The sequence below is a fragment of the Aliagarivorans marinus DSM 23064 genome, from assembly GCF_000429485.1.
Lineage (GTDB): Bacteria > Pseudomonadota > Gammaproteobacteria > Enterobacterales > Celerinatantimonadaceae > Aliagarivorans > Aliagarivorans marinus.
This window is the reverse complement of record NZ_AUBY01000020.1, coordinates 57,672-112,458: the sequence shown is the minus strand read 5'-3', so window position 1 is coordinate 112,458 and position 54,787 is coordinate 57,672. Positions and strand designations below refer to the sequence as shown.

60 protein-coding genes (2 of these 60 only partly in view) are annotated in these 54,787 nt (G+C 54.5%); 36 read left to right on the top strand and 24 right to left on the bottom strand.

From position 1 onward, the window contains the following. Positions 1–1,162: the 5' portion of a hypothetical protein gene (locus G461_RS0109925; RefSeq protein ID WP_026971733.1), read on the bottom strand. The gene continues 230 nt to the left of window position 1, outside the view; only the first 1,162 of its 1,392 coding nucleotides appear in the window; it begins with the start codon at positions 1,160–1,162; its stop codon lies beyond the left edge, outside the window. Positions 1,163–1,331: 169 nt separating this feature from the next. Here G461_RS0109925 and G461_RS23875 point away from each other — a divergent pair, with 169 nt between their 5' ends. From G461_RS23875 to deoD, 8 genes are all read left to right on the top strand, one after another. Continuing rightward, positions 1,332–1,490 (top strand): XapX domain-containing protein, encoded by a 159-nt coding sequence (locus G461_RS23875; protein WP_035476629.1) that lies wholly within the window; start codon positions 1,332–1,334, stop codon positions 1,488–1,490. A 95-nt stretch (positions 1,491–1,585) separates the two neighbouring features. Then, a complete protein-coding gene (gene tal, locus G461_RS0109915) occupies positions 1,586–2,536 on the top strand; it encodes a transaldolase (protein ID WP_026971732.1) in 951 nt (316 codons plus the stop codon). 164 nt (positions 2,537–2,700) lie between these two features. Continuing rightward, on the top strand, positions 2,701–3,942 hold the full coding sequence (locus G461_RS0109910; protein ID WP_026957740.1) for a NupC/NupG family nucleoside CNT transporter: 1,242 nt from the start codon (positions 2,701–2,703) through the stop codon (positions 3,940–3,942). Between the two features lie 45 nt (positions 3,943–3,987). Next, positions 3,988–4,992, top strand: a complete 1,005-nt coding sequence (gene add, locus G461_RS0109905; protein WP_026971731.1) for an adenosine deaminase — start codon at positions 3,988–3,990, stop codon at positions 4,990–4,992. 9 nt (positions 4,993–5,001) lie between these two features. Then, positions 5,002–5,775 carry a deoxyribose-phosphate aldolase gene (gene deoC, locus G461_RS0109900; protein ID WP_026971730.1) on the top strand — a complete coding sequence of 258 codons (774 nt, stop codon included), beginning with the start codon at positions 5,002–5,004 and terminating at the stop codon, positions 5,773–5,775. Positions 5,776–5,825: 50 nt separating this feature from the next. Continuing rightward, positions 5,826–7,157: a thymidine phosphorylase gene (deoA, locus tag G461_RS0109895; RefSeq protein ID WP_026971729.1), complete on the top strand. Its 1,332-nt coding sequence runs from the start codon at positions 5,826–5,828 to the stop codon at positions 7,155–7,157. 3 nt (positions 7,158–7,160) lie between these two features. Next, positions 7,161–8,375, top strand: a complete 1,215-nt coding sequence (locus tag G461_RS0109890) for a phosphopentomutase (RefSeq protein ID WP_026971728.1) — start codon at positions 7,161–7,163, stop codon at positions 8,373–8,375. 54 nt (positions 8,376–8,429) lie between these two features. Beyond that, positions 8,430–9,134: a purine-nucleoside phosphorylase gene (gene deoD, locus G461_RS0109885; protein ID WP_026957735.1), complete on the top strand. Its 705-nt coding sequence runs from the start codon at positions 8,430–8,432 to the stop codon at positions 9,132–9,134. A gap of 14 nt (positions 9,135–9,148) precedes the next feature. Here deoD and G461_RS0109880 read toward each other — a convergent pair whose 3' ends face one another. Then, the gene (locus G461_RS0109880; protein WP_026971727.1) at positions 9,149–9,823 is read right to left on the bottom strand and encodes an AhpA/YtjB family protein; all 675 of its coding nucleotides are present in this window, start codon (positions 9,821–9,823) and stop codon (positions 9,149–9,151) included. A gap of 105 nt (positions 9,824–9,928) precedes the next feature. Here G461_RS0109880 and serB point away from each other — a divergent pair, with 105 nt between their 5' ends. Next, positions 9,929–10,933 (top strand): phosphoserine phosphatase SerB, encoded by a 1,005-nt coding sequence (serB, locus tag G461_RS0109875; protein WP_026971726.1) that lies wholly within the window; start codon positions 9,929–9,931, stop codon positions 10,931–10,933. Positions 10,934–10,962: 29 nt separating this feature from the next. On the opposite strand, the gene G461_RS0109870 is transcribed toward serB, so the two are convergent. Then, the gene (locus G461_RS0109870) at positions 10,963–13,359 is read right to left on the bottom strand and encodes a PilZ domain-containing protein (RefSeq protein ID WP_026971725.1); all 2,397 of its coding nucleotides are present in this window, start codon (positions 13,357–13,359) and stop codon (positions 10,963–10,965) included. Between the two features lie 146 nt (positions 13,360–13,505). Here G461_RS0109870 and radA point away from each other — a divergent pair, with 146 nt between their 5' ends. After that, positions 13,506–14,870: a DNA repair protein RadA gene (gene radA, locus G461_RS0109865; RefSeq protein WP_026957731.1), complete on the top strand. Its 1,365-nt coding sequence runs from the start codon at positions 13,506–13,508 to the stop codon at positions 14,868–14,870. Between the two features lie 54 nt (positions 14,871–14,924). On the opposite strand, the gene G461_RS0109860 is transcribed toward radA, so the two are convergent. After that, positions 14,925–15,287, bottom strand: a complete 363-nt coding sequence (locus tag G461_RS0109860; RefSeq protein WP_026971724.1) for a PilZ domain-containing protein — start codon at positions 15,285–15,287, stop codon at positions 14,925–14,927. A gap of 177 nt (positions 15,288–15,464) precedes the next feature. On the opposite strand from G461_RS0109860, the gene G461_RS0109855 reads away from it, so the two are divergent. From G461_RS0109855 to G461_RS0109830, 6 genes are all read left to right on the top strand, one after another. Continuing rightward, positions 15,465–16,211 carry a type 1 glutamine amidotransferase gene (locus G461_RS0109855; protein ID WP_026971723.1) on the top strand — a complete coding sequence of 249 codons (747 nt, stop codon included), beginning with the start codon at positions 15,465–15,467 and terminating at the stop codon, positions 16,209–16,211. Beyond that, positions 16,195–16,554 (top strand): hypothetical protein, encoded by a 360-nt coding sequence (locus tag G461_RS0109850; RefSeq protein WP_026971722.1) that lies wholly within the window; start codon positions 16,195–16,197, stop codon positions 16,552–16,554. Before G461_RS0109855 ends, G461_RS0109850 begins: the two co-directional genes overlap by 17 nt. A gap of 220 nt (positions 16,555–16,774) precedes the next feature. Next, complete coding sequence (locus tag G461_RS0109845; protein WP_035479974.1) at positions 16,775–18,130, top strand: YjiH family protein; 1,356 nt, start codon at positions 16,775–16,777, stop codon at positions 18,128–18,130. A 7-nt stretch (positions 18,131–18,137) separates the two neighbouring features. Then, positions 18,138–18,791 carry an HAD family hydrolase gene (locus G461_RS0109840; protein WP_026971720.1) on the top strand — a complete coding sequence of 218 codons (654 nt, stop codon included), beginning with the start codon at positions 18,138–18,140 and terminating at the stop codon, positions 18,789–18,791. A gap of 120 nt (positions 18,792–18,911) precedes the next feature. Continuing rightward, a complete protein-coding gene (locus tag G461_RS0109835; protein WP_026971719.1) occupies positions 18,912–19,466 on the top strand; it encodes a DUF6933 domain-containing protein in 555 nt (184 codons plus the stop codon). Between the two features lie 355 nt (positions 19,467–19,821). Continuing rightward, complete coding sequence (locus tag G461_RS0109830; protein ID WP_026971718.1) at positions 19,822–20,193, top strand: hypothetical protein; 372 nt, start codon at positions 19,822–19,824, stop codon at positions 20,191–20,193. 13 nt (positions 20,194–20,206) lie between these two features. Here the strand turns inward: G461_RS0109830 and G461_RS25505 are convergent, their stop codons facing one another. Beyond that, entirely contained in the window at positions 20,207–21,223 is a 1,017-nt protein-coding gene (locus G461_RS25505; RefSeq protein ID WP_051333487.1) for a GGDEF domain-containing protein, read from the bottom strand. A 146-nt stretch (positions 21,224–21,369) separates the two neighbouring features. Here G461_RS25505 and G461_RS0109820 point away from each other — a divergent pair, with 146 nt between their 5' ends. From G461_RS0109820 to def, 4 genes are all read left to right on the top strand, one after another. After that, positions 21,370–22,893 (top strand): MATE family efflux transporter, encoded by a 1,524-nt coding sequence (locus tag G461_RS0109820; RefSeq protein ID WP_026971717.1) that lies wholly within the window; start codon positions 21,370–21,372, stop codon positions 22,891–22,893. An 84-nt stretch (positions 22,894–22,977) separates the two neighbouring features. After that, on the top strand, positions 22,978–23,667 hold the full coding sequence (locus tag G461_RS0109815; RefSeq protein WP_026971716.1) for an HAD family hydrolase: 690 nt from the start codon (positions 22,978–22,980) through the stop codon (positions 23,665–23,667). 50 nt (positions 23,668–23,717) lie between these two features. Next, positions 23,718–24,392, top strand: a complete 675-nt coding sequence (locus G461_RS0109810) for a hypothetical protein (RefSeq protein ID WP_026971715.1) — start codon at positions 23,718–23,720, stop codon at positions 24,390–24,392. Then, positions 24,389–24,931, top strand: coding sequence for a peptide deformylase (gene def, locus G461_RS0109805; protein WP_051333486.1), 543 nt, complete (start codon positions 24,389–24,391; stop codon positions 24,929–24,931). Before G461_RS0109810 ends, def begins: the two co-directional genes overlap by 4 nt. 37 nt (positions 24,932–24,968) lie before the next feature. Here the strand turns inward: def and G461_RS0109800 are convergent, their stop codons facing one another. The 5 genes from G461_RS0109800 to G461_RS0109780 form a co-directional block, all read right to left on the bottom strand. Next, the gene (locus tag G461_RS0109800; protein WP_026971713.1) at positions 24,969–25,856 is read right to left on the bottom strand and encodes an AEC family transporter; all 888 of its coding nucleotides are present in this window, start codon (positions 25,854–25,856) and stop codon (positions 24,969–24,971) included. 156 nt (positions 25,857–26,012) lie between these two features. Continuing rightward, a complete protein-coding gene (locus tag G461_RS0109795; protein ID WP_026957719.1) occupies positions 26,013–26,285 on the bottom strand; it encodes an oxidative damage protection protein in 273 nt (90 codons plus the stop codon). A gap of 9 nt (positions 26,286–26,294) precedes the next feature. Next, positions 26,295–27,353 carry an A/G-specific adenine glycosylase gene (gene mutY, locus G461_RS0109790; RefSeq protein ID WP_026971712.1) on the bottom strand — a complete coding sequence of 353 codons (1,059 nt, stop codon included), beginning with the start codon at positions 27,351–27,353 and terminating at the stop codon, positions 26,295–26,297. A 61-nt stretch (positions 27,354–27,414) separates the two neighbouring features. Next, positions 27,415–27,876 carry an Lrp/AsnC family transcriptional regulator gene (locus G461_RS0109785; RefSeq protein WP_026971711.1) on the bottom strand — a complete coding sequence of 154 codons (462 nt, stop codon included), beginning with the start codon at positions 27,874–27,876 and terminating at the stop codon, positions 27,415–27,417. Positions 27,877–28,008: 132 nt separating this feature from the next. Next, a complete protein-coding gene (locus G461_RS0109780) occupies positions 28,009–29,262 on the bottom strand; it encodes an outer membrane protein transport protein (protein WP_026971710.1) in 1,254 nt (417 codons plus the stop codon). Between the two features lie 341 nt (positions 29,263–29,603). Between G461_RS0109780 and trmB the strand changes: the two genes are divergently transcribed. Next, positions 29,604–30,317 (top strand): tRNA (guanosine(46)-N7)-methyltransferase TrmB, encoded by a 714-nt coding sequence (trmB, locus tag G461_RS0109775; protein ID WP_026971709.1) that lies wholly within the window; start codon positions 29,604–29,606, stop codon positions 30,315–30,317. A gap of 146 nt (positions 30,318–30,463) precedes the next feature. Then, positions 30,464–30,880 (top strand): hypothetical protein, encoded by a 417-nt coding sequence (locus G461_RS0109770; RefSeq protein WP_026971708.1) that lies wholly within the window; start codon positions 30,464–30,466, stop codon positions 30,878–30,880. On the opposite strand, the gene G461_RS0109765 is transcribed toward G461_RS0109770, so the two are convergent. The 8 genes from G461_RS0109765 to G461_RS0109730 all read right to left on the bottom strand — a co-directional run bounded on the left by G461_RS0109765 (position 30,877) and on the right by G461_RS0109730 (position 36,120). Beyond that, a complete protein-coding gene (locus G461_RS0109765) occupies positions 30,877–31,140 on the bottom strand; it encodes a VF530 family protein (RefSeq protein ID WP_026971707.1) in 264 nt (87 codons plus the stop codon). The two genes, G461_RS0109770 and G461_RS0109765, sit on opposite strands and share 4 nt — an antisense overlap. Further along, positions 31,133–32,278 carry a radical SAM family heme chaperone HemW gene (gene hemW / locus G461_RS0109760; RefSeq protein WP_026971706.1) on the bottom strand — a complete coding sequence of 382 codons (1,146 nt, stop codon included), beginning with the start codon at positions 32,276–32,278 and terminating at the stop codon, positions 31,133–31,135. Before hemW ends, G461_RS0109765 begins: the two co-directional genes overlap by 8 nt. A 5-nt stretch (positions 32,279–32,283) precedes the next feature. Continuing rightward, entirely contained in the window at positions 32,284–32,874 is a 591-nt protein-coding gene (locus G461_RS0109755; protein ID WP_026971705.1) for an XTP/dITP diphosphatase, read from the bottom strand. A 50-nt stretch (positions 32,875–32,924) separates the two neighbouring features. Further along, on the bottom strand, positions 32,925–33,353 hold the full coding sequence (locus G461_RS0109750; RefSeq protein WP_026971704.1) for a DUF4426 domain-containing protein: 429 nt from the start codon (positions 33,351–33,353) through the stop codon (positions 32,925–32,927). A 372-nt stretch (positions 33,354–33,725) separates the two neighbouring features. Next, positions 33,726–34,022 carry a DUF167 family protein YggU gene (gene yggU / locus G461_RS0109745; RefSeq protein WP_026971703.1) on the bottom strand — a complete coding sequence of 99 codons (297 nt, stop codon included), beginning with the start codon at positions 34,020–34,022 and terminating at the stop codon, positions 33,726–33,728. Positions 34,023–34,025: 3 nt separating this feature from the next. Further along, complete coding sequence (locus G461_RS0109740) at positions 34,026–34,577, bottom strand: YggT family protein (RefSeq protein WP_026957709.1); 552 nt, start codon at positions 34,575–34,577, stop codon at positions 34,026–34,028. A 15-nt stretch (positions 34,578–34,592) separates the two neighbouring features. After that, complete coding sequence (proC, locus tag G461_RS0109735; RefSeq protein WP_026971702.1) at positions 34,593–35,414, bottom strand: pyrroline-5-carboxylate reductase; 822 nt, start codon at positions 35,412–35,414, stop codon at positions 34,593–34,595. A 10-nt stretch (positions 35,415–35,424) separates the two neighbouring features. Beyond that, positions 35,425–36,120, bottom strand: a complete 696-nt coding sequence (locus tag G461_RS0109730; protein WP_026971701.1) for a YggS family pyridoxal phosphate-dependent enzyme — start codon at positions 36,118–36,120, stop codon at positions 35,425–35,427. 33 nt (positions 36,121–36,153) lie between these two features. On the opposite strand from G461_RS0109730, the gene G461_RS0109725 reads away from it, so the two are divergent. The 4 genes from G461_RS0109725 to G461_RS0109710 all read left to right on the top strand — a co-directional run bounded on the left by G461_RS0109725 (position 36,154) and on the right by G461_RS0109710 (position 39,735). Beyond that, positions 36,154–37,188 (top strand): type IV pilus twitching motility protein PilT, encoded by a 1,035-nt coding sequence (locus tag G461_RS0109725; RefSeq protein WP_026971700.1) that lies wholly within the window; start codon positions 36,154–36,156, stop codon positions 37,186–37,188. A 16-nt stretch (positions 37,189–37,204) separates the two neighbouring features. After that, positions 37,205–38,320: a PilT/PilU family type 4a pilus ATPase gene (locus tag G461_RS0109720; protein WP_026971699.1), complete on the top strand. Its 1,116-nt coding sequence runs from the start codon at positions 37,205–37,207 to the stop codon at positions 38,318–38,320. 99 nt (positions 38,321–38,419) lie between these two features. Next, a complete protein-coding gene (yaaA, locus tag G461_RS0109715; RefSeq protein WP_026971698.1) occupies positions 38,420–39,199 on the top strand; it encodes a peroxide stress protein YaaA in 780 nt (259 codons plus the stop codon). Between the two features lie 200 nt (positions 39,200–39,399). Then, positions 39,400–39,735, top strand: coding sequence for a hypothetical protein (locus tag G461_RS0109710; protein WP_026971697.1), 336 nt, complete (start codon positions 39,400–39,402; stop codon positions 39,733–39,735). A 75-nt stretch (positions 39,736–39,810) separates the two neighbouring features. Here the strand turns inward: G461_RS0109710 and srmB are convergent, their stop codons facing one another. Continuing rightward, positions 39,811–41,073 carry an ATP-dependent RNA helicase SrmB gene (gene srmB, locus G461_RS0109705; RefSeq protein WP_035479988.1) on the bottom strand — a complete coding sequence of 421 codons (1,263 nt, stop codon included), beginning with the start codon at positions 41,071–41,073 and terminating at the stop codon, positions 39,811–39,813. A gap of 88 nt (positions 41,074–41,161) precedes the next feature. Between srmB and G461_RS0109700 the strand changes: the two genes are divergently transcribed. From G461_RS0109700 to brnQ, 3 genes are all read left to right on the top strand, one after another. Beyond that, positions 41,162–41,884, top strand: a complete 723-nt coding sequence (locus tag G461_RS0109700) for a tRNA1(Val) (adenine(37)-N6)-methyltransferase (protein ID WP_026971695.1) — start codon at positions 41,162–41,164, stop codon at positions 41,882–41,884. Between the two features lie 94 nt (positions 41,885–41,978). Then, positions 41,979–42,659, top strand: coding sequence for a DUF3313 family protein (locus G461_RS23865; RefSeq protein WP_035479965.1), 681 nt, complete (start codon positions 41,979–41,981; stop codon positions 42,657–42,659). 200 nt (positions 42,660–42,859) lie between these two features. Further along, a complete protein-coding gene (gene brnQ / locus G461_RS0109690) occupies positions 42,860–44,167 on the top strand; it encodes a branched-chain amino acid transport system II carrier protein (protein ID WP_026971694.1) in 1,308 nt (435 codons plus the stop codon). A gap of 77 nt (positions 44,168–44,244) precedes the next feature. Here the strand turns inward: brnQ and fldB are convergent, their stop codons facing one another. Further along, entirely contained in the window at positions 44,245–44,772 is a 528-nt protein-coding gene (gene fldB, locus G461_RS0109685; protein ID WP_026971693.1) for a flavodoxin FldB, read from the bottom strand. 71 nt (positions 44,773–44,843) lie between these two features. On the opposite strand from fldB, the gene xerD reads away from it, so the two are divergent. The 4 genes from xerD to G461_RS0109665 all read left to right on the top strand — a co-directional run bounded on the left by xerD (position 44,844) and on the right by G461_RS0109665 (position 49,632). Next, positions 44,844–45,755: a site-specific tyrosine recombinase XerD gene (gene xerD / locus G461_RS0109680; protein ID WP_026971692.1), complete on the top strand. Its 912-nt coding sequence runs from the start codon at positions 44,844–44,846 to the stop codon at positions 45,753–45,755. Between the two features lie 251 nt (positions 45,756–46,006). Then, the gene (locus G461_RS0109675; RefSeq protein ID WP_026971691.1) at positions 46,007–46,771 is read left to right on the top strand and encodes a thioredoxin fold domain-containing protein; all 765 of its coding nucleotides are present in this window, start codon (positions 46,007–46,009) and stop codon (positions 46,769–46,771) included. 127 nt (positions 46,772–46,898) lie between these two features. Beyond that, positions 46,899–48,623 (top strand): single-stranded-DNA-specific exonuclease RecJ, encoded by a 1,725-nt coding sequence (gene recJ / locus G461_RS0109670; protein WP_035479961.1) that lies wholly within the window; start codon positions 46,899–46,901, stop codon positions 48,621–48,623. Positions 48,624–48,738: 115 nt separating this feature from the next. Beyond that, positions 48,739–49,632: a DMT family transporter gene (locus G461_RS0109665; protein WP_026971689.1), complete on the top strand. Its 894-nt coding sequence runs from the start codon at positions 48,739–48,741 to the stop codon at positions 49,630–49,632. On the opposite strand, the gene G461_RS0109660 is transcribed toward G461_RS0109665, so the two are convergent. Next, complete coding sequence (locus tag G461_RS0109660; RefSeq protein ID WP_026971688.1) at positions 49,629–50,192, bottom strand: chalcone isomerase family protein; 564 nt, start codon at positions 50,190–50,192, stop codon at positions 49,629–49,631. The genes G461_RS0109665 and G461_RS0109660 overlap by 4 nt on opposite strands. A gap of 237 nt (positions 50,193–50,429) precedes the next feature. After that, a complete protein-coding gene (locus tag G461_RS0109655) occupies positions 50,430–50,708 on the bottom strand; it encodes a hypothetical protein (protein WP_026971687.1) in 279 nt (92 codons plus the stop codon). A gap of 197 nt (positions 50,709–50,905) precedes the next feature. Between G461_RS0109655 and G461_RS0109650 the strand changes: the two genes are divergently transcribed. The 3 genes from G461_RS0109650 (at position 50,906) to G461_RS25500 (ending at position 52,299) form a co-directional block, all read left to right on the top strand. Then, positions 50,906–51,136, top strand: a complete 231-nt coding sequence (locus G461_RS0109650) for a DUF3820 family protein (RefSeq protein WP_026957691.1) — start codon at positions 50,906–50,908, stop codon at positions 51,134–51,136. Between the two features lie 299 nt (positions 51,137–51,435). Next, positions 51,436–51,651, top strand: coding sequence for a cold-shock protein (locus G461_RS0109645; protein WP_026957690.1), 216 nt, complete (start codon positions 51,436–51,438; stop codon positions 51,649–51,651). A 171-nt stretch (positions 51,652–51,822) separates the two neighbouring features. Beyond that, entirely contained in the window at positions 51,823–52,299 is a 477-nt protein-coding gene (locus tag G461_RS25500) for a DUF2390 domain-containing protein (protein ID WP_051333485.1), read from the top strand. On the opposite strand, the gene G461_RS0109635 is transcribed toward G461_RS25500, so the two are convergent. Then, entirely contained in the window at positions 52,282–54,060 is a 1,779-nt protein-coding gene (locus tag G461_RS0109635; RefSeq protein WP_026971686.1) for an ABC transporter ATP-binding protein, read from the bottom strand. The genes G461_RS25500 and G461_RS0109635 overlap by 18 nt on opposite strands. A 105-nt stretch (positions 54,061–54,165) precedes the next feature. Further along, positions 54,166–54,787 carry the end of a DEAD/DEAH box helicase gene (locus G461_RS0109630; protein WP_026971685.1) on the bottom strand. It continues 713 nt past the right edge of the window, so 622 of the gene's 1,335 nt are visible here — the last part of the coding sequence; its start codon lies beyond the right edge, outside the window — the gene reads right to left on this strand; the stop codon is at positions 54,166–54,168.

Genomic DNA, 54,787 nt, shown 5'->3' with positions numbered 1-54,787 from the left:
AGAAGTCTTCACAGGCACTGGCGGCGGTAAGTTTGAACGGATGGGTGTAATGGTGGCGCGAGGTAATCGGGCAGTAGGCGCCAAATTCGTCTGGATACCAGCGATCGTTCCACCAGCCGACATTATGCCCCTCCGGCGGTATCGCCGTTTCGCCCTGCTGATGGCGGATAATGTAGAACACCTCGGCAAGCTTGGTATGAATGCGCTCAGCGCAGCCCATCAGGGCCGCTCCTCGGATACAGCTCTCTTGCTCGAGGTAGTGGTGGATATGCTGGTGGCTATCGCTAAACACCCGCAGTGCCTGAAAGTGGGCGTAGGCGAGCAGGGCCGGCTTGGCCAGATAGCCGCCGCGCAGCGATTGCAACTCGCCGAGGTTGAGTTCCTCGAAATGGCTGCGCTGCATGGTCTGTTCATAGCGTTGCCTGAGCGCCTGCAAGATAGACAGCTCATCAAACTGAGCCAAGCGTGAGTCTGGCTTGCTTTGATAGACACCCTCCACCGACATCGGTTGATGGCTGGCGTTGTGGCTGTGTAGCAATATATAGCCGCTGTCGGCGTCGGCGCTGGCCAGCGTCCACAACCCGCGGTTACCGCTGAACTTAATGATTTGGCTTTCGCTGAGCAGCCGCTGCACCGGCCGCTGTTTCAGTTGTTGCTCTTGCTCGCGACTCCAGCTGCGCAGGCCCTGCGCCAGCCTGCCCAGCAGCTGATAGTAAATCTTGGGGGCAATCGTCAGCTGCTGCATGGTCTGCAGCGGCGGGGTGGCAGAGGCTAACGCGAGCAAAATCGCTGGCATATGCTCATTCACCGTCCACCGACCGAGGGTGTAGACCTTGTGGCAGCTTTTGCAGCGCACCCGAGGATTGCCTGCACCAGTGCGGCCGTAGTGCTGGTACTCAGGATTGTGGTCCATTAGCAGCCGTGGTGCGCAGTTGGGGCAGGTATTTAGGCGCGGCTGAAAGTGCTGCTCCAGCAGCTGACTCAGTAGCTGGCTAACGCTGGCATCGTCCACCCATGGCGGGTAGCTACCGCAGCGTTGGCAATGCAAAGCGCGAAAGCCTAGGTGGTAGCTATCGTGGGTGTAATCGGGGCTATTTACCCGTCCGAGGTTGCTGCAGCCAAAGGACTTACAGCAGTTAAAACTGCGTCTAAATTCCAACATCCGTGTTCTGGAAGAATCCCTTTTCAACATATTAGGTAAATTGCCTATATTTGCAGCGCTACTCTACCGAAATGCGTGATCAAGATCACCTGTTTGTGACGCTGGCATTCCTAGAATCCCCTCATCTCGCGCGAAGACGGATTTTAATCTCAAAATAAGGATCATCGTAATGGGTGAAATAGCAACAGCAACGGCAGCTGGTTTAGTGGTAGGCGCGCTGTTTAGCGCATTGAAATTGCCGCTTCCTGCGCCACCAGTATTGTCAGGAATTATGGGCATCGTAGGGGTTTATTTAGGCGGTATCTTGTTTAAAACCCTGGTCTCGTAACACACCGACTATATTCAATAGGCTGGGCCCGACACGGCTTGGCCAACCACCAGCCAAAGACGCAAATTGATTCGTCTGGTTAGAAGGAATTTGCCATGACAAGCCTGTTAGAGCAGTTAAAACAACACACCGTAGTGGTTGCCGATAGCGGTGATTTCAACGCCATCGCCGACTACCAAGCCGAAGATGCCACCACCAACCCCTCACTGATTCTCAACGCCCTGCAAAGTGAGCAAGGCGCAGCCATGATTGAGCAGGCCGCCAGCTGGGCCAAGCAACAGTCATCGGATCGTCAGCAGCAGTTGCTCGACGCCGCCGATTACCTGGCGGTGGCGATTGGTCAAAAGCTATTGGCTATCGTTCCGGGTCGGGTATCCAGCGAAGTGGATGCACGCCTCTCTTACGACACCGAGGCCAGCGTGGCGCGAGCCCGTAAGCTGATTGCGATGTATCAGCAGCAAGGCATCGCTAAAGAGCGCATTCTGATCAAACTGGCGTCGACTTGGCAGGGCATCCGCGCTGCTGAGCAGCTGGAGAAGGAAGGCATCAATTGTAACCTGACCCTGTTGTTCTCGTTCGCTCAGGCGTGCGCTTGTGCTGAAGCCGGCGTATTTCTGATTTCACCGTTCGTGGGCCGGATCCTCGATTGGTACAACAAGAACCAGCCAGCAGACTACTCCGGTGACAACGACCCGGGCGTACAGTCGGTGAAGGGTATCTATGACTTCTACAAAAAGCATGGTTACAGCACTGTGGTGATGGGCGCGAGCTTCCGCAACAGCGGTGAGATCCTCTCCTTGGCAGGCTGTGATCGCCTGACCATCAGCCCGGCACTACTCGATGAACTAGCGAACACCGAGGGCACCCTTGAGGTCGCGCTTAAGCCTGCCAGCGAGGTGCAAGCAGCACCTACCGCGTTGTCAGAATCTGAGTTCTTGTGGCAGCACAACCAAGATGCCATGGCGGTGGAGAAGTTGGCCGAAGGCATTCGCAACTTTGCCATCGATCAAGAAAAACTCGAGCAGCAGATCGCCGCTCATCTGTAACCATCAACACATTAGGTAAATAACAAAAAGTGGCAGCTAAAAAGTTGGAAAAAACGTGATGTAGGGCAGTTTGTGTAGCCTTGTGATGACCAACAATTAGCCCACTCCATGGATGGGTCATGGATAGAGACTAACTCTGCCACGTATATTAAGTAAGGAATGTTATGAGTGTTTTAATGAGTTTGGTTGGTATCGCCAGCCTGTTGGCAATAGCCCTGCTATTGTCGGATAACAAGGGTGCCATCAAGCCTCGCACTGTAGTCGGTGCTTTTTTGATTCAGGCCGGTTTTGGTGCCTTTGTACTGTACCTGCCCTTCGGCCAAGCGGTGCTTGAAGCGGTATCCGGTGCGGTTCAGTCGGTGATCGACAGTGCACAGGCCGGTTTGGCCTTCCTGTTTGGCCCGCTGGTACACGGCCAAATGTTCGAAGTATTTGGTAACAACGGCTTTGTGTTTGCCCTGCGAGTGCTGCCGATTATCGTATTCTTCTCGTCGCTGATTGCAGTGCTTTACTATCTGGGTATTATGCAGTGGATCATCAAAATCATCGGTGGCGCACTGCAAAAAGCCTTGCAAACTCACCGCCCTGAGTCGATGTCTGCTACTGCCAACATCTTCGTGGGCCAAACTGAAGCGCCGCTGGTGGTTCGCCCCTTTATCCCTAAGATGACCCAATCTGAGTTGTTCGCCATTATGGTGGGTGGTTTGGCATCGGTTGCCGGTTCCGTTCTAGCTGGCTATGCCGGTCTGGGTGTAGAGCTGAAGTACCTAATTGCTGCGTCTTTCATGGCGGCGCCCGGTGGTCTGTTGATGGCGAAAATCATCAAGCCTGAGACCGACTTTAACGAGCAAAACATCGACCACGTATTGGACGACGAAGACAAGCCGGCCAACGTTATCGATGCGGCCGCATCGGGTGCAAGCTCGGGTATGCAGCTGGCGATGAACGTAGGTGCCATGCTGTTGGCCTTTATTGGTCTGATTGCGTTGATGAACAACTTTGTGGGTTGGGCCGGTGGCCTGTTCGGTCAGCCTGATCTCACTATCCAAATCATCTTGGGTTACATCTTTGCACCGCTGGCATGGCTGATTGGTGTGCCATGGGCAGAAGCGGTACAAGCGGGTAGCTTTATCGGTCAGAAACTTATCGTGAACGAGTTCGTGGCTTACATCGATTTCGTACAAGTGAAAGAAACCCTGAGCACCCAGACTCAGGTGATCGTGACTTTCGCACTGTGTGGCTTTGCCAACCTGTCATCTATCGCAATCTTGTTGGGCGGCCTAGGTGGTATGGCACCGAGTCGTCGTAGCGATATCGCGAAAATGGGTCTGAAAGCAGTAGTGGCTGCATCTCTGGCCAACCTGATGAGTGCAGCTCTGGCTGGCTTCTTCATCGGTCTACAGTAAAACGGATAAGGGAGGTTCGCCTCCCTTTGGATAGAGGAATACCACGTGTTTGATAAACAACTGCCGGTGCTGGATTTACACCGACACTTAGATGGAAATGTCCGGGTTGAAACGGTGTGGGAGCTGGCTCATCAGTTTGCTATGCCGCTGCCTGCTGAGAGCATCGACAAGATGCGCCCACTGGTTCAGGTGCAAGGCAAAGAGAATGACCTGTTGGGTTTTCTTGCCAAGCTGGACTGGATGGTGAAAGTGCTCGGCGACTTGGATGCTGTTAAACGCGTGGCCATTGAAAATGTTGAAGATGCCGCTCGCTCCGGCTTGGACTACACCGAACTGCGCTTTAGCCCTTACTACATGGCAGAAACCCATAACCTGCCGATGGAAGGTGTGATTGAAGCGGTGGCGGATGGGGTGCGTAGCGCCTGCCAAAGCCAGGATGTTCAGGTCAAGCTGATCGGCATTATGTCGCGCTCCTACGGGGTGGAGAACTGCACCCGAGAGCTCGACGCCATTTTGGCGCAACGCAAGCACTTTACCGCCGTCGATTTGGCCGGTAACGAAGCGGGCTTCCCCGGCGAGTTGTTTGTTGAACACTTCAAGCGGGTGCGTGACGCGTCACTTAACGTAACCATTCACGCCGGTGAGGCCTTAGGTCCACAAAGCATCTGGCAAGCGATTGAGCACCTTGGTGCCCAGCGTATCGGCCATGGGGTGAATGCAATCCAAGACTTGGCTTTGATGGACACCCTGGCCCAGCGCCAGATCGGCATTGAGTCCTGCCCAAGCAGCAACCTGCACACCTCCACGGTGGCAATGATTGAAGAGCATCCGCTTCCACGCTTTTTGGATGCGGGTATCTGTGTCGGTTTGAATACCGACGATCCCGGTGTCAGCAATATCGACATCGGTCATGAATATCGGGTCGTCCGCGAGCAAATGGGGCTCGACGACGAGGCGATCCAAACCCTACAACGCAATGGCCTGGCCATGGCGTTTATGTCTGATGATGAGCGTCGCCAGCTGTTGGCCCGCAAGCAATCAACTAACTAAGGACGAAACATGTCTGCACAATTGAAACAAATCGCCCAACAAGCCCTGAGCTTGATGGACCTGACTACCCTGAACGAAGACGACACCCGCGAGCGCGTAGCTGCCTTGTGCGATCAGGCCAAAACCGAGGTCGGTCAGGTTGCTGCAATTTGTATCTATCCGCGCTTTATTCCCTTCGCCCGTCGCTATCTCAACGAGATCGGCGCCAGTGAAGTGAAGATTGCCACTGTGACCAACTTCCCGCTGGGTGAAGCCGATATCGAATTGGCGGTAGCGGAAACCCGCGCAGCAGTGGCCTACGGCGCAGACGAAGTTGACGTGGTGTTCCCATGGCGTGCCCTGCAAGGTGGCGACGAACAGGTGGGCTTTGAGCTGGTGAAAGCCTGTAAAGCCGCCTGTGGTGACGTGCTGCTGAAGGTGATCATTGAAAGTGGTGAGCTGTCTGAGCCCGCCCTGATTAGCAAAGCCAGTGAACTGTCGATTAAGGCCGGTGCAGACTTTATTAAAACCTCGACCGGTAAGGTGCCGGTTAATGCCACCCCAGAAGCGGCCGAGCTGATGCTACAAGCGATTGCCGATCACAATCCGGCGTGTGGCTTTAAGGCTGCGGGCGGTGTGAAGAGCGCCGAGCAAGCCGATGTCTACCTGAGCAAGGCGCGCACTATTCTGGGTGAAGACTGGGTGAGCGAGCGTCACTTCCGCTTTGGTGCGTCAAGCCTGTTGGCGGCGCTGAAGGCGACCATCGAAGGCGATGATAACGCCTCCGCCGGTGAAGGCTACTAAGCCTCCGGCTGATACAAGTAGTAACAGAACGAACAGAGCAGGAACGCACGATGTTGTTACCACAGGAAATTATTCAGACCAAGCGCGATGGCGGCGAACTCACTCGTGAGCAGATCCGCAGCTTTGTCGCGGGCATTGCTGATGACAGCATAAGCGATGGCCAGATTGCGGCTTTTGCCATGGCCACCTTCTTCCAGGGCATGAGCGCTGATGAGCGCGCTGAGCTCACCATGGCTATGCGCGACTCGGGCGAGGTGCTTAACTGGCAAGCCACTGGCGTCACCGGGCCATTGCTCGACAAGCACTCCACCGGTGGTGTGGGCGATCTGACCTCGCTATTGCTGGGGCCAATGCTGGCAGCCTGTGGGGCACACGTGCCGATGATCTCCGGGCGTGGCCTTGGCCATACCGGGGGCACCCTAGATAAGCTTGAAGCGATCCCCGGCTATTCGGTCACCCCAGCTCCTGAGGTATTCGAGCAAGCGGTCAAAGTGCCGGGCATTGCCATCGTTGGCCAAAGTGGCCAGCTGGCACCGGCCGATAAGCGTTTTTACGCAGTGCGCGATGTGACCGCCACGGTCGATTCGCTACCGCTGATTACCGCTTCTATTCTCAGCAAAAAGCTGGCTGAAGGGCTGGATGCCTTGGTGATGGACGTAAAAGTCGGTAATGGCGCGTTTATGCCCACCTATGAGCAGAGCAAAGAGCTGGCCGAAGCGATCGTTCAGGTCTGTGAAGCCGCTGGCGTGCGCTGCCGGGCCTGGCTGACTGATATGAATCAGCCACTGGCCTCGGCGGCGGGTAATGCGCTGGAAATCGTTGAGGTGATCAAGTATCTGCAAGGCGATACCAGCAACGCCCGCTTGCATGAAGTGACCATGGCCTTGGCCGAAGACATGCTGCTGCTGGGTAAACTTGCCGACAGCCGCGAGCAAGCGCGTGAGCAGCTAATGGCCAGCATTGAAAATGGCGAAGCGCTACGTCGCTTCGGTGCGATGGTTGAGCAGTTAGGTGGCCCCAGCGATTTCTGCGCGCGCTACCAAGAGTACCTACCTAAGGCGGCGGTGATTAAGCCGATACTGGCCGAGCAGGCCGGCTTTGTCAGCGAAATCGACAGCAAAGCCTTAGGCATGGCGGTGGTCGCCATGGGTGGGGGGCGCCAGCATCCTAAAGACCAGCTGGATTACAGCGTTGGCCTATCTCAGATCGTGAGTTTAGGTGATTATGTCGACGTGGATCAGCCACTTATGCTGATCCATGCCAGCAGCGAGCAACAATGGCAGCACGCTGCCGCATTGGTTCGCGAGGCCCTGACTCAGAGCGATACTTCGCCTAAGCTTGCAGCGTCTGCGCTCTACCAATGCATTGTGAAAGAGGACTAGAAGATGAAACGTGCAATTATTCTGGTGATGGACTCGTTTGGGATTGGCGCAACCGCCGATGCCGATCAGTTCGGAGATGTAGGCTCTAACACCTTGCTGCATATCGCAGAAGCCTGCGCTGAAGGGCGCGCCGATATCGGCCGCAAAGGCCCGCTTAACATTCCCAACCTTAACCGCTTGGGCTTGGGTCAGGCCTGCTTTGAAAGCGGCGGTGTATACCCACCGGGGATGGACCCAGACGTGAAACCCATTGGCTACTATGGCTACGCCAAAGAGCTGAGCAGCGGTAAAGACACGCCATCGGGTCACTGGGAGATCGCCGGTGTGCCGGTGCTGTTTGATTGGGGCTATTTCGACAAGCCCACCGACAGCTTCCCACAAGAGCTGTTGGATGCATTGGTGGAGCAGGGCAATCTGCCGGGCTATCTGGGTAACTGCCACTCATCCGGCACCACGATTTTGGAGCAGCTGGGCGAAGAGCATATGGCCAGCGGCAAGCCGATCTTCTACACCTCGGCCGATAGCGTATTCCAGATCGCCGCGCATGAAGAAACCTTCGGTTTAGAGCGCTTGCTGGAGCTTTGCGAGTTGGCGCGCAAGCTGGTTGACCCTTACAACATTGGCCGAGTGATTGCCCGTCCATTTGTTGGCAATAACGCCAGCGATTTCCAGCGCACCGGTAATCGCCGTGATTACTCGGTTCTTCCACCTGCGCCAACCCTACTGGACAAGATGGCCGATGCCGGCGGTGAAGTGGTGAGTATCGGTAAGATTGCCGATATCTATGCCCACCAAGGCATCACTCGGAAGGTGAAGGCAACCGGCTTGGAAGGGCTGTTTGATCTGACCCTGAGCGAGATGGCGCGCGGTGTTGATAACAGTATTATCTTCACCAACTTCGTCGATTTCGACTCATCCTACGGTCACCGTCGCGACGTGGCAGGCTATGCCGCCGCGCTAGAGTATTTCGACAAGCGCTTGCCGGAGTTGCTCGAGCAATTGGGCGACGATGACGTGGTACTGCTCACCGCCGACCATGGCTGTGACCCGACTTGGGAAGGTACAGACCACACCCGCGAGCATGTACCGGTATTGGTTTATGGCAAGAAGTTGGGCGCCAAGAATCTTGGTTTGCGTAACAGCTTTGCCGATATGGGACAGTCTCTGGCCAGTTACTTGGGGCTACCGGCCCTGGGCTACGGCGACGCGTTCCTATAGATCTACTTTTTAATTTTTGACCGGGGGCATTGGCCCCCAAAATAAGGACTGACAATGACAACTCCTCACATTAGTGCAAACCCTGGTGATTTTGCTGAAACCGTACTGTTCCCTGGCGATCCGCTGCGTGCCAAGTACATCGCTGAAACCTTCCTGGAAGATGTGGTTCAGGTAACTGGCGTGCGCAACATGTTTGGTTTTACCGGTACGTACAAAGGTAAGAAGGTATCGGTAATGGGTTCTGGCATGGGTATTCCTAGCGCCTCTATCTACGCCCACGAGCTGTACACCCAATACGGTGTAGAGAAGATCATTCGTGTGGGTTCTGCAGGTGCCATCAGCCAAGACGTTCAGCTGCGTGACGTGGTTATCGGCATGGGTGCATGTACCGACTCGAACGTGAACCGTCAGCGTTTTAAAGGCTTTGATTTTGCCGCTATCGCTAACTACGAGCTGCTACGCAACGCGGTCGACAGCGCTGAGAAAGCCGGCATTAAAGCCAAGGTGGGTAACGTATTCTCTGCTGACCTGTTCTACGGCCCAGACCCAGAGATGTTTGACGTTATGGAAAAACACGGCGTATTGGCCGTTGAGATGGAAGCGGCTGGCCTTTACGGCGTAGCAGCCGAGTGTGGCAAAGCCGCGCTGTGTGTAGTAACCATTTCTGACCACATCCGCACCGGCGAGCAAACCACCGCTGAAGAGCGTCAGCTAACCTTCAACGACATGATCGTTCTGACTCTAGATTCACTGATCTAAGTCACTGACAAAGGTTACTTGTCGGGGCTATCTGGCGACTCGGTACGGGTTGCCACATCCTCGATTAATGCACGGGCCCGTCGGGCTCGTGCTGCTCTTGCCCGCAGGGCTATCGCCGCTAGGGTCGCCGAATAACGTTTGCGCGACAGTACCCGGGTGAGCAGAAAGCCAATCGCCATCGATACCAACATAATCAGCATCATCTGACTTTGCCCTTGTTCGATATAGCGCTCTGCTTTGGACAGGATCGACTGGTAGTTGAGCTGGATCTTCAGATAGGCGCGCAGCCCTTGCTCGCTGTCACTGACCTCGGTAATAAACGGTCGTTCCAGCGCATTAAATAGGCGCATGGGGGAATCTTGCTCGCTATGGTCGCTACTGACCAATAACTTGCCTTGGCGATCGAACACTGCCGCCAATGATACGTAGCGTTGCTGCTGCAGTTCATCGACCAGGCTTTGCAGTTGTTCGCTGTGCAGCTCTTCGGGTTGGCTTAGGGTGTTGTGGATATTGAGCGTGGCAACGCTGCTTAGCGAGCGCGCCAGCTGCTCACTTTGGTAATGGATCAGGCCTTGCCCGCTGGTTTTTAGCTGCAGCAGGGATTGAAAGATCCAGATACAGCAACCGATGGCAATCAGTAGCTGCAAGAACTGTACAACGCGGTATCGGGTTATGGCTTTCTTATCCATTATTTATGTCTTTAGCCTCCACACTGCTACCATCTTAGGGACTTGCCAAAGCAAAATCCAATAGCTATCTTGAAGCGCCTAGGGTTTCATTAGCAAGGATGTAATTTGCACCATTCCCATCGACTCTCTCAACTTCCCCCGCTGGTGGCAGACTGGCCATCGGTTTTGGATGATTTCCCTTATCAGCTCAGTGGCGAAGACTTGGCTCCCCATGTCAGCATTGCCTGCCACTGCCAGCTGTTGATTTGGGCGCCAGCGCTCACTTCTGAGCAGCTCAACCAGCTAAGCCTTACCGTGCAGGCAGATGGCCGCCAGTTAGTGTTGCAAGGAGCCCGGGTGATGCTCGGAGCCACCACGGTGCTACTGAGCGCAGAGTGCAACGAGCAAGAGCTCAAGGCCTCGCTGGAGACCCAAGACTGGGAGTTTGACTGGGTGGTGATGAGCCGCTTACCAAACCTTCATCAGCCGGGCCTTATCCTGATGGATATGGACTCGACCACCATTCAGATTGAGTGTATCGATGAGATTGCCGCCCTTGCTGGGGTTGGCGCAGAGGTCAGTGCAGTGACCGCGGCAGCGATGCGCGGCGAGCTGGATTTCGAGCAGAGTCTGCGCGCCCGAGTCGGCAAGCTGGCCGATGCGCCTGAAGCGATACTTCAGCAAGTGGCCGATAGCATGCCGTTGATGCCGGGCCTAAAAGATCTCTTGTCGTTTGTTAAGCAGATTGACTGGAAGGTGGCGATCGCCTCTGGTGGCTTCACCTACTTTGCCGAGCGCTTACAGCAAGACTTAGGCTTTGATCGAGTAGTGGCCAACCAGCTTGAGATCATCGATGGCAAGTTGACTGGGCAAGTACTCGGTGGGGTGGTGGATGCGCAGGTTAAAGCCGATACTTTAAAGGCCTTGGCGCAAGAGTTCGGTGCGACCCAAACCATGGCGATTGGCGATGGCGCGAATGACTTGCTGATGCTGGCCGAATCGGACTTTGGGGTGGCCATTCACGCCAAGCCACTGGTACAGGCGAAAGCGCAGATGGCGATCCGCCACAGCGATCTGGATGGGGTAGTGCGCATCCTGTCGGCCTCAGAGCTGCTGAGCGGCTGCGCCTAAGCGAACGTGATAAGGCTACAGAGCGCTGGCTAAGCGCTCTGTAGCTGCATAAACTCCGGCATCTTCAGGCGATGCATCAGCTCGGCCGTGGTATCGGTGACCACCGCCACACCCACCACACTCCACAGCTCATCTTCTAACTGCTTGGCCTTATGAATGGCGTAGTGGCTGATGTAATCCAGCTCGCGCTGAATAAACTCGGTATCCGGTCGTCCGACCCGCGAGATATGCAGGCTGAACGATAGGACTCGGCCTTTGCCACTGGCAAACTTCACGTACTCTGCCAGCCGACCTGACTCTTCCAGCTCGGCCACATCGCGCAGACTGATTAAGCGGCGGGTATTGTTATTCACCAGAGCCAGTAGCTCGATGACTTCCGGGGCGTGCTCGGCATCGAGGTTACGCACGGTATCCAGCAGCTTGCTGTGCAGCTCACCCTGATTGAACAAGTCGCTAAGCTCAGCGACGTGTTCGCCATCACCAACCCCGGTAAAGCTGTCGAAGCTATGTGGATGGCTGCCATAACCCAGACAACTGATATCAAAGCGGCCGGGGCGTTTTTCAATGTACAGCGCGCGGCAGAACAGCGGTTCACAGAATAGCTGACGCAAGGTCTCAGAGAGGCCATTCATCGATGGGCGCTCTGGCACCTGATTGAGCTTGTCGAGGTTGTTGGCAATCAGCTGCTCAAAGAAACGCATGCCATCGTGCAACTGGTGCTCGATGACAGCGGCCTGCAGGTTAAACACGTTGCCCTGACGGTTGTGATTGACCACTCGGTAGGGCAGTAACTTGAGATTGTAGCTTTTCACCAGCTTTTGGAACTGCGGCAGGCTTAGGTAGAGGGTGTCGCCTTTGGCGACAGTAATGTCACCCTCCACCTCGATTTGCATGCCATGTACCGAGAAGTCGCGGCACCAGGCAACCAACTTCTCGCCATGCTTGGTCTCAACTTCCACCAACGAGCGATACATGTAGCGATCTTCGCGGCGCAGTTGTAGGTATTTGTAGGCAACCACTTCGAAACTGGGGCTGACCATCTTGCTTTGGTTGAAGATGGCCAATTGATTCGGATTGAGCTTGACCGGATAGTTGTCGTGGTAGAGCTCGCCGGCAAACTGCGCAGTCACGTCGCTGAGCAAGCCTACCGTTCGAAGATTCTCCACCGCAGTGTTGATCCGCTCTAGATCTACCGCCCCCATCTTGCGCGACAGCGATGAGGCACTAACGTGGGGTGCTTCGTCGATATGCTGCCATTGATACTTCATCACCCGCCAGCTTGGCTTACGCGAGCCAAAGCCGATGAATAGCTCGCGCAACTGCGGGTGTTCTTCCAGCTCTTCGCGGGTGGCGGTATAGAAGAACAAGCGTTCTCTGGCGGTATGGGTGAAGCAGAAGATCAGCGTTTCACCTTCGATCTGGCTTTGGTAGCGCAGCATCCGCGGCTTATGGAACAGCTGCGATAGGTGGCTGTGGTTGCTCTCATCGCGCCAGTAAGCCAGCAGTTCTTGGTTGTTCGGGGTGGAGAGGGCAAAGCGCAGTGTCGATGGCTCGCCCTTATCGAAGTAGACCGGGATGCCGTGCAAACGCGGCATTAGGTACTGTTGATAGCCCTTGGTAACCACTGCCGAGCTGACGCTATCTACATCCACCCGGTAACGCCCTTTATAAGAGCGCAGGTAGGTTTCAAAGAAGGTTTTAAACTCAGCATCGGGGTTTACCACAATCATCCGCAGCGACTGGTCTTTGTCGCTATGGTTGATACCTACAATCTGATATTCGGTACCGGCGCCCAGTACCTTGTTGGCAAACTCTTTCTCTAATCCTGTGAAATAGACGATTAAGCGCTGGCCCACCTCAAACTGACGGTCCTTGTCGACTTTCACTTTGATACCCGACACCGACATGTTTGACGACATGGCCTCAAACTCTTCCCCGTCACTTCCAGCAAGTTTCAGCGGCGCGGCAAGGTGCATGCGTTCCTCATTCCTCGAGATAAACTGGCCGAGTTTGACCGCTCTCGCCTGATATTGCTTAGGGCGCTGCTTGGCTGCCTCCTGCGGGTCGATGTTGCGCTGCTGCATGACCCGAAAGTTGTTTTCGGTCTGCTGTAGCGCTTCATACACCCCCATGGTGTAGGTGCCGGCAAAGCGGGATAACTGGGCCTTGAATTCGTTTACGGCGATCTCGTCGAGAAAGTGGGTGAGTCCGTTGTGCTCAAAGGCTTGGCACTCTCCGTCCACCTTACCTCGGAGATCGATTATCCGCTGGCAGGGTTTAGCCAGGCGGTTAATTTCCATTTTCAGCAGGAAGCGTTGGTTACTGCTCATTTCCTGCGTGGCGCTATTGAAGACATCACTAAAATCACCGCTATTGGCCAGAGGCAACAGCTGCTCTATCAGCGCCTGATTAAAAGCCGCGTTCATGTTCTAAGAATCCGAAACCGTACCACTGTCAAATTATTGGTGAAGTCACTACAATGTGATGTTTTTCCAGCAAAGTTTGTGCCCATTCGAGATTAAGCACAAGTCAATAATTACTGAAACGCGTACTCAAACAAGTTAGGTTTTCCATGGCAAAAACTAAAACCGCTTATGTCTGCAACGACTGTGGCGCAGACTTTCCCCGATGGCAGGGGCAGTGCTCCGAGTGTAAAGCCTGGAACACCATAAGTGAGGTCCGACTAGCCGCCAAGCCGTCCAACCGTAGCGACCGTTTTAGTGGCTATGCGGGCGATACCCAAGCCAAGGTGCAAACCTTGGAAAATATCGATCTCACCGAGCTACCGCGCTTCTCCAGTGGTTTTAAAGAGTTTGACCGGGTGCTTGGCGGCGGCATCGTGCCTGGCAGCGCTATCTTGATTGGTGGTTCACCGGGGGCCGGTAAGAGTACCTTGCTGCTGCAAACCATGTGCGGGCTGGCCCAGCAGATGCCCACCCTGTATGTCACCGGTGAGGAATCGCTGCAGCAGGTAGCGATGCGTGCCCAGCGTTTGGGCCTACCAAAAGACAAGCTCAAGCTCCTCTCGGAAACCAGCGTCGAGCAGATCGGTGCACTGGCCCTGCAAGAGAAGCCCAAGCTGATGGTGATCGACTCCATCCAGGTGATGCACATGGCAGATATTCAGTCGGCGCCGGGTGGGGTGAGCCAAGTACGCGAGAGTGCGGCATGGCTGACTCGTTTTGCCAAGCAACACAATATTGCCATGTTGATGGTGGGCCATGTGACTAAAGATGGCACCCTGGCTGGCCCGAAGGTACTGGAGCACTGTATTGACTGCTCCATCATGTTGGAAGGCGAGTCGGACGGGCGCTTCCGCACCCTACGTGGCCACAAAAACCGCTTTGGCGCGGTCAATGAGCTGGGCGTGTTTGCCATGACCGGGCAGGGCCTTCGCGAGGTGTCGAACCCCTCGGCCATCTTCCTGTCGCGCGCCCAAGAGCCAGCGCCGGGCTCGGTGGTGATGGTGGTTTGGGAAGGAACTCGACCGCTGCTGGTGGAGATCCAAGCCTTGGTGGATTACAGCGCACTGGCCAATCCGCGCCGAGTTGCGGTGGGGCTGGAGCAGAATCGCATGGCCATGTTGTTGGCGGTATTGCATCGTCACGCTGGGGTACAGATGTCTGACCAAGATGTGTTCGCCAACGTAGTCGGTGGCGTGAGGGTTGCCGAAACCAGCGCCGACTTGGCCTTGCTGGTGGCGATGGTGTCGAGCTTCCGCAATCAGGTGCTTCCACAGGAGTTGGTGGTATTTGGCGAGGTGGGTCTATCTGGCGAGATCCGCCCAGTGGGCAATGGCATCGAGCGACTTAACGAAGCCGCCAAGCATGGCTTTAAACGCGCCATCGTGCCGATTGGCAACAAGCCCAAGCAGGCCATTCCGGGCATTGAAGTGGTTGGGGTAGCTAATTTGTCTGAGGCGATAGAAGCGCTCTAGAGCAGGGCGAGAGCAAGAGAAAGAGAAAGGGGCTGAATCTAGCCCCTTTTCTTTTTAGAAGATTAGCTGTTCCAGCTGGCGGTGCAGGGCTTCGTCGTCACCCAGATTAAGCTCAATTAGCCGCTTAAGGTGGCTGGCGCTATCCAAGTCTAAGTGGGTGATGTGTAAACCGATGTGCTCTTCGGTGGTATGGCGCACCTCGGCGTCCATGGTAATGCCAATGGCGTCTTCCGCTAGCTCTGTGAGGTTAAAACTCAGGGTCAGCTTAGTGACCTCTTTGTCCCAATCATTAGGTACCGTTACCAGCGCTCCCTGCAGGGACAGGTCCAGCAACTCACAAGACCAGCTCTGGTCGGCATGGTTGAGATAGGCTGGGCGGTTAAACAGCACCCTGAGAAATTTTCGTCGTTCATCCATAGCGCGTTCCTGCTTGCTGTCGATTCCTTTAGCCTAGCTTAACAGCTAGTTACATGCTCTGAGCAGGCTCTCTTTTTTGAAGCCCACGGCATTCAGTATTGGCTGTGGATTGTGTACATTGAAGGCTGGCAAGCCGTGCACTATGCTGCGGTCGATAGAGCTTCAGGGAAGAGATTAATGCCGAGCAAGCAACAACTTAAACTACTACTGATTCAAATCCGCGATGACGAGCAAACCCGCCAGGAAGAGCTCAGCAGCTTCGCCCAGTTCTGTGAAGTGGCTGAGTCGCAGTTCGATATCTGGAACGTGTTCGATCAGCCCCATTATGACCACCAGCGGCTCGCTGACTACCACGCGGTATTGGTGGGCGGTTCCAGCGAGGCGAGTGTGCTTGAACCCGAGCGCTATCCGTTTGTGGAAGATATTCAAGTGCTGCTGCGTGAGTGCCTGCAGCGTAAGTTACCGGTGTTTGCCTCTTGCTTTGGTTTCCAGCTGGCGGTGCTGGCGCTGGGCGGCGAGATCTTCCACCATGACCAAGATTTCGAGATGGGAACCCTGCCGATCCGCTTAACCGAGGCCGCCCAGACCGACCCCTTATTCTCCACCATGCCCGACCCCTTTGTTGCGGTATCGGTGCATCGCGATAGCGCCTACCAGTTGCCCGCCGGCTGTATCAACTTGGCGGAAACTGGCCACTGTGTGCACGCTCTAAAAGTTGAAGGCGCGCCGTTTTGGGCGACCCAGTTCCACCCGGAAGTGGACCGTGCAATCTTGGTACAGCGCCTGTCACTGTTCGCGGATAAATACACCGAGGGGGCCGACCAGCTCAGGGCGGTGTTAGACGGCGCAGTGGAAACCCCTGAGAGCAATGCCCTGCTCGGGCAGTTTGTAGAGAGGATCTTGCTGGATGAACAGCCTGCTTAAGTCTGTTGTTATCTGCTTGCTGCTGGTGAGCAGCAAGCTCATTGCTTCACCTTCAGACAATGAAATCTGCCGTTTTGCGGTTGCCAGCTTGGTCAGCGCCCAGCCGCAGCAGGTGCGCGATTATCGCCAAGGCGTCGATGGCGTTGAGCTGCGCTGGTCTAACGGTGCCAGCACCGAGCTGTTTATCTGTACCATCGACGGAGACAGCATCTTGTGGCGACGTGCCCAAGACAGTCAGTGGCAACAATCCCCCAGCCTTGGCTATTCTGAACAAGGTGCAGAGCTGATTATCGAGCATCGCTTGGGTAGCGCGGTGTTGCGTCAAGATCGCTACCGGCGCTGACTGAAAATCCATTAACTTCAGCATATTGCCAGTCACTTGAGTGGTGATTCGCATATTCTGCGAGTTTATTCACTATTTACTGCGAACAAAACGCTATTTATGCATTGATATGCGACTTTGCTTGCTATATTATCTCGCTAAATTATTCAGTCGCAGTGAATATAACACTAAAACAGACTGCGGCGGCTGACTGAATATGCAGAGTTAAGAGGTTGCAAACATGACATCCACCACCACCGAAGGAAACGCCAAGGCCAGCGCGTTTTTGGGGCCATCGCTGTTAGGCATTTTCCTGTTTATGACGCCGGTGCCTTATGACGGCTCGCTCACTATTCCTGTGGCGATCTTGGCCAAGCTGTTTACCGGCGGCTTGGGTGATTTCGCGGTGCCGTTGATCACCACCCTGATTACCGCCAGCGCCCTGATTAGCTGTTATTTCTTCTTCGCCAAGCCCGCTTGGCTCAAGGACCAACCGCTGCTTAGCGCCTTGTTCCAGCTCTCGCCGGGCTGGTTTGTGGTGCGAGTTCTTGGTGCCATCTTTGTGTTGGCCACCGCATTGGAGATTGGTCCGAGTGAGGTGTGGTCTGGCGATACCGGCGGCCTTATCCTGTTCGACTTGCTACCGACCTTGCTTGGTGTGTTCCTGTTCGCCGGGGTGCTGCTGCCACTACTACTTAACTTCGGCCTGCTGGAGTTTGTAGGCACCTTGCTCAGCAAGGTGATGCGTCCACTATTCACCTTGCCCGGCCGCGGGGCGGTTGACTCGATGGCTTCTTGGCTTGGCGATGGTAGCGTGGGCATCATGCTGACCAGCAAGCAGTATGAGCAGGGCTACTACACTCAGCGTGAAGGCATTGTGGTGGCGACCACCTTCTCAACCGTATCGATTACCTTCTCATTGGTGGTATTGGCGCAGGTACAGCTGGAGCATATGTTCCTGCCTTTCTACGCTGCCGTGTGTGCTGCCGGCTTTGTGGCGGCGGTTATCACCCCGCGCATTCCACCGCTTTCGCTATTCGCCGATAAGTTTATCGACGGCAAGCAACGCAGCGGCAACGAAGAGCTGATCCCCCAAGGGCATAGCGCCTTTAGCTGGGGCTGGAACTTGGCTCTACAGCAAGCACAGCGCGCCAGTAAGCCGCGTCAACTGCTGCAACAAGGGCTGCACAATGTGGCAGACTTATGGATTGGTGTACTGCCGGTGATTATGGCGGTGGGCACTGTTGCTCTGGTGATTGCCGAGACGACCCCGGTGTTTACCTGGCTGGGCATGCCGTTTATTCCTCTGCTCGAGCTACTGCAAGTGCCTGAGGCGGCAGCGGCTTCCGAGACCTTGGTAGTGGGCTTTGCCGATATGTTCGTGCCATCTATTTTGGCGGCCTCTATTGAACCTGAGATTACTCGCTTTATCATTGCTGCAGTTTCGGTTACCCAGCTAATCTACCTGTCTGAAGTGGGCGCGCTTATCTTGGGCAGCAAGCTTCCGGTGAAGCTGTGGCAACTGTTTGTCATCTTTATCGTGCGCACCTTGGTTACCCTTCCGGTAGTAGCGGGCATGGCGCACCTGTTTTTCTAGGGACTCCATGAGTAAACCCATTCACGCGGCCATCTTCGATATGGATGGCCTGCTACTGGATAGCGAGCGACTTTGTCGCTCGTATTTTTTGGACGCTTGCAGCGAGCTGCAGCTGAACGTGCCTGAGAGCGTCTATTTGCAAATCATCGGCTGTAATGCCCAGCGTATCGAGCAGATTTTTGCCGAGCAGCTTGGTCCAGACTTCCCCTATCACCCCTTAAGAGAACGCTGGATGGCGCTCTATCAAGGGCATGTACACAACCGCGCGGTGGCGCTGCGCGAAGGCGTACGAGAGCTGTTAGAGCTGCTTGCAGGCTTGCCGATTCAGCTCGCGGTTGCCACCTCCACTGCCAAAGAGCTGGCCGAGAACAAACTGCGTTTGGCCGGACTGCGCGATTACTTCTCGCTGATAACCTGTGGCTGTGAGGTTGCCCATAGCAAGCCCGACCCCGAGATTTACCTGCTGGCCGCCTCGCGCTTGGGTATCGCCCCCGAGCACTGTATCGCTTTTGAGGACTCCGCCAATGGTGTGCGCGCTGCCCATGCCGCCAATATGCAAGTGGTACAAGTGCCTGACTTGGTGATGCCGGATGAGCCGTTGTTGGCCTTACAACACCGGGTTATCCCTAGCTTGAATGAAGCGCGGCAGCTGTTTATTTAGACCTGTTTTTGGGCCTGTTGTTGAAGCCTGTTTGAAGGTGTTGTTTTTTTGACGCTCTAAGCTGGCACTGAACTTGCCATTACTGGGTACAGCCAGTATTTACGCGCGGAGTTCAGTCAGATGTTAGAGATTCAAGTCAATGCCAGTTTGGTTCCCCACCTACCTGCCCAGCTTCCCAGCCTTAAGCAGGGGTTAAGCCTGAACCGCTGGCAGGCCCACCGCTTTGATATCGACCAGCATCACTGTGTTATCTTGCGCGAGGCACAAACCGGCTACGCCATGTTGTTCTTTAACCTCAAGCACGATGACTACCAAGCTCTAAGCGAAGTCTGCCGCTTCCGCCTGCTCAGTGAGGCGTTGACCGTGGCCGATCTCGATGAGCTGGGTAACCAGCGTTTGCAGAAGAACCTGCTGGAGCAGTGCCAGTCGGTGTTGCTCACACAACCCTCTTCATGCTCCCAGCAACAGCTACAACATCTGGAAGCATTGGTGAAAGCATTGGTTGTTCGCCACCAAGGTATCCCGGGTAATCAGGTAGAAGAGTTCCGCTGGGGAGTCATCTTGAACGACTATTTGGAAGCTGGGTTGGGTGAAACACCTTACCAGCAGATGCAGCAATATTGGCAAGGCTTGGCTGAGTGGCAGTCGCAAACCAGCGCTCCGCTGTACCACTAAATACCAAGCCGCGAACGGCTAGCAGTTTCGTTTCATGAAAATTTGACGCGGCTCGCATCTGTGCTGCCGCGTTTATCGTGTAAAGTCTTGTGGACCTGCGCCTTTCAAAAATAATTTTGTGACTCGCCTCACGGTCACAAAAGCTTCATTTAGCAGGCCCCGTCCAAACTTTTCTACTGATAACACCAGCTTGGCAGTGCAAACTTTTTACACCTTCAGTTGAGTGTTTTCTGCACAGTGCAAAATAATAAATTTTTCTAATTGAGTTATCGGTTATCAGGGGACTGTGACCTATACTGTGCTCTAGTCAAAATGTGATCTATATAACATCAATCTAATATAAAACGAATTAATCATGACTGGCATCAACACAGTAAAAACTATCAGTGGCTTGAGCCTGTCCAACGACCAAACGCCTTCCCCTCTCGTAAAAGGCGGTCGCTTGGCCCAGTGGATATCGCCGCGCTACAGGGAATGGCAGCGCTGGATGCAGCTTCCCACCCTTTCTCAGTATCGTCACCAACCGGGCGCCAGCAAAGGTGAGCAGTTGTGCTGCTCCCATTGTGGCAGCACCCAGCTTTGGGAGTACGGTAGTCATAGTTTGGCGGATGCATGCCGCGAGCACGTTTGCTTGTGTTGTGGCGAGCGTCTATGGCGCAGTGAAGCGTTATCGGTTGAGCAATCGTCATCGCTGACCAGCGATGTTGAGGCTACGGTTAAGCCCTAAAACTCGCTACGCCCTAAATTCGCATAGCATCCGGTGTGCTAGGAGCCAACCAGGTTTGATTGCGGCCTGCGTGTTTAGCGTGATAAAGGCCGTTATCGGCGCGGGTGATCCAGGTATCGATGTCTTCACTGAGTTTGATTTCGGCTAGCCCAGCACTAAAGGTAACCAGGTCTCCGTGTGGTGCGCTCGAGTCATTGGCGATTGTTTGACGCAGCTTTTCGCTAACCGAAAAGGCTTGCTCCATCGAGGCACCGCTAAGCAGTATCAAGAACTCTTCACCACCATAGCGGAACACCCGGTCATTAGCGCGGGTGTCTTCTTGCAGTTTGGTCACAAACCAACAAAGTACGTCGTCGCCGACTGGGTGACCGTAGCGGTCATTGATCTGCTTGAAGTTATCGAGGTCGAGCATGATGATGGTTGAGGTTTGCCTGCTGCGCTGAAAGTGCTTTTGGGCTTTGAACAGCTCGTCGTACAGGGCGCGACGATTGTAGGCTTTGGTTAGTGAGTCACGAAATGCCAGCTCATGTAGCTCATTGTTTTGTTGGACGACAATTCTGGCGATTCCCCAAGCAAAAATATGCAGCGCAATCAGGCCGATAGCAAAGCGCAGCCCTTCCTGATCGCCAAAGCGCCAGAAGCCAAAGCTGATCGCAATGATTGAGATGACCAGCACAAAGCGTTCTGCGAGCCGAGTCGGTAGGTTGAGAAAACAGGCCAAAATGAGGGCTTGTATGAAGTATTCACCATGTAGCCCTTTATCTAGCATTCCCGCAAGTACTGGGACACAGGCCAGCATCAAGAACAAACGGTCAAATAGCTTGTAGCGTTCATCGTTGTGGTCTGTACAAATAAAGTACAGTGATATCAGGAGCATAGTGGCGCAAGGAACCACCGTTAAGCCAAACCAAAGCTTCCCGTAGAAGAGATGATAGATACAGAAGAAAAGACTGGGAACCAAGCCTGCAAGGTGCATCACCAGGCTCATCTTTCGCTCTGCCGCCTCCAGTGGCGACCAATCTGATTGCATAAGCTTCCTTGCGTTAAATTCAGTAATAGTATTGACAGTAAATTTTTGTTTTTCCTGTTTAATTGAAAAAAGTCACCGAAATATTTGTAGTTAGCCAATGTTTGGGTTGGACTACACTTTAGTTTTTTGCAAACGCTAGTCGAGCCATGCCCCAGGCAAAATTTACCAAGGGAGCCATCTTCCCGCATATCTTCGTTATGTCAGCAACCAACGCGATTGGTCTAACCGCGCTGTTCTTGGTTGACTTGGCTGACCTCTACTTTATTAGCTTGCTGGGTGAGTCGGAGTTGGCTGCAGCCGTTGGTTATGCCGGTACCGTGGCCTTTTTTACCACTTCGGTAGGCATTGGTTTGTCGATTGCGATGAGCGCACTGGTATCCAAGGCGATTGGCGAGCGCGATCGTGAGCAGGCCAGACGCTTGGCGATCAATGTATTAGTCACCGGTTTTATGATTAGCAGCGCCATCTCGGCGGTGGTGTGGTGGCTGGCGCCAGATCTTCTCGAGTGGTTGGGCGCCGAAAACCGAACCTTGGAGCTTGCCACCCATTACCTGCGGATTATGTTGCCCTCGCTGCCAGTGCTGGGCATTGCCATGAGCGCCGGTGCCGCGTTGCGCTCGGTGGGCGATGCCCGACGCGCGATGTGGTCAACCCTGTTGGGCGGTGGCGTGAATGCGCTGCTCGACCCTTTGTTTATCTTTGTGTTCGACTGGGGGCTGACCGGTGCGGCCTTAGCCTCGGTGGTTGCGCGCTTTACCGTGGCTGGCGTTGCGCTGGGCGCGGTGATGTATCGGCATCAATTACTCACCGCGTTTCGTTTCAACTTGTGGATTGGAGATCTCAAGCGGATCTTTAATGTGGCCGGTCCGGCGATGATGACCAATGTCGCCACCCCCATTGGCAATGCCTACGTGACGGCGGCGATTGCCCAGTATGGCGACTCTTATGTAGCGGGCTGGGCAGTGGTTGGGCGGATGATCCCGGTGGCCTTTGGCATGGTGTTCTCGCTATCAGGCGCAGTGGGGCCGATTATTGGGCAAAACTATGGCGCGCATCTGTACTCGCGCGTGCAGCAGACGCTCAGCTATTCATTGGGCTTTGCCAGCGCCTATGTGCTGCTGTTATCGCTGGTGATGTGGTTGGCGCAGCCTTGGCTGATCGGCGCATTTGGTCTTGATGGCGATGCCGCCTCGTTGGTCGCCTTCTTCTGCACCTGGATAAGCTTTAGCTTCTTGTTTAACGGGGCGCTGTTTATCGCTAATGCTGCCTTTAACAACCTTGGCTACCCGGCGATGTCGACCATGCTTAACTTCTCCAAGGCAACCATTGGCACCATTCCGTTTGTATTTATCGGTTCGCAATGGATGGGCGCTGAAGGGGTGTTAGCTGGACAAGCATTGGGCGCGGTGGTGTTTGGCGTGTTGGGAAGCATACTGGCGTTTCGTCGGGTGCAGCAGATCCAGCGCAGCCATGAGCAAGAGTCGCTTGAGCAAGTGCAAGCTGATAGCGCGATAGCCAGTAAGACTGAAGGTGAGGATGAGACGGTGTTGGAGCCGGCTATTCCGCTTACCCCGTTCTGCTCCAGCCGCAGCTATATGTGCGCCGATCACGACGATAGCGATGGGCCCGATAAGCTAGAGGAACTGGCTGCGGATAACCGCAGAGCTTAGCGAAAAACGGTAACCTAAATAGGGTTGACAGCCTTTAATGCTGTAGCTCAACATGGACCCATCTGAATTTGACCGTGATGCAGCATGCCAGCATACCAAGCCGTGGTGTTCGACCTTGATGACACCCTATTAGATGATGCCCAAGCCACCCGCTTGGGTGTACAAGCCCTATTTGAACACTATGCCCCGGCGCGTGCCGCCGAGGCTGGTCGGCATTGGCAGGAAGCGCTCAGCCGCTACTACCCCGACTTCCTCGATGGCCAGCTAAGCGCCGCGCAGATGCGTCAGGCGCGTATTCGTCATGCCTTGGCTAGCCCTGAGCTGAGCGATCAGCAAGCCGAGCAAGCCTTTGAATACTTTATGCAGGCCTATGTGGCCGCCTGTGCAGAGAGTCTGTTCGACGACGCCCTGCCTTGCTTAACTGAGCTGCAACAACGTGGCTATGTATTAGCGCTGGTCTCTAATGGCCCGGATGCCATGCAGCTGCGCAAGGTGGCAGCCTGCCAATTGGAGTCGTTCATGGCCTTCACCCTGACCGCGGAGGCGGCCGGAGTGGCTAAGCCCAAACCTGAGATCTTTCATCAAGCCAGCGAACGCTTAGGCCTTGAAGCTAAAGACTGCCTCTATGTGGGGGATAATCTAGAGAAGGATGCGCGCGCAGCCAAACAGGCGGGTTGGGCTAGCGTGTGGTTGAACCGTAAAGGGCACAGTGTTCCGGCCGATGTAGTTTCTGTCGGCTCGCTCAGTGAGCTGCTAACACAGGTTCTAGGCTAAAGTCGGTCGCCAAAGATGAAAAAAGGTCGTTAGGGAGGAGAGTAAAGCGGATGTATCGCGGCAGTTTGAGTGAGTTGTTAAGTGAGAGTTGGCGCTTTTACCTGCGCCACCTAAAAGCGATCGCTTGTATTATTCTGCCGATTGCGCTGCCCTTTATCGCGCTGCAAAACGGCTTTTTAGGCGAGGATGGCAAGCTTAGCCAAGATAACTACCTGCTGCTTACCCTAGTGGGTATTGGGCTGGAGCCAATCTATATTGCCGCAGTGGTACTGTATATCCGCGCCCAGTTGCTTGGCGATCCGTGGTCGATTGCTAGCTGTCTGCGGGCCGGCCTAAAGGTTTGGCCACAATTGACCTTGGTTGTGGCCTTCACGCTGGCGATGACTTTATTGGGGCTAGGCTTTTTTATCCTGCCCGGTTTAGTGATTGCCAGCCGCTTAATGTTCGCCAGCCTCAATTGCACCTTGTTGCGTCTTCCAGCGTGGCGCGCCATCCAGCTTAGTTGGAAGCAAACCGCTCCCTATGCAGGTATGTTGCTCAAGGCGGTCATCGTGATGATGGCCTTGGTGATGCTGCCATTCTGGCTGATTCACCAACATCTGCTGACCAGTCAGGCTGCATCCATTTGGTTCTACCTCAATCGCGCGGCGGGCACACTGCTTGAAGTCTACCCCTTGGTGTTCGCTTACCGCTGTTACAGTGCAATGGTGGAGGAGGCTGCATGACCATCCTCAGTGTGCCGGACCCGCGCCTTAAGCAAGTCGCAGTAGCAGTGGCGTTTCCACTGGATAACACTGCTCAGGATGCTCTTAGTGAACTCAATACACTAATGCTAGAAGCCGATGGTGTCGGCATTGCCGCACCGCAGATTGGCTTGCCGCTACGGATTGTGATTGTGGCCAGCCGACCCAATCCCCGCTACCCCGACGCGCCTACTATGCCGATAACCGAGATGCTCAACCCGCAGATTCTCCGCGCCAGCGAGGCCATGCTGTGGGGCTGGGAAGGCTGTCTAAGTGTGCCGGGTAAACGGGGGCGTATTGCCCGCGCCGAGACCATTGATGTGAGCTATTGCGATCGCCAAGGGCAGCGTATTGAGCGCCAATTCAATGGCTTTGTCGCACGGGTGATTCAGCACGAGCTGGACCACCTTGATGGCATCTGCATCACCGAGCGGGTCAGCTCGCCCGAGCAGCTTATCGATGAGAGCCGCTACTTTGAGCTTGCAGAACAGGGTTTATTGGATGCAGACCTGCTGGATTAAGGCACGCTTGCTTAAGGCCTGCTTATTTAAGGCTTAGTCACGAGCCGTTGACTATCCACACCCAGTAGAGCATAAGCGGCATCACTAGCAGGCTTCCCAAGTTTCCGATTAATACGATGGACGCCACCCGCTTGGGGGCGACTTGATACTGCTCAGCCACGATAAAGTTCAAAACCGCCGGGGGCAGGCTGGCAAACAGCAGCAAACAAGCTTGCTCCAGTGGAGATAGCGGCAGCAGCCACAGCATCGGTAGCGCACACACGATTCCGCTGAGCGGGCAGGCTATTGCACCCAGTACCCCAAGCTTCCAATCGCTCAAATCCACCTCGGTTAGCCGAACCCCTAAGGTAAACAGCATCAGTGGAATCGAGATCTGTCCTAACATCTCCAGTGGGATGGCCACTACCTCTGGCAACGACCAACCCATGGTGCTCCACGCGACGCCGAGGATGGTCGCTTGGATAATCGGCATGGTGAGGATCTGCTTGGGATCGAAGCGGCCGGTTAGCAGCACGATGCCTACGGTAAAATGCAGCAGCATCTCAATAATCAGCAGGCATACCGCCAAGGGCATGGCTTGTTCACCGAAGGCCAGCACCAGCAAGGGAAGGCCTAGGTTGCCGGCGTTATTGAACATCATTGGCGGCAGGAAGCTGCGCAAATCAATTTTGAGCAGCCATACCAAGGGCAGCAGCACTAAGCCCGAGCCAAGGACCACAAAGCCTCCCGCCAAGGTAATATTGAGATAGTTCTGAATCGCACTGTCTGTGCTGGCCAGCACCGAGAAGATCAGCGCTGGGGCAAAGATGGCGGTGTTCATATGGTTGGCGGCGCTGATATCCGGCTTATGGCGGCGCCCGTAGAGCAGCCCGATGGCGACAACGGCCACAATGGGCACCATGATCTGTAGAATTTCAACCAGCAAGTCACTTTCCTTGTGCAAGGTTAGAAGCCTAAAGCTAGCCCGCGTAGGCCAATGAAACTACTAGCCTTTAGTGGTAGATGCGGGAAGTCAGCAAGGCCTTGGCAATCAAAAAAGCCAAGCGTGTTGCTTGGCTTATCGAATGCGCTAATGCCCGGCTTATTCGCTGGGCGGGGTGTAGCCCTCGATCTCGACATCGCCGTCTTCGAATAGGTACTTCACCATTTCGTCTTGTAGCAGTTCGCGGTCGGGCTGATTCATCAGGTTCAGCTTTTTCTCGTTGATCAGCATGGTTTGCTTCTTCTGCCACTCGCCCCAGGCTTCTTTGGAGATGTTATCAAACACCCGCTTGCCCAAGTCTCCAGGGATAAGTTGGAAGTCCAAGCCTTCGGCCTCTTTTTTCAGGCGCTGACAGTATACGATTCGAGCCATGGTAACCTTCTAAATGTCGCGTGATTGATGAAGCTGTTTGAGCAGGGTCTTGGTGACTGCCGCCAAACCGACTTCGTCGGGATTGGCCAAGTTATACCAAAGATGCTGGTCTTGTTCCATCACCGCTAGCGCGGGCTGCTCGGCAAGCTCGATCAGCAGCGGCTGGATATCCAAATGAAAATGGCTGAAGGTATGGCGCAGTTCAGACAGCTCATAGATCCCCTCCCACTCAAGCTGGTGCTTGGCCAGCCAATCTTGTGCCAACTGCTCAGTGCCGATCTCGGGAAAGCAATACAGACCGCCCCACAAGCCCTGTGGAGGACGGCGCTGCAGCCATACCTTACCCTCAAAACTTACCAGCAGCATGGTGGTCGATTTCACCGGCAGGGTCTTCTTGGGCTTTTTGCCGGGGTAGGCGCCGGGGTTGCCCTCTTTATACGCCATACAGTCCTGATTCACCGGGCAGCGCTCACAGGCGGGCTTGCTGCGGGTACACAGGGTGGCGCCGAGGTCCATCATCGCTTGGGTGTAGCTGGCGCAATCTTGCTCTGGAGTTAGCGATTCGGCCAATGCCCAAAGCTGATTCTCGACCGGCTTTTTACCCGGCCAGCCGGCGATGGCCTGATGGCGGGCAAGTACCCGCTTTACGTTGCCATCGAGGATGGCGGCGCGTTGCCCCATCGAGAGTGACAAGATCGCGGCGGCGGTGGAGCGGCCAATACCGGGCAGGGCGTTAAGCTGTTCTAGCGTTTGTGGAAACGCGCCCTGATGCTGCACGACCACCTGTTGTGCGGCCTTGTGCAGGTTACGGGCGCGGGCGTAGTAACCTAGCCCAGTCCATAGGTGCAGTACCTCGTCTTGCTCCGCCTCGGCCAGTGCCTGCACATTGGGGAAGCGCTGGATAAAGCGCTCAAAGTAGGGGATAACCGTGGCCACCTGGGTTTGCTGCAGCATAATCTCAGACAGCCATACGGTGTAGGGCGTCTTGTTTTGCTGCCAAGGCAGGTCCTTGCGGCCGTGCTGCTCGAACCAAGCGAGCACGCGTTGGGAAAAGGGTATCTTTGTCATAGCTGGTGAATACGTTGAGCTGGTCGCTTTGGCTTACAGGCTTTGGTTTACAGGCCTTTGCTTATAGGTAATGGGTAGGAAGCGAGGTGGTGCTTTTCATCACTTCCATGGAGAAGGCGGAGCTGATGTCGTTGAACGGCAGCTTCTCAATCAACTCTTGGTAGACCCGATCATAGTCATCAATGCTCGGCACCACCACCTGCAGCAGATAATCGATACTGCCACTCATGCGGTGCGCCTCGATAATCTCCGAAATATCGGCAATCGCCTGCTTGAATTGGGCCAGCCACTGTTGGTTGTGCTGGGCGGTGCGCACGCTAACAAACACGGTCACCCCAAGGTTTAGCTTGGCGCGATCCAGTAGTGCTACCCGAGCTTGGATAAAGCCTTGCTGCTCGAGCTTTTGGATCCGCCGCCAACAGGGGGTGGAGGACAGCCCAACCCGCTCGGCGATGTCGTTGAGCGGCATACTGGCATCGCGCTGGAGCAAGTCCAGTATCAGCTTATCTTTGCTATCGAGCATGGTTTGCTCACTTTTACCTAATCGAGAGAGTAGTTTTCTATGATGTGGTGGGATTGCAGAAAATTCAAGTTGATGGGACGCTAGATGCAAAAAACGGAGGCTAGGCCTCCGTTTTATTACTAGATCAACTCTTTAGAACCGGTAGTTGTACTGAAGAGAGTAGTAGATCGCGTTAGAGTTAGTTGTTGCACTCAGTGCACCAGTGCTAATTGGGCCACCACCAAGGTCAACAGTAGCGCCTTGCTCAACGACGTTTACATCTTTACCGCGAACTACTGCTAGGCCAAAGTCAACGGTAGAGTTTTTGCTAAAGTGCCAGCTTGCACCTGCGGTGTACCAGTTACGGTCTGAGTCAGGAATCGAGATTGAAGGCTCTGAGTTGCCGCCAACTACGCCTTGGTCATGCATGTAACCGACACGAAGTTCCCATTGAGGGTTCAAGTAGTATGTTGCGCCAACCGAGAACAACCAAGAATCATCCCAGTTGTATACCTTGATTTCTTCACCACCATTTGAAGAAATTCGGTCAAACTCGCTCCAACCGGTCCACTGAGCTGTGTAGTGAAGAGCAACCTGACTTGCTACCTTGTGGTAACCAGCGATTTGGAAGATATCAGGCACAGGGACATCAATTTCATCCAGCCCCGTTGCGCCAAACTTCTTAACATCACCAGATGCGTTCACAGTTGGGCTGAAGCGGTAGCTCAAACCAAAGCGGTGATCTTTGTTTAGTTCGTAGGTTGCGCCTACGATACCGCCAATACCGATGCCATCGGCATCAACGTCAAGTAGTGAGCCTGTTGTAGGGATAGCTTCCCCACGATGAATTTCACCTGCGCCATGAATAATGTCTATTCCTGCGCCCAAGCTTAGTTGCTCATTGATACGGTAAGAGACACTCGCATTGAAGTTGATGGTTGTTAGCTCGGTGTTTCCTAGGAATTGATTTTGGAAACCTGGAGAATTAGCTGAGTTCAAGCCAGAAGTATCAGTACCCGTACCGAAGTTAGAAAACGCTGCAACACCAACTGCCCATTTGTTATTGATGGGGTGAATGTAATAGATGTTTGGAATGACTTTCGTTGAACCTGCATCATCAATGGAGCCAAGGTTACTATCTATCAAACCATGGTAAACCGCATCCGAAACTTTGATTTTGACGTCCGCGATTGCTGCGCCAACAGATAGCTCAGGACGATCAAACATCGCCATTGCCGCTGGGTTACGTGACAGCACCGAGGCATTGTCGGCAATCACTGCATCACCTGCGAAGGCGCGACCGATACCGGTGGCCGACTGGCTGTTAAGTTGGAATCCTGCTGCGTGGGCTTGGCTGGTGGCAGCAGCGATGGCAAGTGCAATCAGAGTCTTGCTGGTATGCTTCATGGACTACTCGACTATGTCATTATTATTACGATTGAATTGGCCGCGATTCTAGAGTGCTTACTCCAATCCACATATCCGACCACGCTGTTTTTATAAGTGGTCGGAGGTTTTTATGCGACGTGAAGCGCAATATTTGCTGTAAAAATCGGCAGAGAGGGGAGAAAAAAGACGATGATAAATATTGCTCTATCATTAGCGAGTAAGCGCTTGTCTGGGCCCAGGTAGCGGCGAAGTCACGGGAAATTGAGCTGTGAACTTGCTAAAACAGGGGAAGTTTGGATAATGCCTGCCCTTGGCGCAATTTTGCGCGTATTTTTCTGTTCAGTACCAATGAGAGCATCATGAGCGACGACACCAACAAGATTGAGTTACCTGAAGGCAAAGTTATGCGTCGGATCCGCAGCTTTGTTAAGCGTGAGGGACGTCTAACCAAGCGCCAGGAACAGGCCCTAAGCCAACAGTGGCAAAACATGGGCTTGGATCATCAAAGTGAGAACTTCGATCTTGCTGAGGTGTTTGGTCGCGAAGCGAAAACCGTGCTGGAGATTGGCTTCGGAATGGGCGCGTCCTTGCTGGAGATGGCGGAGCGCAACCCTGAGGTCAACTTTATCGGTATCGAGGTGCACCGTCCCGGCGTAGGCGCCTGTTTGGCCGATGCGGCAGAGCGCGGCATTACCAACCTGCGGGTGTTTGAGCACGACGCGGTAGAAGTGCTGGCCGACAGCATCGCCGATAACTCACTGGATACCGTACAGCTATTCTTCCCAGACCCGTGGCACAAGAAGCGCCACCATAAGCGCCGTATCGTGCAACCTGAGTTTGTGCAGCAGATCCGCGCCAAGCTCAAAGTTGGCGGGGTGTTCCATATGGCCACTGACTGGGAGAACTACGCCGAGCATATGCTGGAAGTTATGTCGGCGGCACCGGGCTACCGCAACCAGTCTGAAGCTGGCGATTACGTGCCGCGCCCGGACTTCCGCCCACTGACCAAATTCGAAAACCGTGGCCACCGCTTAGGCCATGGTGTGTGGGATCTGATGTTCGAGAAGATCTAAGCGCTCGTTTATCGCATTTCTAAAAGGGGCTTCGGCCCCTTTTTTGTTTTTGTGCTCACAGACTGCAGCTATGGCCTGAGCACAATTGCGCTCAGCTTCCATACTGTTTCTCAGCATGTTGTTTGAGCAGGTTCGAAGGAGGCTCGATGCAAGACTATTACTATGGCGACTTCGCCATCCTCCGGCGGGGCCGCATCTTAGAGATCTTTGTTGGCGGGGAGTGGAATCAACAGATGGCCACAGCCTTTGCCGAGTGCTTCTTTGAGCTGGTGAGTGAGCTTGATGGCCAAGAGTTTGCCACCTTGGTGCACGTGGCCGAGTTTGTATTGGGCACACCGGAGTTTCAACAAGTGATTGCCGCCGGTGCCCAGCAAGCGGTGGAAGCGGGGATGCGGCGCGAGGCTTATGTGATCTTTGGCGGCGGTATCAAGCTGGCCCAGTTTTCGGCGATGACACCAGTGACCGGGGAGTACCAGCGGCGCTACTTTGTTTCCTATATCGACGCTATCAGCTGGCTGCAGAACGAGGGCTACGCGCTAGAGGCGAAGCCCGGTATGGATTAATCGCTGCGTTTGCGGGCTTGTGCCCAGGGGTCATCATCATTACCCACATCTAAGCTATCTACATATAGCTGTTCAACTTTCTCGCGGGCCCACGGGGTGCGTCGCAGAAAATGTAGGCTCGACTTAATACTCGGGTCATGGCTAAAACAGCGAATATTGATTCGTTTAGCCAGCCCTTCCCAGCCGTAGCGTTGCTCCAGCTCGGTGACGATCTGCTTTAGGGTGACCCCATGTAAGGGGTTATTGGCTTGATTATTCATCGACAAACAGGTCCAGCAAAGAGTTCAGGAACAGGCGGCCCTGCTGGGTCACCTGCCAGTGGGTTTCAGTTTCAGTTAGCAGACCTTGCGCTTTGGCGCGCAACAAGGCAGCTTCAATGCTAGTTAGAGCAAGGCCAGTGCGAGCGCCAAACTCTGCCTTGGGGATAGCCTCGAACAGACGCAAGCGATTGAGCATGTACTCAAAGGGTAAGTCGTCTGCTTCCACTTGCCAGCGGCGGTTTACATAGCCACGCAAATCTTCCAGATAGCCCTTGGGGTGCTTGATGCGCTCACTCCGCTCGATGCTGCCCGGCAGGGTCAGCTTGCCGTGGGCGCCACAGCCGATGCCGATATAATCACCGAAGCGCCAGTAGTTGAGGTTATGGCGGGCACGGTCCTGCTCGCGGCAATAGGCCGAGACCTCGTATTGTTGGTAGCCAGCCTCCGCCAACTTGGCCTGACCCTGCTGGTAGATATCCCACAGTAGATCTTCATCGGGCAGCTTTGGCGGGCGCGAGGCAAAGGCGGTGTTCGCTTCAATGGTGAGCTGATACCAGCTTAGATGACTTGGGCCAAGGCTAAAGGCTTGCTCCAGATCGCTCATCGCCTGCGCTAGGCTCTGGCCGGGGAGGCCATGCATCAGGTCCAGGTTGATACGGCTAAAGCCCGCTTGCTCGGCATAGGCGAAGGCCTGCTTGGCCTCTTGTGGATTGTGGATCCGCCCGAGCGCTCGTAGTAGTGGCGCCTGAAAGCTTTGCACCCCAATCGACAGGCGATTCACCCCTGCCGAGTAATAGTCTTTAAACCGCTGCGCCTCGGCGGTGCCGGGGTTGGCCTCCATGGTGATCTCGATATCCCGCTCCATGGGGAGCAAGCGAGCAACACCATCTAACAGTTGAGCAATCGCCGCGGGGCTGAACAAGCTCGGCGTACCGCCACCAATAAAGATGCTATGCAAAGGGCGTCGATGCTCCGCCGGCAGGCGCTGACACTCTTGCTCAAGATCGCTTAGCAAGGCCTGCACATAGGCCTGCTCAGGCAGCTCGCCCTTTTGCCCGTGGGAGTTAAAGTCGCAATAGGGGCACTTTTGCACACACCATGGGATATGCACATACAGGCTTAGCGGTGGCAAGCTCAGCGTGCTCACGCGGAAACCTGCTCCAGTAGCTGGCGCAGGGCTTGTCCGCGGTGACTTAGTTGGTTCTTACGCTCTTTGGTAAGTTCGGCCGAGGTGCAGCCCTCGCCCTCAACCCAAAATACTGGATCGTAACCAAAACCACCTTGGCCAGCGGTTTGCTCGGTGATCTGTCCCTGCCAGCGGCCGTGGCAGATAATCGGGGCTGGGTCGTCGGCATGGCGCAGGTAAACCAGTACACAGTGGAACTGAGCAGTGCGCTGCTCGGGAGCAACGCCTCGCAAGGCGTCGAGCAGTTTATTGAGGTTGTCTTGGTCGCTGGCACCTTTACCGGCATAACGGGCGGAGTAGAGGCCCGGTGCGCCATTCAGTGCGTCTACGGCCAAGCCAGAGTCATCGGCGATCGCCGGAAGGCCGGTGAGTTTGGCCGCCTGGCGGGCCTTGATAATGGCATTTTCGACGAAGGTGGTGCCGGTTTCTTCGGCATCTGGCACGTCGAAAGCGCTCTGTGGAAGGACTTCAAAGTTGTGCGGGGCAAGGAGTTCGCCCAGCTCTTTTACTTTACCGGGGTTGCCGGTGGCCAGAACCAGTTTCTGCATGATCTTCTCGAGACGACAATTTGGCCGCCATGATAATGCCTCGCCCCACGCTAGTCGACGTATAGTTGCTGGGAGAAGCGCAGTCGTTGGGTTTGGCTGCCCTGAGTCAGGGTGATATCAAAGTTGAAGGTCTCTTCGTTGCTAAAGGTCAGTTGCGACAGGTAGTAGACCGACTCACCTTCACGCACTTCCTTAAAACTTAGTTGCTTCTTGTTGCCCAGCAGGTTTTGCGCGCTGCCCTCAACACTCACGCGCTGAGCGACTTTGTCATCGCCTTCGGCTTTGAGTACTGAAATGTTGATTAGCGCGTTACGGCCGTTACGTTTAAGGCCATAGGCGGTGGCGACTTCGGGCGGGATAAAGGTGGAGTTAAACACCACGTAGTGAACTTCCCAAGGGCCCAAGTCGACCTTCTGCTCGGCCTGGACGGGCAATGCCAGAGCGCTAAGCAGGCTGAAGATGGCGATTAAGATACGCATGGTGTTCTCTCCTTGTTCCGTAATCAGTCAGCTCTTGTGTTACCCAACAGCATAGACAAACGATCAGAATTCTTTATACCCGAACAACCTCAAGATGCAGGTTCAGCGAGATTTCCCAGTTCCTCAGACAAGGCACTGCTGCGCCGATTTAGTAATCTAAATCAAGAAGCAGTAACGCGGTATGAGGGACTGGGAAACTCGCCCTTTGGGAGGCGCTCAATGTCCATAATACTTCGTTGAAAACACTCGAAATGGGTCATCATTCCTTCTTATTTTCGCCTCGTCCTATGGACATTGAGTTCCTCTGAATCCCGCATATTGAGGTTGCTCGGGTATATATAGACCGGCTCTGCCTTGTGATGCTTGCAGCGACTATTTTGCGGTAAGCAATTTGGCTATCACATCGGGCAGCTGCTGGGGTGCCTGTACTTGAATGGTTTTGTGCCTGCCCAACTCGCCACGCAAGATGCTGACCTGAGACTTGGCGACCTTACACTGTTTAGCAAGGTACTTGGTGAGGTGTTGGTTGGCTTTACCATCAACCGGTGGCGCGGTGATGGCAATCTTGAGCTCTTCGCCATGCAATCCGACAATGTTGTCGCGGCTGGCTTTAGGCTGGACGTAAACCTGCAATAGCAGATTTACGTCGTCGAAGCTAACAGCTGGCACGGCTTACAAGTAAGGCCAGATCAGTGGGAACCAGCCGCTAATCAAGATGTTGAGGAAATTTAGGGCGATAAACAGCACCAATACCGACAGGTCCAAGCCGCCCATTACTGGAACGACGCGGCGAATAGGTGCTAGCAGCGGTTCGCTTAACTGATGCAGCACGTACTCGATAGGGCTGCGGCCTTGGCTTACCCAAGACAGAATTGCCCGTAGCAGCAATACCCAAAAGACCATGGTACCGGCTTCTTTCACCACGTTAAGTGCGGCAATGATGGGGATACCCTGCCAATCGGTCACGCCTGCTCGGATCTGGAACAACAGCGCCCATTTGGCGGCGGCCACCACAAAGGCAAACAGCAATGAGGCCCAATCGATGCCACCCACGCCGGGAATAATACGACGCAGAGGTGCAACAACGGGGTTAGTGGCTTTCACCACAAACTGACTTAGTGGATTGTAGAAATCGGCACGGGCCAGCTGTAGCCAAACCCGCAGCAATACCACCATCAGGTAGAGGTCAAAAACAGTACCGATCAAAAAATTCAAGGCTTGCATAGCTTCCTCAATGAATTAAAACAGTGATTCCATCTCGAGTGCGCGCGCAATGGCGGCATCCATGGCGTTAGCAACGATCTGCTCGAGCTGTTGCTCCTGGAATACTCGGATAGCTTCGGCGGTGGTTCCGCCCTTGGAAGTAACATTGGCCCGAAGGGTCGCTAAATCAAGGTCTGGATTAGCAGCTACCAGTTGGGTGCTGCCCAAGGCGGCTTGTTGAACCACTTCGCGTGCTTGCTCTGGGGTGAAACCCAGCTTTTCGGCCTGCTTTTGCATCGCTTCCATAAACAGGAAGAAATAGGCCGGTGCGCTGCCCGCTGCGGCGATGATATGGTTGATTTCGTGCTCTTGCTCGACCCAGCAGGTCTTGCCCACGGCTTGCATCAGGCTGTCTGCCAGCTCGCGCTGTTGCTCGGTGACATCTTCCGGTGCGTATAAGCCGGTCATCCCTTGCCCCACTAGCGCAGGGGTGTTGGGCATGGTGCGAACTACGTGAGTTTCGTTGCCGAGCATCTCTTTGAGGCGTGCCACGCTGATCCCGGCGGCAATAGAGATAAACAAGCGACCATGCAGGTTGGTGCCGGCGTCGACAAAGCCCTTGCACACATCTGCCATAATCTGCGGTTTAACCGCCAGCACTACTACGTCGCTGGCCAAGATGGCGTAGGCGTTGTCGGCCGTGACCTTCACGCCAAACTCTTCACGTAACGCTTCGGTTTGCTCAAAGCTTGGGTCGGCCACGGTGATCCGGTTGGCCGAGGTGCCATTGTTAATTAAGCCACCAATCAAGGCTTTAGCCATATTGCCGCCGCCAATGAATGCAATTTTTGCAGTCATGTGTACTCCCTTAATTTCTTGCACCAAAGATTGCTGTACCGATCCGCACCATGGTGCTTCCGGCATTAATGGCCGCTTGCATGTCGCCGCTCATGCCGATGGATAAGGTATCAACTCCCGGAAAGCGTGTCTGTAACGCTCGGTAACAACGTTGCATTTCGGCAAATTGTTGTTCTAGTTGCTCATCCTGAGTGGCTTGTGGGATAGCCATTAGTCCTTTTAATTCCAGTTTGTCTAGCTTAACGATCTCTTCCGCCAGAGGTAACACTTGTTCAATATTCAGCCCCGATTTTGTGCTCTCGCCACTGATATTGACCTGTAGGCATACTTTTAGTGGGGCCAAGTCGGCGGGGCGCTGCTGGTTTAGGCGCTCGGCGATCTTGAGGCGATCCACCGTTTGCATCCAATCAAAGTGCTCCGCCACCAGGCGAGTTTTGTTGGATTGCAGCGGGCCGATAAAGTGCCACTCGATGGGGTCTTGCTGCCAGTCTTGCTGCTGGGCTGCCAGGATCTTATCCACCCCTTCCTGCACATAGTTCTCGCCAAAGGCTCGCTGACCCGCGGCGTAAGCCTGTTCGATGGCGCTAAAGGGTTTGGTTTTGCTGACTGCCAGCAAAGTCACAGATTGTGGATCTCGCTGGGCTTGCTCACAGGCTTGTCGAATTTGTTGGTTAACAAACTCCAGACCTTGGGTAATACTCGTCATAATACAGTTAGCTAAAAATAAAGGGCTAAAGAAATGGATGTGACTGAATTGCTGGCGTTTAGTGTAAATCATAATGCCTCAGATCTACACCTCTCGGCGGGCCTGCCGCCACTGATCCGAGTTGATGGCGAAGTTCGCAAGCTCAATGTGGATCCCTTCGATCACAAAGATGTCCATCGTCGTATCTACGACATCATGAACGACAAGCAGCGCAAAGACTATGAAGAGCACCTCGAGGTGGACTTCTCCTTCGAGTTGCCCGGGGTGGCGCGCTTTAGGGTGAATGCCTTCCAGCAAAACCGTGGTGCGGCCGCGGTGTTTAGGACCATTCCCTCAGAAGTGCTGACTTTGGAGCAGCTCTCGGCGCCGCCAATTTTTCGCGATATCGCAGAAAACCCGCGCGGCTTGGTGCTGGTGACCGGCCCAACCGGCTCTGGTAAGTCGACCACCCTGGCGGGGATGATCGATTACATCAATACCCACCGTCGCGAGCACATCCTGACCATTGAAGACCCCATCGAATTTGTACACCAAAACAAGCAGTGCCTGATTAACCAGCGGGAAGTGCACCGCGACACCCATAGCTTTAACGCGGCGCTGCGCTCGGCGTTGCGGGAAGATCCCGACATTATCCTGGTGGGTGAGATGCGCGATCTGGAAACTATTCGCTTAGCGCTGACCGCGGCTGAAACCGGCCACTTGGTGTTTGGTACCTTGCACACCACCTCGGCGGCCAAGACCATCGACCGCGTGATCGATGTATTCCCGGCTGCTGAGAAAGACATGGTGCGCTCAATGTTGTCGGAGTCATTGCGGGCGGTGATCTCACAAACCCTGCTCAAGCGTATGGGCGGTGGGCGTGTGGCGGCGCACGAGATTATGATCGGTATTCCTGCCATTCGTAACTTGATTCGCGAGGACAAGGTTGCCCAGATGTACTCGGTGATCCAAACCGGTATGGCGCATGGCATGCAAACCCTCGATCAGTGCCTGAAAGAGTTGGTTAATCAAGGCATGGTGACCTACGAAGACGCACGCATTAAGTCTGCCGATCCGAACAACTTCTAAACGCGAAGGAGTATCCATGGAGCTGGATAGCATACTCACCAAGATGGTGGAGCAAGAGGCCTCGGATCTCTATTTATCCATTGGCATGCCGCCTAGTGCCAAGGTGGCAGGGCAACTCAAGGCGATGGCGCCTGAAAAACTGATGGTCGATGACTTGATGTCGTTGGTGGAGAGCATGCGCAGCCCCGAGCAGATGGTGGAGTTTCGCAAAACCCGCGAAGCCAACTTTGCCATCTCCCGCCGTGGCCTTGGGCGGTTTAGGGTCAGCGCCTTTTGGCAGCGCGAGCAGCCCAGTGTGGTGATACGCCGGATTGCCACCGAGATCCCCACTTTTGAGGAGCTGCACCTGCCAGAGATCCTCAAAGAGCTGGGCATGGCTAAGCGTGGCTTGATCCTGTTTGTGGGGGCCACCGGGGCGGGTAAGTCCACCTCGCAGGCGACCATGATCGACTATCGCAATCGCAACTCCACCGGGCATATCCTTACCATCGAAGATCCGGTGGAATACCTGCACCGCCATCGCGGCTGTATCGTCAATCAGCGTGAAGTGGGGGTGGATACCCTGTCCTTCGATGAGGCCTTGAAGAACTCACTGCGCCAAGCGCCAGATGTGATCTTAATTGGTGAGATCCGCACCCGCGAGACCATGGAGATCGCCCTGCAGTTCTCTGAAACCGGCCACTTGTGTATGGCCACCTTGCATGCCAACAACGCCAACCAAGCGATTGAGCGGATCATGCACCTCGTGCCTGAAGAACGCCACCGTCAGCTGTGTTTCGACTTGGCCTATAACCTACGTGCAATCATTGCCCAGCAACTGGTGCCAACCAAAGATGGAAGGTCGCGACGCGGGGTATTTGAGATCTTGCTGAATAGCCCCTTGGTGGCCGACCATATCCGCAAGGGCGATATGCATAAGTTAAAAGAATTAATGGCTAAGAGCCGTGAGCTTGGCATGATAACCTTTGATCAAAGCCTGTTTGAGTTGTATGACCAAGGGCTGATTGATTACGACGATGCCATCGGCCACGCCGATTCAGCCAATGACCTGCGCTTAATGATCAAGCTAAATAGCAAGCGCAACCCGCCAGCTGAAAGCGGTGGCCTGGACGGTGTGACCATTGATTACTAGCCGTCACTTAGCGGCCAATCAAGCGGCCAACAGGGCAATGTTACGTAACGCTGAGATTTAACTTCGCCTGTGCATAGGCGGGAAACGAAAGGAATAACCATGCTAGCAGTGATCTCTCCTGCCAAAACTCTCGACTATCAAACCCCGGTAACTACCGAGCAGTTCGGTCAGCCTGCGCTACTCGAGCACAGCGCCGAGCTTATCGAAATCGCCCGACAAATGAGTCCGGCGGATATCGCCAGCCTGATGAAGATCAGCGACAAGCTGGCCGGGCTGAACGCGGCGCGCTTTGCCGAGTGGCAGCCAGAGTTTGATTTGGAGAATGCGCGTCAGGCGCTGTTCGCGTTTAAAGGCGATGTCTATGCTGGTCTCGATGCATTTAGCCTGGAGCAGCCGCAACTGGATTTTGCCGAGCAACATCTGCGCATCCTTAGCGGCTTGTACGGGGTGCTGCGCCCGCTCGATTTGATGATGGCCTACCGGTTGGAGATGGGCATCAAGCTGGCCAATCCGCGCGGTGCCAACCTGTATGCATTTTGGGGCGAGCTGATTACCGAGCAGCTTAACCAAGCACTGGCGGCCCAGGGCGATAACGTGTTGGTGAATCTGGCATCCAACGAATACTTCAAAGCGGTGAAGGCTAACAAGCTCGATGGCAAGATCATCACCCCGGTGTTCAAAGACTGTAAGAACGGCCAATACAAAATCATCAGCTTCTACGCCAAGAAAGCCCGTGGCCTGATGGTGCGCTATATGCTGGATAAGCAAGTGAGCGAGCCTGCCCAGCTATGTGAGTTCGACTATCAGGGCTATCGCTTTGATGAGGCCAGCTCCAGCGATAGTGAACTGGTATTCCTGCGTGAAGAGAACGCGGCCTAGTCTCCCATTGATAGCTGTTCGTTTTGTTGCTTAACCCAGTGCCCGGCAGTGCTGGGTTAAGTTCTAACACTTAACCATCTACCAACATTTTCTACCACTTTTTCACCAATATCCCTGCAAAGCACCTGCTTTTTGACCAAATAGACAAATGACCCATGCTAGTTTGGGAAGGCGACATTTCAATAAAAGGAGGGAATGGGATGTTGAGTAAACTGATGCCATCGTTGTTGATGGTGGGGGCTTTGTCGGCCCCGGCGCTAGCATTTCACGAACCGGTGGAGGATCTGCCCAGTCTGTCATCTTGTGAGCAGAATGTTGAAGCCTGTTACCAAACCATGAAGCAGCAACTGGCCATGCAGAAGTTCGAGATTGCCCAGCTAAAGCTTGAGCGAGAAGACTACTATATGCGTTTGTGGGAGCTGAGTATCAGCATTAATCCAATGAATAGTTTGTTAGATCAGGATGACCATCAGGCCTTGTGGGATAGCTTGGATAAGACGGTGATCCGCCGTGCGCTGATGGGACCTATCGACTAGCGGCCATTAACTTGGGTGTTAGCGGCTAGTAGGCTAGAGCTAAGTTGGCTGGGACTAGCGCCCCAGCCAAGCGGTTTAACCTTTGGCTTTTTTCGCTGCTTTTTTAGCGCGGCCTTTCGCCCGCTTCTTGGCGACGCGGCGCTCGGCGGTGGTTTTCGGCTTTTTCTTCTTAATCGGCGCCTTGGCAACGCGATGCTGTGGACGCAGGCTGTCGATCACTCGGCGCTTGATGGGCTCATCGGTGTAGCGCTCAATCTTGCCCAGCAGGTTGATATCGTGGGCTTCCACCAGGTTGATTGCCCAGCCTTTGCGGCCACCACGGGCGGTACGGCCAATACGGTGCACGTACACATCGGGAGTGCGCGGCAGGTCGTAGTTAAACACGTGGCTGATCTCAGGCACATCGAGACCGCGCGCTGCTACATCGGTTGCCACCAATACCTTCACGTCACCGTCGCGGAAGCGTTGCAGTGCTTCGTTGCGTTTCTCCTGCGCCATTTCGCCACGCAGGTAGGCGGCATGGATCTCGTCGCCCTGAAGCTGTTCGACCAGCTCAAACAGGCGCTCGCGGGTTTTAACGAACACGATGCAGCGCTCGATGCCGGCGTCTTCATCTTGCAGGTAGTGGCGTAGCAGTTGGTACTTGTGCTTGGCGTCGTCACAGAAGTGCAGGGTTTGCATGATCTTGCCACGCTCACGACGTGGTGGATCCACTTCGATTTCGTCAGGCTCTTCCATTACCTGAGCGGCGAAGCGCTGCAGGCCCTTGCCTTCCAGGGTGGCAGAGAACAGTGCGGTCTGGCTGCGCTCGCTGGTCTTGTCGCTGATCGCTTCCATATCTCCGATAAAGCCCATATCCAGCATGCGGTCGGCTTCGTCGAGGATCAGCCACTCAATCGCCTGGCAGTCGAATACCTTGTACTTGATGTACTCCATCAAACGGCCGGGGGTGGCGATCACGATATCAACGTTGCCTTTGAGCTGCTCGGCATGTTCTTCGTAGCTCATGCCGCCAGTAATATCGATGGTGGTGATATGGGTGTATTGGGTGGCCAGGCGCGCCTGTTCGGCAACCTGCACTGCCAGTTCGCGGGTCGGGGTCAGCACTAGAATGCGACCCGGTCCGGCCTTGCGGCGTGGGAAATCGATTAAGTGCTGAATCGCTGGCAGCAGGAAGGCCAGTGTTTTCCCGGTACCGGTGGGAGCAGATGCCAGAACATCCCGCCCGTCCAACAGGCTGGGAATGCAGCGTTGCTGGATAGTGGTCGCCTTGGTGAGTTGCATTTCTTCAAGGGCTTGCAAGAGGGCAGGTTCGAGATCGAGTTCTTCAAAGGTCATGGTCATCTACTCGCGCTGACTTGCAGCGCCGATATTAGTCAATTAAATTCGCCGGGATAGTATAGCTGTAGTTAGGTACAAGCAAGTAATGACCAAACATTCTACACGTAAAGGTTTCACCTTTAAGCAGTTCCACGTAGCCCATGACCGCTGCGCCATGAAAGTGGGCACCGATGGGGTATTGCTTGGCGCTTGGGCACAGCCGGGTGATGCTAAGCGAATATTGGATGTGGGCTGCGGCAGTGGCTTGGTAGCACTGATGTTGGCTCAGCGTAGTGGGCCTAACGTGCATATCGATGCGCTGGACATTGAGGCGGATGCCTGCCAGCAAGCGCGTGAGAATGTGGCTCATAGCCCGTGGCCCAATCGAGTGGCTGTGTATCACTGTGCTTTGCAGCATCATAAGGTGGTTGAGGGCTATGACTTGGTGGTCTCCAACCCGCCCTATTTCCCGGCTGGCCAGCAGTTTGATGCTAAACGCATGTTGGCGCGCCACAGCAACCAGTTATCGGCGGCGAGTTTTTTTGACAGCCTCGGCGCACTCACCCATAAAGGCTCACGAGTGTGTCTGGTGCTGCCAAGTGATGTGGCGCAGCTATGGCTGACACAAGCTCAGCAGCACGGTTGGTGGCTCGGCTTGCGCTTCGATGTTGTGACCAAAGCCGGTAAACCCGCAACCCGCAGTTTATTGGAGTTAGTGGCTCTTCCAGTTGAGCAAGCCCTCGTGCAAACCTTGTTGGTGCATGACGATGATGGTGCTTACAGCGAGCAGTTCAGGAATTTGACCAAAGATTACTATCTAAACTTTTAATCTGTATTTTTATCATGTGGCCAAGTTTTGGCCTGTGATTTGCTTTAAGCGAGGTGATTCATTTTTTTGACGTGCTAGCTTAAAGGAAATACTGATGTTCTGTCGCCTGATTACGTTGTTAGTGGCGCTATCCTTCCCGCTGTTGTTCACTGGCTGTAGTACTACCTCAAGCGTTGACGCAAGCGTGCGCAGCGCTACCCCGATGTTAAACCCGCACACCACCGCTACCGGCGCGAAAGCGTGGCGCTGGGTAGACCAAGAGCTACAACTGAAAAACTACCATGCGCTTAAGTTACATCCGCTGCGCACTGTGCCGCTGTTTGAGTATCAAGATCCGGCGCTACCGCTACTACTCGATGAGATGGGTCAGCGAGTTGATCAGCTGTTACAAGCTGGTGCCATGCACGCGGATATTCCCTTACTCGCACCTGAGCAACATCAAAAGCTGGCTGGGGTGCTGGAGGTGTATACCTCGCTCTCATTGATTGAGCTGGAAGATCTCGGCACCAGCGGTGAAGCCGAGATGCTTGAGAACTGGTTTGCTGAAGATGGCCTGGATGGCGAGGCACGCGAACCTGAGTTTTTGTTGGTGCTGGAATTTCAAGTGCTGGATGCCCAGCGTGGTGAGCTGGTCAGCAGCGGTTTGCGTCAGATGGTGCACTATCACAGCGATAATCAAGCGGAGGATGCCAGCCAGTTGGAGCAGGCCCTTAGCATCTATGCTGTTGATTTGTTTAGCGAGTTTGAAAGACTGTCAGCTGCATTCAGCTCTTGATGATGTAAAGATGATGGTAGGGCTTCGTTAGATCCCCACCATCAGCCTCTCTGGATATCAATCTCTCAGCAGTCATAAAAACTGCTAACAACCCCTCAAATAGGCATCTATCCGGGTTCTAATTGTATATTGCTTGTTATATAGTCACGCCTCTCAAATTTTAAGAAAATAACACTGAGCAAACACTGCGAGGATCTATCGTGACCAAACAACTCGGTCTATGGAACACCATCAGCTTAGGCTTGATGGTTTTATGCTTTTTTTTAGGGGCGGGTAACCTGATTTTCCCACCCATTGCGGGCCTGATGGCTGGCGATAACTTGGCGCTGGCCGTTATCGGCTTCCTGGTTACCGCAGTGGGTCTGCCATTGGCGGGCCTGCTGGCGCTGGCAAAGACCGGCGGTGGCTTGATGGATCTGGGTCGTCACCTGCCTAAATGGGCATCGAAGGCGATCGCGATGGCGATCTACTTGGTGCTGGTTCCTCTGTTCGGTATTCCTCGTACCTGCTTGGTGGCCTATGAGCTGGGCTTCGCGCCTTACTTTGACGAACCCGGCCAGCTGATCTTGTTTGCCTACTCACTGTTCTACTTCCCGGCGGCGATGTTCTTTGTACTGCGTCCGGGCAAGCTGATTGATTCCATGGGTAAGGTGCTGATGCCGACTCTGGCTATCTGTATTGCCTTCCTGGGCTTTCAGGTATTCCAGACGCCATTTGCTGAGATTGCAGTGGCCCAAGGCGATTACGCCAGCATGCCGTTCGGTGTTGGCTTTATCGAAGGCTACAACACCATGGATGCGCTGGCAGCACTGATGTTCGGTATCCTGATGGTGGATGCACTAAAAGCTAAGGGCGTAACCGATCGCAACGATCAGTTTAAGTACATGGCCAAGGCCAGTTTGGTGGCAGCCACCGGTTTGACCCTGTTCTACCTCGTGCTGTTCTACCTGGGCGCAACCGCAACCGGCGTAGCGCCAGAAGGTGCTAGCGGCGGCCAGATTTTTGTGGCTTACATTGCAGCGCTGTTCGGCAAAGAAGGCCAGTACCTGCTAACCGCCATCGTAACTCTGGCCTGTTTCAGTACTGCGGTGGGCGGTATCTCTTCGTTCACTGCCTACATCAGCTCAACCTTTAAGACCAGCTACAACGCAGTGGCTTGGGGCTGTGCCGCATTCTGTATCGCCGTTGCTAACATCGGCCTGGATAACCTGCTGACCGTATCGATTCCGGTGCTGGTGGGTATCTACCCGGTGGCCATGGCGCTGATTGCCTACAACCTGATTGCTGAGCGCTTTAATCGCCCAGAGCAGGCAGCTGGCATGATCATCGGTGTGGCTGCACTGTTCGGTCTGTTCGATGGACTGCGTGCTGCAGGCTTGGACCTGAAGGCGCTGAACTTCCTACCGGGCTTTGAGCAAGGCTTTGCTTGGGTACTGCCTACTCTGGCGGCGATGGTGGCAAGCCTGTTGGCTCGTCCATCCAAAGAACTGGCTGAGGAAGCGGTATAAGCGCTTGCTTGACGCTTTATCAAAATGAACAAAGGCGGCCAAGGCCGCCTTTGTTGTATCTGCAGAGTAAATATTGCTTAACTGGCGCTGCTCAATTCGGTGAGCTCGTGTTTTAGCTGATCGCACCAATCGGCGATGCGCTGGTCGCTATGCTCGTATTGGTTCTCATCGTCCAGCGCTAGCCCATAGAAGAACTGGCCGTCTTCGGTGAGTGCCTTTGAGGCTTCAAACTCATAGCCTTGGTTGGGCCAAAAACCGATGAAATTCGCCCCCGATGGTGCCAGCTTTTCGAACAGCATACCCAGTGCATCGAGGAACCACTCGGTGTAGCCTACCTGATCGCCAAGGCCAAATAAGGCAATGGTTTTATTGCTGAAATCGAGCTGTTCCAGATTCTCCCAAACCGCTTCCCAATCTTCCTGGAGTTCGCCATAATCCCAGGTAGAGATCCCCAGAATCAAGACTGGATAGTGTTGCATCTGCTCTGGCTCGACCTCCTTAATGTTATGGATGCTGACAAGATCGTCGCCAAACTGAGCCTGGATCTTTTCTGCTGCCATCTCGGTGTAGCAGGTGGATGAGCCGTAAAACAGACCAATAGACACTGATTATCCCTCGTATCGAAATTGCGAGCGGGCAGTGTAACATTATCTCTGTCCCTACAACGAGATTGGACATGAGCCAACAACCTAAGTTTGCCACCAGCCTGCGTGCCATCGACCTGTTTATCGAACAGCTTTGGCTGGAACGCGGCTTGGCTGAAAATACTCTCAGTAGCTACCGCAACGACCTTAACGCACTGGCGTTGTTTTTAGAGAATCGGCGGGTTGAGCTGGTGGCCGCCAGCTTTGAAGACCTGCAAGACTTTGTCGAATGGCGCTATCAACAGCAGCAAAAGCCGAGCAGCGCCGCTCGCCAGCTCTCCTCGATGCGCCGCTTCTATCAATCGCTGATTGCCGCGAAAAAGCGTGATGATGACCCTACCGCCTTACTCGCCCAGCCCAAACAAGCCAAGCGCCTGCCCAAGACCTTAAGCGAGCAGCAGGTCGAGCAGCTACTCAGTGAGCCGGATCTAGAACTGCCCATCGAGCACCGCGATCGCGCCATGCTGGAGGTGCTGTACGCTACTGGCCTGCGGGTGAGCGAGCTGGTGGGGCTGCAACTGGAGCAGCTAAACCTGCGCCAAGGCTTGGTGCGGGTAGTGGGTAAAGGCGGCAAAGAGCGGCTGGTGCCGCTGGGCGAGCACGCACTGGACTGTGTGGAGCGCTACTATCGGCAGGCGCGGCCGCTGCTGCTGAAAGGCGAGAGTGATGTGGTCTTCCCCAGCAGTCGCGGGCGGCAGATGACCCGCCAGACCTTCTGGCATCGTATCAAGCAGTATGCCCAGCGGGTGGGGATCCCCGGTGACGACCTCTCGCCCCACACCCTACGCCACGCCTTTGCCACTCACTTGCTCAGCCATGGGGCCGACCTGCGGGTGGTACAGCTGTTGTTGGGCCATAGCGACCTGAGCACCACTCAGATCTATACCCATATTGCCAAGGAGCGTATGCAAGAGGTGTATATGCAGCATCACCCTCGTGCTTAAGCCTATGATTTGGGAGCGTTTCACAAACTTGATGCGTGAAGGGTGGACAAGATAACGACAGTGATTGCATTTATTTGGCGCTAAGAGTAAGTTTTTCCAAAGTTCCCCGGTCAGTAACGAGGGGATGTTGATCTTTGGTGTTCGATTATCCTTCATGCTAAACGCCAAAGATAAGCTTCCCCTGAGCCTGATGAACTATCGGTTCATACAGGACTCTATGATTGGGTCCCCTTCTATATGCTGGAGTTAGAATGAAAATGATTAAAGGCTTGCTAGCCGTGCTCGCCCTGAGCGTCACCGTTGGCACCGCTAATGCTGCCGATGATACCGAGCTAGAGGCGCTGAGAACCACACTGGAAGCGCGCTTGGGCGGGCAGGTAGATGAACTGAGTCCATCGCCCATCGACGGCCTTTATCAGATCAAGGCGGGCGCCATGGTGCTTTACGTTAGCGCCGATGGTAACTACTTAGTACAAGGGCAAATGTTTGACTTGGTCAATCAAGTGAATCTGACCGAGCAAGCCATGAATGGCGACCGTGCCGCCCTGCTAGCTCCCTTCGCCGATGATGTTATCGAATACAAAGCCGATGACGAGAAATACGTAATTACCGTGTTTACCGACACCACCTGCGGCTACTGCCAATTGCTGCACAGTCAGCTGCGTGAATACGAGCATGTTGACCAGGAAACCAAGGTGAAGTCTATGCAAAAAGGCTACAACGACCTTGGTATTACCGTGCGTTACTTGGCCTTCCCGCGCCATGGTCTGAACTCGCCATCACATAAAACCCTGAGCAATATCTGGTGTGCTGAAGACCCGCTGGATGCTATGACTCGTGCCAAGAACCGCCAGTCAGTGCCGAATGCCAGCTGTGACGACAACGTTGCCGCCCAGTACGAGCTAGGCCAACAGTTGGGAATTCGCGGTACGCCAGCAATGATCCTGGAAGATGGCACCATGCTGCCGGGCTACCGCGCGCCTGCCGATCTACTGAAGATGCTGCAGCAAGGCTAAGCCAAGCCGTTATTTGCTAAACGTAAGCAAGCCAAACAAGTAGCCCGCGCTGTTGACCTGCACCGCGGGCTGCTGCTATTAATCCCTGCTGAAAGACCCTGTTCGCCCATTCCTGATTGAGATTGCTATGCCTGAAATATGCCGCCGCCCGATGGCCGATGTATCCCATCTCCCTGCCGATATGCCCGATTTGCTCAAGCAGATCTATGCCCGTAGGGGAGTGAGTGACCTGGCACAGCTGGAACGGGGCGCTCAGGCCATGCTGCCCTATAACCAGTTGAGTGGGGTCGAAGGTGCGGTGGAGCTGCTGTTGGACGCACTATCCAAGCAGCTTAAGATCTTGATCGTTGGCGATTTTGACGCCGACGGTGCCACCTCTAGCGCACTTCTGACCTCCGGCCTGCCGCAGTTTGGCTTCCAACAGGTGGAGTTTCTGGTACCGAACCGTTTCGAGTACGGTTATGGACTGAGCCCGGAGATCGTCGAGTTAGCCGCCGCCAAAGGGGCACAGCTGATTATCACGGTAGACAATGGGATCTCCAGTATCAGCGGGGTGGAGCGGGCCACCGCGCTGGGCATTCCGGTGCTGGTAACCGACCACCACTTACCGGGTGAACAGCTTCCCAAAGCCGCCGCCATCGTAAATCCTAACCTCAATGACTGTGGCTTCCCCAGCAAGAACCTGGCGGGAGTAGGGGTGGCCTTTTACTTGTTGGTGGCACTGCGCGCTGAGATGCGTAAACGCAATCTGTTCGCTCAGCTACAACAGGCCGAACCTAACCTTGGCAACCTCTTGGATTTAGTGGCACTGGGAACCGTGGCCGATGTGGTGCCGCTGGATAGCAACAACCGCATTCTGGTGCATCAGGGCCTACAGCGGATCCGCGCCGGCGCCTGTCGTCCCGGCATTCAAGCCCTGATTGAGGTGGCCAAGCGTCAGCAGTCGCGAATGGTGGCCAGTGACCTTGGCTTTGCCATCGGCCCACGTCTGAATGCTGTGGGTCGCCTCGATGATATGAGTCTGGGGATCGAGTGCCTGATCACCCAAGATATTAACCATGCCCGTCGCTTGGCCTCGGAGATGGATGCACTGAATGTTGAGCGTAAAGAGATTGAACTGAGCATGCAGCAAGAGGCAGAAGCGGCGGTTGAAGCGCTCAGCCTCGACCAGCAAAGCCTGCCGCTGGCCTTGAGCCTGTATCGACCCGATTGGCACCAAGGGGTGGTGGGCTTGGTAGCATCGCGCATCAAAGAACGCTTCTACCGCCCGGTGTTCGCTTTTGCCCAAGCTGATAACGGTGAGCTAAAGGGCTCGGGGCGCTCCATTCCCGGGGTGCACCTGCGCGATATGCTGGAGCGCCTTGATACCACCCATCCGGGGCTATTGCTTAAGTACGGCGGTCACGCCATGGCCGCAGGCTTGTCGATCCCCGAGGCGCGCTTTGAGGAGTTTAAAGAGAAGCTCTCGGCCTTGGCTGAGCAGTGGATCGAACAAGAACAGCTAACCCACACCCTACTAAGCGACGGCGAGCTGGATGAGCAATACCTCAACCTCGACTTCGCCCAACTGCTGAGAGAGGCAGGCCCTTGGGGGCAGGCCTTTCCTGAGCCGCTGTTCGATGGGGTGTTTGAGTTGTGCTCGCAGCGGGTAGTGGGAGAGCGCCACCTTAAGCTAAGCCTACGCCCGCAAACCGGCGGGCCGGAGCTGGATGCGATTGCCTTTAATGTCGATCGGGCCCGTTGGCCGGATGCCTCAATTCGCTGGGTGCATATCGCCTACAAGCTGGATGTGAACGAGTTCCGCGGTCGTCGCAGTGTCCAGCTGATGGTGGAGAATCTGGAGCCTCGCTAGCACTGCAGCATCGCTAACACTGGGGCCGGCTCTGCAAACACTTCGCAAGTTTCGGGTCGATGCTGCCCTTTTATGCCTCTAGGATGAGACCAAATGATAGGTGAATGGAAGTAATATGGAACTAGCTAGTGCACTGCGCCTGCTGCTGTTAGCGGCAATTTGGGGCTCTTCGTTTATGTTTATGCGCATCGCCGCTCCGGTGATGGGTGCGGTCTGGCTGATCGAGTTTCGGGTACTGTTTGCTGCTCTGTTTCTGGCGGTTGTGAGTGGCCTGCTGAAAGGACGGCTAGAGTTAGCCAAGCACTGGCGCGCCTATCTCACTTTGGGCGCGATGAACACGGCTTTCCCCTTCGTGTTGCTAGCCTACGCTGCTCTCACCTTACCCGCATCAATTCTGTCCATTCTCAATGCCAGCGCGCCGCTGTGGGGCGCGTTGATCGCTGCCATATTCTTGGGGCAACGCTTGAGCGTCCGCGCGCTGCTGGGGATGTTGCTGGGGGTGACTGGCGTTTCCATCTTAGTCGGCGGCGAGTTTCAGCAGGCTAGTCATGAGCAATGGCTGGCCATTGCCGCCAGTTTAGCGGCGGCCTGTTGCTACGGTATCGCCAGTAATTACGCTAAGCGCCTGAGCGGTATCGCGCCGCTGGCTAATGCCCATGGCAGCATGTGGGGCGCCACTGTTATCTTGCTGCCGCTACTGCTACTGTTTCCGATGCCCGAAGTGAGCTCACCGGGGATCTGGACCTCGGTGGTGGTACTAGGCGTGGTTTGTAGTGGCGTGGCCTACCTGCTGTATTTTCGCTTGATAGAACAGGTGGGCGCTGCCTCGGCGCTTACCGTGACCTTTTTGATTCCGGTGTTCGGGGTGCTGTGGGGCAGCGTGTTTCTGGGTGAGGATCTATCTTGGTACAGTTTAGTGGGCAGCGTAGTGGTATTGCTGGGAACGGCTTTAGTGACGGGCTTTTCACCGCGTAAGCTGTGGCAAGCCCGTCGTAAGGCGGCGGCTTAGTTACCTAGCATTTTGCTTTTCAGCTTGTCATCGGCCGGCTGCTCACCCAGCCAGATGGCGAACAGGGTTTGCGCAAAGTCGGCGCCTTCTACAGTGGTGAGTAGCTGTTGGTTTTTATAGGCCAGCAGCTGGCCTTGGTCATTGGCGAACATCAGGAATTGATCGCCAATCTCAATCTTCTCATCGAACACGGCAACAAAGCTGTCGAGGCGTTCGCGTAGCGGTGCCATATTACCAGCAGAGGCCTTCTCAAAGCCCTCTTCGATGGTGTCGCGCATCCGCTCTGACGTAATTTTATTAGAAATGATATCCAGGCTGACTGCGACATTATGTTCGCCAGAAAGCAGTTGAGTCGCGTTTAGCCCTGCCTGTTCTGCGTACAAAGAGCCGACGTAGAGCTTGAAGAAAAACTTGCTGCGGATACCGCTACCGTAGTGTTGCAGCGAGTGCGATTCCACATCGAGTTGTGATTCCACCTGGACACCACCAACGGTGGTTTGGGCGCTCGCGGTAAAGCTCAGCAGCAATGAGAGTAGGGTAGCGTGAAGTAATCTTGTCATTGTTTTAGTCCATATTTTTAGGTGTTATTGCGTTACGCGTAGCGCCAAAAGCAGCATATTTCGCTGCGCCTTGGGCGGCATAGTTTGAGCCAACTGGATAGTTATTCTCAATGACAAACAGGATAGACCAGTTCCTAACATGCTGCTAAATGTGGAGATTTGGTGAAATAATCGCCAGCAAAGCAGGCTGAGAGCCAGCCTGTCAGTAATAGCGAGGCTTGCTGAATTGCTTGAGGATTAGCTGCGTTTGATACGCACCACTTTCATAATTTCGAAGCCGAGGCCGCCAACCTGTTCTTCGCTGGGGTAGTAGCTTAGGTTGACCCGTTGGCCAGTTAGATTGCGGTAAGCATCGCGGCGTTTAAACACAAAGGGGACATCCACTCCCTCAATCATTAAACTGTGCCGAATCCACTCACCTTGCTGGCGCTGCTGATGAGAGGCGACCTTGAGATTGTCACTATGACAAAGCTTAGCGTGTTTACTGAGTAGCTTGTCTGGGGTGGTTTTTACCATAGAACATAAACTCTAATATTTAGGGTTTTCTTGGTTAGATTGTAATTTACTTACATTTTTTTATTAAGTATTACTTGCCAGTTTCAGCATGATATTTGGCAAATTCGTATTATCAGTTTCATTGCCGGGGCGATGTGCTAATGCTAATTCTGTAGGTGCTCGGTCTGCTTGATTCGCATATTAACGAGGGTAACTAGATGGCTGAGGAGCTATTTGATAAACGGCTGTTACTAAAAATAGCGCGGCAGCAGATGCCGTTTGGTAAGTACGCAGGTAAGCAGTTGATTCTACTGCCCGAAGAGTACCTGCTTTGGTTTGCCAATGGCGATGGATTTCCGCCTGGAGAACTGGGGGAGTTAATGGCGTTTACCCTTGAAATCAAAGTCGCTGGACTGGAAAAATTGATTTATCCGCTGATGTCTAATTAATAAGTTTAACAATAAACGAGCATAAATACTTTGCCTTTGCGCTCGGATTATGTAAGCTGTGGCCTGAGAGCTGAAAGTTAGCTTAAACAATTTGTCATGAAGACACATTAAGCTGCACTTGCTCTTGGGACGACTAGGTTTTCACAACTAGGTCCAAGGAAAATTGCTTATGCACTGCTGTGGTACAGCATAGCTAAACTCTCGACGGGTAGTTGTTTTTGGCTAGATGTATGGAGCGTTGCCGAGCATACAAGGTTATAGATGCCATTAAGGCACCGGAATGAGATGAGAGGAAGCTGATGTCTGATCAGTTATTAAACGGAACCGTTAAGTGGTTTAACGACGAAAAAGGATTTGGTTTTATTGCGCAAGAGTCTGGTCCAGACGTGTTTGTACATTTTCGTGCAATCAACGGCACTGGGCGCCGCACCCTAGTTGAAGGGCAAGCGGTGACTTTCGAAGTCGTACAAGGCCAGAAAGGTCCTCAGGCTGACAATGTTAACATTGTTGCCTAATAGATAAGTTGCCAAACTTAGCGAAGCGCCGCCCTTTAGGGCGGCGTTTGCGTTTTCTAAGCGAGCAGTCTTTTGAAAACATGGGTTTGCAAACGCAGGTTTGAGAGCACGGGGTTGAAGACATAGGCTTGAAAACATGAGTTTGAAAACATGAGTTCGGGAAAGTTGACTTTGAGCCCTTCGCACTATTGCGCTCTGTTGCCTCTAAGTTTGCACCGGCATCAGCAGCAGGCTTGGCTGTTTGCTGGGCGCACCTACCGCGCCCCGGGTATTGAGCCCTGCTTGTTAGCCTTACAGGACCGACATGGTCTGAGCGTTAATCTCACACTATGTCTGCTGTATAGCTGGCGGGTCGGGCGCGCCGTTGATCTTATCGCAGGGCGGTGCTGCCTTGAGCAGCATGGCGAGGAGCTGGAGCGCTTTCGCGCTAAGCGGCGTAGCCGCAAGGTACAACTAAGCCAATCGGCGTATCAGGACTTATTAGCTCAGGAGTTGCAGCTTGAGCAAGCGCTGCAGGGGCACCTGCTCAGCGCGCTGCTAAGTGGTGAGCATAAGGTCGCGGCAGACGATGCGCTGGCGGACTACTTAAGCGCGCACCGCGCTCAGCTCGAGCAACTAAAAAACGCGGCCCTAATGACCGCTGTATAGGGTTTGATATAGGCCGGGCTGAGCTAATAACTGCTGGTGCTCACCACTTTGGCTGACTCGACCGTCATCCAGCACATAGATGATATCGGCCTGACGAATTGCGCTCAGGCGATGGGCGATAATCAAGGTGGTGCGCTGTTTGAGGAACTGCCGTAGATTATGGTGTAGCCGGGCCTCGGTTTGGGTATCCAGCGCAGAGGTAGCCTCATCGAGGATCACCACCTTGGGATTGCTCAAAACCATACGGGCAATTGCCATTCGTTGCTTCTGCCCGCCAGAGAGGCGGATGCCATTGCGCCCCACCTGCGCCTCCAGCCCTTGCTCGAGCTCGCGCACTGTGTCGCCAAGCTCAGCCATGTCTAATGCTTGCCATATCTCTTGGTCATCATGGTTGGCACCAAGGCAAAGATTGTCGCGCACTGAGGCATTGAACAGTATCGGTTGCTGTAACACCGTGGCGACGTTGCTGCGAATACAGCCATAACCGATCTTCTCAATGGGCTCGTCGTTGAACCTTATGCTGCCGCGATCGGCCTGATACAGCCCTAACAGTAAGTTCACCATGGTGGACTTGCCACCGCCACTGACCGCTACCAAGGCAACCCGCCTGCCTGCGGGCACCTCCAAGTTAACCTGCTGCAGCACCGGTGACTCAGGGTTGTAGGAGAAATCGACATCGCGCAGGCTGATTGACACATCATCCTCGCTGGCAAAGGGATTGACTTGATTGGGGTAGTGGGGCTCAGGCTGCATGGCAAACAGTTGATTGAGGCGAGTCAATGCGGCATTGGCAGCAAAATAGCTGTACTGCATATTCAGCAGCTCTTGCACGGGCCCCATCATAAACCACAGGTAGCCGAACACCGCGAAGATCTGCCCCACCGTCAGATCGGAGAACACCACCATCAGCATGGCGATGGCGCGGAAGGCCTCGAATCCGACTAAGAACACGGTAAAGCTAAGCCGGTTGGCGGCGTCGGTCTTCCACTGCGAGTCGATAGCGCGCTGTTTAAGCTCGTTGGCCGCGCTCACCACCTCTTTAAAGTAGTGCTTCTCGCGCTGGGCGCTACGCAGCTGCTGGATGTTATCCAGGGTTTCGATCAGCGCCAGTTGAAAGGCCTCAAAGGCGGCGTTTTCTTTGCGCTTGAGCTCTTTTACCCGCTTGCCAAAGCTTTGGGAGAAGTACACCACTGCTGGATTCAGCAGTAAGATCACCAACCCCAGCTGCCAGTTAAGCCACAGCAAGATGGCCGCGGTGCCAATCACCGTGAGGATCGCCACCACAAACTTGGAGATACTCTCGCTGATAAACTTATCCAAGGTTTCCACATCGGTGATACAGCGAGCGCTGATCCCACCCGAACCTTGGGTCTCATATTCGCGCAGTTGTACCTTGGGGAGGTAGTCGACCAGATCGCGGCGGATCTCAAAACAGATCTGTTTGCCGATAATGGTGAACTGACGGTTTTGCAGCACCCACAGCACTGTGCTGGCCAAACGGAGCAGAAACACCAAAAAAAGTACTGAGAGAATGTAGCCGGTGGGGCCATGCCATGCGCTGGGTAAGATCTTGTCGAGGGCCGCCAGTGCGGGGCCGGGTTGCTCGAGCAACACTTCATCGACCAACAGTGGCATCAGTAGCGGCGTGGGAACACTGGCCAAGGTGGCGAAAATCGCAATCACCTGCGCCAGTAACAAGGGACGTTTATTGGAGAAGATCAGCTGGCGGATCTTCTGCCAGCTGTATGCTTGTGGCGTCATGCCGGTGATTCCTCCTGGACTGCCAAGCGAGATAGCAACGCTAGACTCCTAAGCTACCATACATTGCGCATACGGGGTGGCTTAGGGATTGGTGCAGTTGCGTGACTACTCCTGATCGAGGTCTTCTGGCTTGACCTTCATGCGGCGAATTGGCGCTTCACCCACATCAGTGCCAGCAGCGAAGGTTTTATTGCGCTTGGCGGGTTTAGCTGCGCCTGCTTTCTTCGGCCCTTGCTTGGCCTTCTTCCAAGGCTGAGGCTTGCTCTTGTTGGCCTTACGCTTTGGTGCCAGACCTTTAAAACTGGCAGCCAGACCTTCAATCTCAGAAAACTCGGGTTTGCCTTCGAGCATGCTTTCCAGCGTTTTGAAGCTGTACCAGTCTTTCGGGCCCACCAAGGAGAAGGCCTGCCCCTGATTGCCGGCGCGTCCGGTACGGCCGATGCGATGCACGTACTCTTCAACATGTTTTGGCATATCGAAGTTGATAACGTGGGAAACCTGCACAATGTCCAAGCCACGCGAGGCCAAGTCGGTGGTAAACAGCACCTTGGACTGGCCGCGGGCGAAGCCATCCATAATCTGATTGCGTTGACCTTGGTTCAGATCGGCGTTCAGTGCGGCGCTGTCGATGCCTTGCTGGTTAAACAACTCGGCCAGACGCTGGGTGTCGGCACGGGTGGCGGTGAACACGATGGCCTGGTTAAGCTCAGGCTGCTTGAGCAGCTCC

Excerpts from the sequence above, each read along its gene's own strand:
- G461_RS23875 (WP_035476629.1), top strand. The coding sequence starts at position 1,332 with ATGGGTGAAATAGCAACAGCAACGGCAGCTGGTTTAGTGGTAGGCGCG.
- tal (WP_026971732.1), top strand. The coding sequence starts at position 1,586 with ATGACAAGCCTGTTAGAGCAGTTAAAACAACACACCGTAGTGGTTGCC.
- G461_RS0109910 (WP_026957740.1), top strand. The coding sequence starts at position 2,701 with ATGAGTGTTTTAATGAGTTTGGTTGGTATCGCCAGCCTGTTGGCAATA.
- deoC (WP_026971730.1), top strand. The coding sequence starts at position 5,002 with ATGTCTGCACAATTGAAACAAATCGCCCAACAAGCCCTGAGCTTGATG.
- deoA (WP_026971729.1), top strand. The coding sequence starts at position 5,826 with ATGTTGTTACCACAGGAAATTATTCAGACCAAGCGCGATGGCGGCGAA.
- G461_RS0109890 (WP_026971728.1), top strand. The coding sequence starts at position 7,161 with ATGAAACGTGCAATTATTCTGGTGATGGACTCGTTTGGGATTGGCGCA.
- deoD (WP_026957735.1), top strand. The coding sequence starts at position 8,430 with ATGACAACTCCTCACATTAGTGCAAACCCTGGTGATTTTGCTGAAACC.
- G461_RS0109880 (WP_026971727.1), bottom strand. The coding sequence starts at position 9,823 with ATGGATAAGAAAGCCATAACCCGATACCGCGTTGTACAGTTCTTGCAG.
- G461_RS0109870 (WP_026971725.1), bottom strand. The coding sequence starts at position 13,359 with ATGAACGCGGCTTTTAATCAGGCGCTGATAGAGCAGCTGTTGCCTCTG.
- radA (WP_026957731.1), top strand. The coding sequence starts at position 13,506 with ATGGCAAAAACTAAAACCGCTTATGTCTGCAACGACTGTGGCGCAGAC.
- G461_RS0109860 (WP_026971724.1), bottom strand. The coding sequence starts at position 15,287 with ATGGATGAACGACGAAAATTTCTCAGGGTGCTGTTTAACCGCCCAGCC.
- G461_RS0109855 (WP_026971723.1), top strand. The coding sequence starts at position 15,465 with ATGCCGAGCAAGCAACAACTTAAACTACTACTGATTCAAATCCGCGAT.
- G461_RS0109850 (WP_026971722.1), top strand. The coding sequence starts at position 16,195 with ATGAACAGCCTGCTTAAGTCTGTTGTTATCTGCTTGCTGCTGGTGAGC.
- G461_RS0109845 (WP_035479974.1), top strand. The coding sequence starts at position 16,775 with ATGACATCCACCACCACCGAAGGAAACGCCAAGGCCAGCGCGTTTTTG.
- G461_RS0109840 (WP_026971720.1), top strand. The coding sequence starts at position 18,138 with ATGAGTAAACCCATTCACGCGGCCATCTTCGATATGGATGGCCTGCTA.
- G461_RS0109835 (WP_026971719.1), top strand. The coding sequence starts at position 18,912 with ATGTTAGAGATTCAAGTCAATGCCAGTTTGGTTCCCCACCTACCTGCC.
- G461_RS0109830 (WP_026971718.1), top strand. The coding sequence starts at position 19,822 with ATGACTGGCATCAACACAGTAAAAACTATCAGTGGCTTGAGCCTGTCC.
- G461_RS25505 (WP_051333487.1), bottom strand. The coding sequence starts at position 21,223 with ATGCAATCAGATTGGTCGCCACTGGAGGCGGCAGAGCGAAAGATGAGC.
- G461_RS0109820 (WP_026971717.1), top strand. The coding sequence starts at position 21,370 with ATGCCCCAGGCAAAATTTACCAAGGGAGCCATCTTCCCGCATATCTTC.
- G461_RS0109815 (WP_026971716.1), top strand. The coding sequence starts at position 22,978 with ATGCCAGCATACCAAGCCGTGGTGTTCGACCTTGATGACACCCTATTA.
- G461_RS0109810 (WP_026971715.1), top strand. The coding sequence starts at position 23,718 with ATGTATCGCGGCAGTTTGAGTGAGTTGTTAAGTGAGAGTTGGCGCTTT.
- def (WP_051333486.1), top strand. The coding sequence starts at position 24,389 with ATGACCATCCTCAGTGTGCCGGACCCGCGCCTTAAGCAAGTCGCAGTA.
- G461_RS0109795 (WP_026957719.1), bottom strand. The coding sequence starts at position 26,285 with ATGGCTCGAATCGTATACTGTCAGCGCCTGAAAAAAGAGGCCGAAGGC.
- mutY (WP_026971712.1), bottom strand. The coding sequence starts at position 27,353 with ATGACAAAGATACCCTTTTCCCAACGCGTGCTCGCTTGGTTCGAGCAG.
- G461_RS0109785 (WP_026971711.1), bottom strand. The coding sequence starts at position 27,876 with ATGCTCGATAGCAAAGATAAGCTGATACTGGACTTGCTCCAGCGCGAT.
- G461_RS0109780 (WP_026971710.1), bottom strand. The coding sequence starts at position 29,262 with ATGAAGCATACCAGCAAGACTCTGATTGCACTTGCCATCGCTGCTGCC.
- trmB (WP_026971709.1), top strand. The coding sequence starts at position 29,604 with ATGAGCGACGACACCAACAAGATTGAGTTACCTGAAGGCAAAGTTATG.
- G461_RS0109770 (WP_026971708.1), top strand. The coding sequence starts at position 30,464 with ATGCAAGACTATTACTATGGCGACTTCGCCATCCTCCGGCGGGGCCGC.
- G461_RS0109765 (WP_026971707.1), bottom strand. The coding sequence starts at position 31,140 with ATGAATAATCAAGCCAATAACCCCTTACATGGGGTCACCCTAAAGCAG.
- G461_RS0109755 (WP_026971705.1), bottom strand. The coding sequence starts at position 32,874 with ATGCAGAAACTGGTTCTGGCCACCGGCAACCCCGGTAAAGTAAAAGAG.
- G461_RS0109750 (WP_026971704.1), bottom strand. The coding sequence starts at position 33,353 with ATGCGTATCTTAATCGCCATCTTCAGCCTGCTTAGCGCTCTGGCATTG.
- G461_RS0109740 (WP_026957709.1), bottom strand. The coding sequence starts at position 34,577 with ATGCAAGCCTTGAATTTTTTGATCGGTACTGTTTTTGACCTCTACCTG.
- proC (WP_026971702.1), bottom strand. The coding sequence starts at position 35,414 with ATGACTGCAAAAATTGCATTCATTGGCGGCGGCAATATGGCTAAAGCC.
- G461_RS0109730 (WP_026971701.1), bottom strand. The coding sequence starts at position 36,120 with ATGACGAGTATTACCCAAGGTCTGGAGTTTGTTAACCAACAAATTCGA.
- G461_RS0109725 (WP_026971700.1), top strand. The coding sequence starts at position 36,154 with ATGGATGTGACTGAATTGCTGGCGTTTAGTGTAAATCATAATGCCTCA.
- G461_RS0109720 (WP_026971699.1), top strand. The coding sequence starts at position 37,205 with ATGGAGCTGGATAGCATACTCACCAAGATGGTGGAGCAAGAGGCCTCG.
- yaaA (WP_026971698.1), top strand. The coding sequence starts at position 38,420 with ATGCTAGCAGTGATCTCTCCTGCCAAAACTCTCGACTATCAAACCCCG.
- G461_RS0109710 (WP_026971697.1), top strand. The coding sequence starts at position 39,400 with ATGTTGAGTAAACTGATGCCATCGTTGTTGATGGTGGGGGCTTTGTCG.
- srmB (WP_035479988.1), bottom strand. The coding sequence starts at position 41,073 with ATGACCTTTGAAGAACTCGATCTCGAACCTGCCCTCTTGCAAGCCCTT.
- G461_RS0109700 (WP_026971695.1), top strand. The coding sequence starts at position 41,162 with ATGACCAAACATTCTACACGTAAAGGTTTCACCTTTAAGCAGTTCCAC.
- G461_RS23865 (WP_035479965.1), top strand. The coding sequence starts at position 41,979 with ATGTTCTGTCGCCTGATTACGTTGTTAGTGGCGCTATCCTTCCCGCTG.
- xerD (WP_026971692.1), top strand. The coding sequence starts at position 44,844 with ATGAGCCAACAACCTAAGTTTGCCACCAGCCTGCGTGCCATCGACCTG.
- G461_RS0109675 (WP_026971691.1), top strand. The coding sequence starts at position 46,007 with ATGAAAATGATTAAAGGCTTGCTAGCCGTGCTCGCCCTGAGCGTCACC.
- recJ (WP_035479961.1), top strand. The coding sequence starts at position 46,899 with ATGCCTGAAATATGCCGCCGCCCGATGGCCGATGTATCCCATCTCCCT.
- G461_RS0109665 (WP_026971689.1), top strand. The coding sequence starts at position 48,739 with ATGGAACTAGCTAGTGCACTGCGCCTGCTGCTGTTAGCGGCAATTTGG.
- G461_RS0109660 (WP_026971688.1), bottom strand. The coding sequence starts at position 50,192 with ATGACAAGATTACTTCACGCTACCCTACTCTCATTGCTGCTGAGCTTT.
- G461_RS0109655 (WP_026971687.1), bottom strand. The coding sequence starts at position 50,708 with ATGGTAAAAACCACCCCAGACAAGCTACTCAGTAAACACGCTAAGCTT.
- G461_RS0109650 (WP_026957691.1), top strand. The coding sequence starts at position 50,906 with ATGGCTGAGGAGCTATTTGATAAACGGCTGTTACTAAAAATAGCGCGG.
- G461_RS0109645 (WP_026957690.1), top strand. The coding sequence starts at position 51,436 with ATGTCTGATCAGTTATTAAACGGAACCGTTAAGTGGTTTAACGACGAA.
- G461_RS0109635 (WP_026971686.1), bottom strand. The coding sequence starts at position 54,060 with ATGACGCCACAAGCATACAGCTGGCAGAAGATCCGCCAGCTGATCTTC.